The sequence below is a fragment of the Vibrio vulnificus NBRC 15645 = ATCC 27562 genome, from assembly GCF_002224265.1.
Classification (GTDB): domain Bacteria; phylum Pseudomonadota; class Gammaproteobacteria; order Enterobacterales; family Vibrionaceae; genus Vibrio; species Vibrio vulnificus.
This window is the reverse complement of sequence record NZ_CP012881.1, coordinates 1,382,356-1,440,026: the sequence shown is the minus strand read 5'-3', so window position 1 is coordinate 1,440,026 and position 57,671 is coordinate 1,382,356. Positions and strand designations below refer to the sequence as shown.

The following is a 57,671-nucleotide window of genomic DNA, read 5'->3' as shown; positions in this document are numbered from 1 at the left end:
ATCAGATAACTGTTAATGTTGTGCATGGAAGAGACATTGGCGACAATGCGTTTTTTGGTAGTACTACCAAAATAAATCAACATGAAAAGTCAATTATCATGGATTTATTACTTGATGAGTTCGCTTTATCTGACCTGTATGACCATCTATCCTACTCAGGTGCATACACTAAGTATAAAGATGAAAACGAAATCAATAAAATGAACCTTGTAGCGCGATATCAGTCTCTCCCAAAGAAATCATTTAGCTTTTTAACATGCAGCACTAAGCTAGAGGAACATTGCAAGCCATTTAACAGAATCTTAGAGTTAGCAGATAAATAGATCTTTCAAACTTAATTATTATCCGTGTTTAATTTATAAAATTGGACACGGATATATGCATCTACATAAAGAGACTACTGGAAACACTAACTTATTATCGCTTGCCGTTAATTTGCACTGGTTCCTGCTATTACCTAACCCTCTACGTAGACAATAAATTATTACAGGTCTTTCTTTTTACCTATCAAAGTATTTCCATACTTGAGTTAATTTATCTTTTGCCAATTGAGCATCGTTGCTGAGAAGTTTCTGTCTAAAAATAAGTTTATCACAAAAGGTGCCGCTATACTTTCGATTGACGAACCTGATTCAATGGCTTATGGTTAATGTGAATCACATTTGTTCAACCCTGACTTTAATGCATCAGGGTAACGTCCTGAGTTAAAAAGGATGTTTTTTAAGAAAGCAAGCTTAGATAGGGTTCAAATCCCTATCTCTCCGCCACTACATAGAAAGCCTGCAAAGTAATTTGCAGGCTTTCGTCATTTCTGACGTTTGAGAACTAGAAGGTATTTGCGTTAACCACCGATTGTGTACTAGTTTGGAACATTCACTTGTCATACCAATCTGGAAAATTAACTGTCAGGTCTATCCAGCTTCTCGAGCACATCTGTCTGACTCTGGCCGAACATTCCCAAAAACTCTTCCAAGCCCTACATACTTTGGAGACAATGTCTTCGTAATCCGCAAAAGATGGATTGGCGAGATAGTGTTGTCTTAACCCACTCCACACTTGTTCTATCGGGTTTAGCTCTGGAGAATAGGTTGGGAGCTTGATGATACTGACATTATCAAATGGCTCAGCAATGTCATTGGTATGCCAACCCGCGCCATCCATAATGACCACAGCGTGACGACCTTTTTCGGTCACCGCGGAGATCTACTTCAGATGCTCAACCATAATGTTCTTGTTAACCCAAGGAACGACCATTGCCTCGTCAATACCTCTAGCGGGACATACTGAGCCAAACAAATACGCATATTCAAACTGCTGCTTTTTTACCACTCTTGGTCTTGAGCTACGCTCAGTCCAAAGTCGAGTTGTCGTGTTTTGCTGGCCAACCCGTTCTTGGTTTCTCTTGTAGCCCTTCAAGCCCTTCTTCAAGGAATGTTTGTACCCATTGATTCACACTGGCTCTGCTTACCTTAAGGAACTTAGCCATTTGGGTTCGAGAGTGACCATCTTTAAAATGGGCCAATGCGAGCAATCGCATCTTCATTTGAATAGATTTTTGTTGGCTAGCAAGTTTTTTAAATCAAGGTTATTGAGACTGTCCATAGCGTCATTTATTACAAAGAAGTAACAGCCTCAATTAGATCATATTTTTAGTTATGTTGGTATGATAGATAGTTGAGAATGATTATTAATATTTGGTTAGACTTAGGCCAATTAATCAAATCAGTAGGCCACATATGGATATTTCTCGCCGCCGCTTTCTTCAAGCTTCATTGGCGTTTTCCGCATTAACGCTGCTCCCTGCGTGTTCACTGTCGCGTAGAGCGCCATTTCATCATGGTCGGTTTGTCTATGAGATGACTGCAGAACCGGCTACCGCTGAGGTGGTGCCTGGTTTTACTACGGATGTGCTCGCCTTTAATGGCGCTATTCCTGCCCCTACGATTCGTTGTCGACAAGGGGAAGAAGTGATCATTCACTTCACCAACAAACTCAACGAGCCAACCACAATCCATTGGCATGGTTTGCGTGTACCTATTGAGATGGATGGTGTTCCCTTTTTGAGTCAAAAACCCGTTATGCCAGGGGAGAGCTTTACTTATCGCTTTACTCCACCTGATGCAGGAACATTTTGGTATCACCCTCATATGAACAGCGTCAAGCAGCTAGGTATGGGGCTAGTTGGGTTAATCATTGTTGATGAAGCAGAGCCAGTTTCTTTTGATGAAGACCATGCTCTAATGCTTAAGCATTGGCATCTCAATGAGAAAGGTGAATGGAAATCGTTATTGGTCCCACGCTTAAGCGCCCGTATGGGAACTCCCGGTGAGTGGGGAACGGTGAATGGCGTCCATGAACCGACCTATCCGTTGAAAGCGAATGCGATGACGAGGCTGAGAATCGCAAATGTGGACAATACCATCACTTATCCTATCGCTATTGAAGGTGTGGATGCATGGGTTATAGCAATAGATGGAAACCCAATAAAAACCCCTTACAAGCTCTCTGAGCACAAGATTGGGCCTGGAATGAGGGTTGATGTCGGGTTAATGGCTCCAGGTGTTGGAGAGCGTTTCTATGTGCGACAAATGAAAGGGAAGTTTCCGTTTGCTCTTTGTGCATTTGAATCGGTCGAATCGGACCTATCTAACCAGAATACACTGCCAACATTGCCGCTCAATCCAATTGCGCCGTTAGATTTAGAAACGGCTGAACAAATTGATTTTGTCTTTGAATGGGAAGGGGCTGTTACTCCGATAGATAAATCTGGCCAAGCTCTGCCGACGTTTTGGTTGGTGAATAAACGTGCCTGGGAGGGGATGAGCCAAGATTCAATTCCGGCGCCGTTAGCAACGTTAGAGCGAGGGCGAACTTACATATTTAATCTTAAGAACGTGACGCAATATCATCATCCCATTCATTTGCATGGACACACATTTACTGTATTGGAATTAAATGGCCAGACCCTCGCAGAACCGTTTCATACTGATACTGTTTTGCTAGGCAAGAATGGCAGTGCCAAAGCGGGGTTTGTTGCGGATAACCCTGGTCGTTGGATGTATCACTGCCACGTGATTGAACATATGAAAACCGGATTGATGGGATACATTGAAGTAAAGTGACTCCTGTAACTTTTTAAATCTTGGCGATTTACGGATACGTTATCTAAATGAAATTATTGTTTTTTGTACTCGATCTCTGTGTGGATGTGGCTACAATGTGGCCATTAGATTTGTGAGGTTGCTATGAGTCAATTTGCGATTATGGGTTTCATCGCCTTGGGCGGCGCCTTTGGCGCTTGTTCTCGTTACTTAGTGTCAGAGCTCTGTGTTGTGTTGTTAGGCAGAGGTTTTCCATATGGTACGTTAACTGTAAACGTGGTCGGTTCCTTTATTATGGGGCTTTTGATTGCCGCGTTTGAAAGTGAGTTGCTGGCAACTGAGCCATGGCGACAAATAATCGGTTTGGGCTTTTTGGGGGCACTAACAACCTTCTCAACATTTTCGATGGATAACGTATTGCTGATGCAGCAAGGCGCATTTTTCAAAATGGGCTTAAACGTTGTGTTAAACGTGACTTTGAGTATTACTGCTGCTTGGGTAGGTTTCCAATTACTCAAATCGTGAAGCAATGAGCGAAATAGAGTTAAATTTTAAACAGGTCGGCTTGGTTTAACCAAGCCGATTTCATATAATCGCTTCACTTGTCGGAGTGCCTTAGGGCTGAGACCGTTTATTCGGGATCCGTTGAACCTGATCAGGTTAGAACCTGCGAAGGGAACAAGAGAAGATACTTGTACCAGTGCAAACTGGTGTCTTATCAAAGCTTGAATCCACAAATTGAATCTCTAAATTGTGTGTTCAACGCCTCTTGTCACAACTTTCCGCCAAGCATTTTTATCCAAAACCTTTTTATCCAGCATAACAAGAAAGGAAAAATGCTATGTCGAATCGCAAACAAGCGAGACTGGAAGCTAAACAATTCATCGATACACTCTCTGTGCAGCCGTATCCCAACTCCACCAAAGTGTATGTCGAGGGCTCTCGCTCAGACATTAGAGTGCCAATGCGCGAAATCTCCTTGGCTGACAGCCTAGTTGGCGGGACCAAAGAGGCGCCAATCTTTCAGCCAAATGAAGCGGTAAGAGTGTATGACACCTCGGGGGTCTACACGGACCCGACTCATCAAATCGACCTCTATAATGGCCTTCCTAAGTTAAGAGAAGAGTGGATTGCAGAGCGTGCCGATACCGAAGTCCTTGATGATGTCAGCTCGGTCTACACTAAAGAGCGCTTAGAAGATGAAACGCTGGATGAGTTGAGATATGGCAATCTGCCTCGCATTCGTCGTGCCAAAGCTGGCCATTGTGTCACTCAGTTGCATTATGCACGTAAGGGAATCATTACCCCAGAGATGGAATACATCGCTTTGCGCGAGAATATGGGACGCGCCAAATATCGAGATGAAGTTTTGACTCAGCAGCACGCAGGGCAAAATTTTGGTGCGAATCTACCTAAGGAAATTACCCCAGAGTTTGTGCGTCGTGAAGTAGCAGAAGGTCGCGCGATCATTCCTTCCAACATCAATCACCCAGAATCCGAACCGATGATCATCGGCCGCAACTTCCTTGTGAAAGTTAACGCTAACATTGGTAACTCATCGGTGACTTCGTCGATTGAAGAAGAAGTGGAGAAGTTGGTATGGGCGACTCGTTGGGGCGGTGATACGGTGATGGATTTGTCGACCGGGAGAAACATTCACGAAACTCGGGAATGGATTCTACGCAACAGCCCAGTTCCGATTGGAACCGTGCCTATGTATCAAGCACTAGAGAAGGTCAATGGCGTTGCTGAGAACCTTACGTGGGAAGTGATGCGTGATACGCTGATCGAGCAGGCTGAGCAGGGTGTGGATTACTTTACGATTCACGCGGGTTTGCTGCTGCGCTATATCCCAATGACGGCGAAACGCGTGACAGGCATTGTATCGCGTGGCGGCTCGATTATCGCTAAGTGGTGTTTAGCACATCATCAAGAGAGTTTCCTCTATACCCATTTCCGCGAGATCTGTGAGATTTGTGCGAAGTACGATGTAGCGCTTTCATTAGGCGATGGTTTGCGTCCTGGCTCGATTGCCGATGCCAATGATGAAGCGCAGTTTGCGGAGCTCAGAACGTTAGGGGAGTTAACCAAAATCGCGTGGGAATACGATGTCCAAGTGATTATCGAAGGTCCTGGGCATGTACCGATGCACATGATTAAAGAGAACATGGATGAGCAGCTCAAGCATTGTCATGAGGCACCATTCTATACCTTAGGTCCACTGACCACCGACATTGCCCCTGGCTATGACCACATTACTTCTGGGATTGGTGCGGCCATGATTGGTTGGTATGGCTGTGCCATGCTTTGCTACGTAACGCCAAAGGAGCACTTAGGTCTACCCAATAAAGAAGATGTGAAAACCGGCTTGATAACCTACAAACTGGCTGCGCACGCGGCGGATTTGGCCAAAGGGCACCCGGGCGCGCAAGTTCGCGACAACGCATTGTCTAAAGCTCGCTTTGAATTCCGTTGGCAGGATCAATTTAATCTCTCGCTCGACCCCGATACGGCACGTGCATTCCACGATGAAACCCTGCCACAAGAGTCGGGCAAGGTTGCGCATTTCTGTTCGATGTGTGGCCCCAAATTCTGCTCGATGAAGATTTCGCAAGAAGTTCGTGAGTATGCTAAAGGGCAACAGGCTGAGGAAGGACAGGCGATAGCAGTGAAGCTGTTGGATGACCCATTGGAAGGGATGAAACAAAAGTCCGCGGAATTCAAAGCGTCGGGTTCGGAGTTGTACCACCCCGCAGTGAGTCATGAAGAAGTCGCAGAGGGTTAACAATGAGACTGCTGATTCCTTCTGCCATTATTGAGCTGACGGGAGAAATTCAGCAGTGTTTGCTCTTGGCAAAGCAGCAAGGCTTTGCCATTGACCATATAGAGTTGGGCGTTAGCCCAACTCGTACACTGCAACTGATTTCTTCAGCCAAAACGGTCGTATTCGAAACGGATCTTACCCATAACGACAGTCGTCATCTCGGCGCGTATGACTTTGCGCTTCATTATCATCATTCGCTTGCTCTCACAGACGTATTCACCTATTTGGGCTCAGGTCGCAATGCCAAGACTCTGTTGATCAATTTGCAAGGGGAGCAAGGAGAAGTGTTCGATGTGTGGCGACATCCTTTAGCCGATGAAACTCGCGCACTACGATATTCATTACTCCCAAACTATCCTCAGAACAATAGTGTGGAATCGAACTATCGACATTTGGCGTGGGTGGTCACGCTCAGCGCACTTGATTTTCCAATCGAAGATTGCCTGACTTTGGCACGTGCGATGTTGAATGTTTCACGTGAAACATGGGTGTCGGATTTTGCTTTGTTTCCTACTCCAGTGTTGCGCCTGGATGAGCTCGGTATCTTACCAAGCCACAGTATTGAAGCGTTAACAAAAGCGTTTCCGCGGATTAGCGCTCAACAGTTAGGGCTCTATCCCGTGGTTGACGATGTCAGTTGGATCGAGAAGTTATTGCCTATAGGAATTAAAACGGTCCAATTGCGGATTAAAGATCCAAACCAAACCGATTTAGAGCAACAGATTGTGCGTGCGATACAGCTAGGCCGACATTATGGTGCACAAGTCTATATCAACGACTACTGGCAGCTAGCGATTCAGCATCAAGCCTATGGTGTGCATCTAGGGCAGGAAGATTTGCAAGTGGCCGATTTAGCCGCCTTGGCGAATGCAGGTATTGCACTAGGGTTATCTACGCATGGCTATTATGAGCTGTTACGCATTGTACAACTTCAGCCCAGTTATATTGCATTAGGGCACATTTTCCCTACCACCACCAAACAGATGCCTTCATTGCCGCAAGGGCTGGTGAGGCTAAAACTCTATCAGCAACTGATTGATACCATGCCTTATGATGAGTCCATCACCGGCGTTCCCACGGTCGCCATTGGTGGTATCGATCAAACCAATGCGGCGACGGTATGGCGATGTGGAGTCTCTTCACTAGCCGTGGTGCGAGCGATCACTTTGGCGAAAGACGTGAAGGCAGCAATAGACCACTTCAAGCAAGTCATGGTCTCTAATGCAACGCTTGCGCGTTTCGACTCAGTATCTACGCATAGTCTTGAGCCAACAAGCGAGGCCAATCATGTTGAATGATCGGCTCTTTACTCGTTATCAAAGACAAATTGCATTAACGGAAATCGGTGAGTCGGGTCAGGCCAACTTACTTCAAGCACATGTATTGATCATTGGTTGCGGTGGTCTGGGTAACGCAGCGGCGCTCTATTTGGCTGCGGCGGGCGTCGGCCATTTGGTGTTGGTTGATGATGATGTGGTCGAAGAGAGTAATTTGCAGCGTCAAATTGCCTTTCGTCAGCAACATCTCGCCAGTCTCAAAGTGGATGCACTGGCAGAGCAGTTGAAGCAACTCAATGCAGAATTACGTGTTCGCACCATTGATAAGCGTTTGAATGAGCAGCGTCTCAACTTGGAAGTGATGTTGGCGGACATCGTGCTCGATTGTACGGACAACTTTCCAACACGCCAGTTGATCAACCAAGCCTGCCTGAATCAATGCACGCCTTTGGTGTCTGCCTCGGCAATTGGTTGGAAAGGGCAATTTATCGCGTTTGACTTTGGCTCACGCCACTCAATCCAAGCGAAACAAGATGCCTCTTCGACAACGACGTCAGTAAACCCTCCGTGCTACCACTGCCTTTTTCCATTTGCAGAGAATCCCACGCAGAGCAAGTGCAGCGATGCAGGGGTGATAGGCCCTGTTGTGGGGCTAATGGGAAATTATCAAGCAATCGCAACGATTCAAAAGCTGGCAACGGGAAGGTTTAAAACCGCTTGCCATCAGTTGCATCTGTTTGATGGGCTCACGTTAAGCTGGCAGCAGTTAGCGGTAGTGAAAGATCCAAGTTGCCGCGTTTGTCAGGTTCAGAAACAGGAATCAAGCAATGAACACCATAGCCATTAGCATCAACGGCGAAAGCTACGAGGTGCCAACCAACGCGACGTTGGCATCCATCATTGAGCATCTCTCACTGCCTCACTTGGGTTGTGTTTTTGCAATCAATAATCAAGTTGTCCCACACAGCGAATGGCAAACCAAAACGCTCAGTAGTGGTGATGCTATCTCACTATTTCAGGCAATTGCTGGAGGATAAGCGCATGCTCAAAATCGCAGACAAACAATTTCATTCTCGCTTGTTCACGGGCACCGGCAAATTTGCTAACAGCCAATTGATGTCACAAGCCATCAAACAATCGGGTTCACAGCTTGCTACTATGGCGTTGAAAAGAGTGGATATCCACGATCAGCAAGATGACATCTTGTCGCCACTGTTGTCAGCGGGGGTTAATTTACTACCCAATACCTCCGGCGCCAAGAATGCCAAAGACGCCATTTTTGCGGCGCATTTAGCGCGTGAAGCATTGGGCACTAATTGGCTTAAATTGGAAATTCATCCCGACCCGAAATACCTGATGCCTGATCCGATTGAAACATTAGCGGCGGCAGAGCAGCTGGTAAAAGACGGCTTTGTGGTGTTGCCTTATTGTCATGCTGATCCGGTCTTGTGTAAGCGATTGGAAGAAGTGGGTTGCGCTGCCGTCATGCCATTGGGTGCGCCAATTGGCTCGAACAAAGGTTTGGTTTCGCAGGACTTCCTACAAATCATCATCGACCAAGCGAGCGTGCCGGTCGTGGTGGATGCCGGGATTGGCGCGCCGTCTCATGCTGCTTATGCGATGGAACTGGGTGCCGATGCGGTACTAGTGAATACCGCGATTGCCGCTGCGCGCAATCCCATCGCCATGGCCCTTGCATTCAAATTGGCGGTAGAGGCAGGGCGTTTGGCTTATGAGTCGGGGCTTGCTGGCAAAGTGTCGCACGCAGTGGCATCCAGCCCTTTGACCTCTTTTCTCGATGACTGCCTTTCTTAGCAAGAGAAAGTGCGTCTGTTGACCGGAGCAACATCATGAGTTTCGTTGAACATTTTAATCAGCTCAATTGGGACGATATTAGGTTATCGATCTACGCCAAAACTGCGTTCGATGTCGAGCGAGCGCTGAGCAAAAACAAACTCGATTTGGAAGACTTTAAAGCGCTGATTTCGCCAGCTGCGGAGAACTATATAGAAGTGATGGCGCAGCGTTCTTATGCGTTAACCCGTAAACGCTTTGGCAATACGTTGTCGCTCTATATACCACTGTATCTTTCTAATCTCTGTGCCAATGCGTGTACCTATTGTGGCTTCTCAATGGAGAATCGCCTAAAACGCCGCACGCTCACGATGCAAGAAATTGATGCAGAAATTGCGGCGATTAAGGCAATGAAGTTTGACAGCGTTTTATTGGTGACGGGGGAGCATGAAGGTAAGGTTGGCATGAACTATTTCCGCCAAGTGCTGCCGCAAATCAAACGCGCTTTTAACTATCTGGCGATGGAAGTGCAGCCGCTTAGCCAAGAGCATTATCAAGAGTTGAAGCTTTTGGGGTTGGATGCGGTGATGGTTTATCAGGAAACGTATCACCCAGCGACTTATGCGCAACATCACTTGCGTGGCAACAAAACCAATTTCAACTATCGTCTCGAAACGCCAGACCGTTTGGCGCGAGCGGGGATCGATAAAATTGGCATTGGTGCTTTGATCGGCTTGGAGGAGTGGCGCACGGACTGCTTCTACGTTGCCACGCATCTAGACTATTTGGAACGTACCTATTGGCAAACACGCTATTCAATTTCATTTCCTCGCTTGCGTCCTTGCGCGGGGGCGTTGCAGCCGAAATCGGTAATGAGTGATAAGCAGCTGGTTCAACTGATTTGTGCCTATCGTTTGTTTAATCCAGAAGTCGAGCTGTCGCTGTCGACGCGTGAGTCGGCTCTGTTTCGCGATAACGTACTACCACTTGGTATCACGTCGATGTCAGCTGCATCGAAAACTCAGCCGGGTGGTTACGCGATGCCTGATGTTGAACTCGAGCAGTTTGAGATCAGTGATGAAAGGAGTGCGGCAGAAGTGGAGCAGATGATTCGCAGCAAAGGTTTCGATCCTGTGTGGCGTGATTGGCATGCTGCCTATTCTGGGGCTCGGTTCTCTTAACTAAAACACTACTCTTATCTTAGGCAACACAGTCGCTATCATACGCATACGAGTATGAGATCCGCTCGATAATGTCAGCAATGCACTGGGTGAGTCGAGAATGCCGCAATGAAAGTCAGTAAAGAATGACAGTGGCATGTGGATGTGTTTCACGTGAAACAAAAAGGGTTAAGGCATTTTGCCTTAACCCTTTTTCTATTGTTAGCAAATGACATTGTCTATTGTTTATCAGTGGCTGAGTGGTCGCGTTGCTTCACGTAGCCAAACTTGTGCGTCGCCTTCAACCAATGGGCTAATGTCATCCCATACTTTTTGGTGGTAGTCATTGAGCCAAGCGAGTTCAGGACGCGTGAGCATATCGACATTGATGTTACGTTTGTCGATTGGACAGCGAGTCAGAGATTCAAAGGTCAAAATAGGGAAGTCACCTTGGGTTTGCTTCTCAACCACCAATTCCAAGTTTTCGATACGAATACCAAACGCGTCCGCGCGGTAATAACCTGGTTCGTTAGAGAGCACCATCCCTTCGACAAGAGGCACGTCGATCTGACGTTTTGAAATGCTGGCAGGGCCTTCATGCACGCTCAGGAAGTGACCCACACCGTGACCAGTGCCGTGATCATAGTCGTAGCCTTCCGCCCATAGGTGTTGACGAGCCAGGGTATCAATTTGATAGCCGCGGGTGCCTTTCGGGAAACGAGCGCGAGCCACACCAATATGGCCTTTCAGGGCCAAAGTAAACTGCTTGATCATTTCTGCTGAAGGTTGGCCGATGGCAACCGTGCGCGTGATGTCGGTGGTGCCATCTAGGTATTGGCCGCCAGAGTCAACTAAGTAAAGCGTATCCATACTGAGTTGGCCTGGTTGAGGCTGATTCTGATGATTGTAGTGACACATCGCGGCGTTGCTGCCAGCTGCCGAAATGGTATCGAAACTCAAATCCATCAGAGTGGGATCTTCGCGGCGAATGGCTTCCAGTTTGTCGGCCAAAGTTGCCTCGTCGTGCAAAATGCCTTTTGCCACTTGTGCATCAAGCCAACTTAGGAATTTGACCATCGCAGCACCATCGCGTAGGTGACACGCTTTCATGCCCGAGATTTCAACGGCATTTTTGGCGGCTTTCGGCATCAAGCAAGGATCCGCGCCCGGGACAACGACAGCGCCCGCGTTTTGCAGAACCAGTTTAAACCACGCGTTACTGGTGCTGGCATCAAGCAGGACTTTTTTGCCCGTCAAGCTTTCAAGGCGAGCTTGCAACATCTCAGGATGGAAAACCTGCACCCCTTGACCAACATGAACATCAAACCCTTCAGGTAAGCGAGCAGGATCGAGGAAGAACTCTACTTGGCCATCTGCATGCAGAATCGCGTGGGATAGTAATACGGGTAAGCGAGAGACGTCCAAACCGCGGACGTTGAGCAACCAGCAAATCGAATCCAGCGCGGTGATAACGGCGCTATCAACGCCTTGTTTGGTGATCAGCTGTGCGATGTTCGCACGTTTATCGGCAGAGCTTTGGCCGACGGCCTCTGTCGACATCAGTCGAACGTCAGAAACGACGGGCTGTGGGCGATCATGCCACAACTCATCAATCGGATTGCTGTCGAGGATGTTAAGTTCAAGCACACCAGCCAATTTCGCTTGTGCCATGTTTAACCAAGCGGCGCTGTGCATGCGTGGGTCAATGGCCACCGATGCACCACGAGCGAGGTTTTCTTGTAACCATTCAAGAGCTGGTTCTTCAATCAAATGGCGATACTCAAACAAATCACCAGGAACTTGTTTGGTTACCTGAACGGTGTAGCGACCATCAACAAACATGGCGGCTTTTTCTTGGGTGATAACGGCGGCGCCGGCGGAACCGGTAAAGCCAGTTAGCCAGTGTAAACGCTCGTTATGGTCGGGAACATATTCGCCTAGGTATTCGTCTTCGTGTGGGACGAGTAGGGCGTCGATATTGTGCTGTTGCAACCAAGTGCGAATGGCAACAACACGCTCGTGAGTTGATTTGTGCATCTGTACGATTCCTTTGTTCTTTTTGCTCCGTTTGCTCAGGTTGGGAGCTGCTCCTTATCTTCCATGTAAGGACCACAGACCATAGATGAGCCCGGAGGACTATCGGCGGTTAAGCTACTCATTTTAGCCCAACAGCGCAATCAATTGGCGAAATTTTTACCTAAGATGCAGGGTTTTCTGTGTGATCATGTTGCGTAGCCAACTCAACGCTGGGTCATTTTCTCTGTCTTTGTGCCAAAACAGAGTGTATGCCATTGGTGGAAATTCTATCGGCAAAGGCAGTACCTGTAAGTCGAGTTGTTTGGCAGCCAGCAAGACAAAGTGGCTTGGTGCGGTAAAGACAAAGTCGGTGTAGGAACAGAGGTTTGCGGCACTATTGAAGTCGGGTACGGTGATGGCAATATCGCGCTCACGGCCAATATCTGCGAGGCGATAATCTAACAACCAGCGTTCATTGCCATCACAGCGCACTTGCACGTGGCGCAGCGATAAGTAGTTTTCCAAGTTCCAAGGTTGTTGCAGCGCAGGGTGATTTTTTCGCACTACGCACATCTGATTGTCGCGATAAATTTCCTGCTCGCAAATATCAAACGGAGGCAACATGGTGAGCTTGGCATCGTTGATGTCGATGTCTTTGCCTGTCATACCTAAATCCAACTCACCGCGCTGCAGCATCTTGAAGGTCTGTTCTGACCATGAATGGGTGCTGATGGTGACGTTGGGCGCTTGCTGGAAAATGGATGGTAGAAAGTGCGGCAAGATCAGGGGATAAACACTTTCCACTGCGGCAATACGAAAGCGGTATTCGCTGCTTTCAGGGTGAAACTCTTCCGGCAAGGTAAGATGCTCTAACTGGTTGATCAACAGATCCAGTTTCGGTTTGAGAAACAGTGCTCGCGCTGTTGGAGTAAGCCCGTGTGAATGTCGAACGAATAAGGGGTCATCAAACTGCTGACGCAGTTTTGCCAATGCTTTACTCACCGCTGATTGACTTAAACAAAGTCGATGAGCAGTGCGGGTCACATTGAGTTCCTCGAACAGCACTTTCAAGCAGACTAGAAGATTAAGGTCTAACCGGGAGAGTTTTTCGATGTTCATTCTGAATTTCCCAATAAGAATATCAGCGATGAGTATACATCATTTCCATTCATATCACGAGGCGGTTAAACTCTGATCAAAGTTCTTGTTCAATTTGGAGTGTTTTGTGTCAGGTCAGAGCCAAATCAGTAAATTACAAATGGCGTTGTTAACCTTGCTTGTGTTGTTCAGCCCGTTGGCCATTGATATTTATCTTCCCGCGTTGCCACTTATTTCCAATACCTTTTCGGTTGAACACGCATTGGCACAAGACACGATTACTTGGTTCCTATTTGCCATGGGCGTCGGCCAACTGTTTGCTGGCCCGTTAGCAGATAAACTCGGACGTCGAACTGTTGCATTGGGTGGTATCACCATCTATGCACTGAGCGCTTTATTGGCGTGGAGCGCGCAGAATATTGAATGGTTGTTGGTATCCCGTCTGCTACAAGGCTTAGGTGCGTGTGCGACATCGGTAGCAGCCTTTGCGACAGTTCGCGATATTTTCGGCCCAGAGAAGAGTGGCAAAATGATCAGCTATCTCAACGGGGCCATTTGTTTCATTCCTGCGCTTGCCCCCATTCTTGGTAGCTGGCTAACCCAGCAGTTTGGCTGGCGCGCTAACTTCAGTTTTATGGCGGGTTTTGCCGTTGTCATTGGCACGCTGATGCTGTTTAACATGCGCGAGACCAACCCAGCGACGGAAAAACAAGCGGTGTTTAAACTCAGCCGCTACTGGGCCGTGTTGAGTACCCCTTCTTTTGTTTTCCATGCCACGCTGTGTTTGCTGGCGATGGCGGTGATCCTCGCTTACGTAACCTCAGCACCAGTGGTGTTGATGGAAGGGCTTGGCCTAACCATGAACCAATTCACTTTCTGGTTTGGTATCAACGCGGTGATCAACATTGCAGCGTGTATGCTGGCACCTAAGTTCATGGATAAATGGGGCACACACAATACACTGGTTGTGGGCGTGGTGACTCTGGCGATCGCTGGCGTTGTGATGCTGGTGATGGCAGAAACCGCGACGCCATTTGCCTTTATGTTGCCTATCTTCCTGTCATCAGTCGGTTTTGCTTGGATTCTCGGTGCCGCTGCAGGTAAAGCGCTAGAGCCGTTTGGTGATAAAGCGGGTACGGCCGCCGCATTGCTGGGCTTATTCCAAATGAGTGGTGCAGGTCTGTTGGTTGGCACCATGCAGCGTTTTGCGTTGGAGCCTCAACTGATGATAGCGATTCAGATGTGGTTGCTAATCCCTGCGTTAGGTATCCTCTTTTCGAAAATGGGTCGCCAGTGGCATACCAGCAGTGCTGTTGCCTAGGGTTGAAGAGCGAATTTAGAGTTTTACTGTATGGCGAAGCCGTGTATATTTGTCGCTCACTCCACCATTCGACACTTAACGGAATTGATAGGTAATGTCGTTAACCACTTATGAAATGGCTCGAATTCTTGAACAGATGGAAGAGTCGCCAGAGAAAATTATGTTTGGCAAATTGCTCGTTGAGTTGGGCAATCAAAGCGAAGAGCGAATCCGTAGTGCTGCCAAACAAGTGCCGCTGCATGTTCTCCGAGATATTGTTTATCAGTTTCAGCAGGTTATCAATTCGCGTAAAGGAGAGCAGGTTGAATCCATGGCGAAAGAACTTGCCCAGCAAGGTATTTCCGCTGACGAGCTGCTTGCTTATCTACAGAACAAATAAAAAAATCCCCGCCAATTTAAGCGGGGATTTTTCTTTCTAGCGTTTCTCTATTTCTTGGCGAAAGCAGTGATCGAGCGAAATTCGCCCCGCGCCCCAAAGAAACGTCATCAGCAGCATCAGCCCCCATAGTTGATGATCGTAAAAGCCTCTCTCCCACAAAAGCGGGTAGGAGATCACGGCCATCGCGTTAAAGGCAAATAACACTAGGCTGGTGATGCGGGTGAATACGCCGAGGGCGAGTAAGAGCGGCAAGCTGAGCTCGGCCGCTGTGGCGAGATAAGCGGTAAACTCCCAGGGTAAAATAGGGACCTGATATTCAAACTCGAACAGATAGAGGGTGCTATCCCATGAGGCTATTTTGCTTAATCCGGCATTGAAGAACACCCACGCCACCCAAAGGCGACAAAATAGTAATACCCCAGGCACCGCCCAAGATTGTAAGTGGGTAACGGTCGTGTCATAACGATTCAGCCATTCACGCATCGGAGCCTCCTTGTGGTGCGAGAGAAAAACCCGCGAAAATACCCAGTTCGAACAGAAAAGCCAGTTCAGCAAGCAAAGGTGTGGGTATTTGTGCGAGGGGAAGTGGGTGTTCAAGCAAACAAACCAACTCGTATTGCGCAGGCGTCATCGCTATGCAGCGTGGCGGTGTTGCTTGATGGCAGAGCAGTATTCCTTGCTCGCTTTGCGTAATCTCAAGTTGATCAAATTGCTGTGTTTCAATCGCCGTAAAGAGTGAGAAAACGGCGTAGTGGGAACGAAAAGTCGTGCAACCGGGAAAAAGGTGCAGTACCAATGCCTGATGCTGTGCTGGCTCGAGTAGCGAAAGTTGCTCTAGGGATTGCCAGTATCCCGGCATCTGGAACTCATTTTGTTGCTGTTGGCTTTCATCGAGCTGATCTTCCAAGCGCGCAAACTCAACACAGTAGGGTACCGCTTGGCTCACGTTGGGAAAACGCTCTAACGTCTTGGTAAATCCACGCCCGTATTGCGACACATCCCCAGTGTGTAATGGCACTGAGAGTATGTGTTGGCGTGCCATTTGCTCGAAGCATTCTTCACCCAACAACGCTAAGGTCTTGGGGTAAGTAAGTGCTAACACTTCATTCAGGCTCATGACAAAGTTATTGCGGTAAATTTGTATTCGCTGCTCGGCACTGAACTGGTCACTGACAATGCCGCAGGATTCACCACTGGCTTGATAATGCAGTGCTTGGCGAAACTGGTGTTGAAATTCGGCGAGTTGCATTTGGCCTCCTGTTAACCCAATGCCAATGAAGGGGGCATTGGGCTGGTATTAAGCAGAGACGCTCGCAACAGAGTGTCGGCTTTTTTTGCTTCGTTGAGCAGCACATCGACGGGGGGCAAATCCAAATCCCACTCAATCAAGGTGTGTCGGCTGCCGTGCTGGGCAATCCACTGCTGATACAGTTGCCAAACTTCGGCAGACACCGGTTGACTATGGGTGTCAATCCAGATCTCGCCTTGCTCTAATGGTTTAATGGTGAAACCGGCCAGGTGAATTTCGTCAACGCAAGCTGCCGGAATCGCCTCAAGGTAGGTTTGGCAATCGAAACCATGGTTAAACGCAGAAACATAGACATTGTTCAGATCGAGCAATAAGCGGCAATTGGTACGACGCTGTACCTCGGTCAAAAACTGCCATTCACTGATGGTGGAATGTTGATACTTGAGATAGCTGGAAGGGTTTTCAATCAAGATTGGCCGTTTTAGTGCGTCTTGCACATGCAGTACGTTACGGCAAAAAACCTCGAGGGCTTCCTCTGTGTAGGGCAAAGGCAGCAAATCATTAAAGTAGTGGCCCCCGTTTTCACTCCAGCTGAGATGATCCGAAACCAAAAACGGCTGTAAGTCATCAACCAACTGTTTTAATCGTAATAAATGTTGTGGGTTAACCCCAGCCACAGAGCCGAGTGACAAACCAATCCCGTGGCAACTTATTTGGTAATGCTCCGCCATTTGGTTGAGTTGATGGCGATGGAAAGAATTGGGTTGGAAGTAATTTTCGCTGTGGATCTCCAACCAAGACAACGCTGGTCGATGATGATGAAAATGATCATGATGGGGCAGTCTAAGCCCAACACCAATATGGTGATGAAACTCTGCATTCGACATCGTTAGACTCCCTGCGGCAAAATTTGCGGATGGTGTGACATGAGGTGAGAAAGGAGGAGCACGGTTGAGCCTCTGTGCTCCTTCTGTTTTGCGGTGGTGTTCACCTCAATAAGGGGTTTAAGAAGATTGTGTGTTACCACCGGCCAATTTGCCGCATAAGCCTTTAGGAACAACCACGAAAGCGTCTTTTTGGTTGTCTTCTTTTGCCGTACCAGCGCAAGAGCTGGTTTTGGTGGCGCAGTCATTTTTGCCCGCTTTGGCCACGCCGTAGCATTTCTCTTTTTCTGCCGCCATTGCAGGCGCTGCAGTCAGCATGGTGCCACCCATTGCGATTAAACCGGTCACAACAGCAGTAACAGCAAGATTTGATTTTTTCATGGTTCTTTCCTCAGACTGATTTTCCTTTACTTATTGAGCTCGTGAGTCCGAGTGGACTCACTTGCTTGGTTAAAAGGACAGCAAGTTGCGGGAAAAACTTTCAAAAAATGGCGATTATTTTTTATAAACTCATCGCATCTGCAACTATCTCTATGATTTGCAATGGGTTGATGCCTTTTTCTTAAATTGCAATTTAGTCTGAAAAGCGAGCACGGTTTAGGTTATAATCTTTGTCTCTGTATAAATAACCAGTAGCTTCTTATCATGATCGATCCTTCACTTCTTCTCGATGGCTTGAACGACAAACAGCGTGAGGCTGTGGCCGCTCCTTTGGAAAACTTGCTGGTGTTGGCAGGCGCAGGCAGTGGTAAAACGCGCGTTCTTGTGCATCGCATTGCTTGGCTAATGTCAGTCGAGCAGGCTTCACCGTTTTCTATTATGTCCGTGACCTTTACCAATAAGGCGGCGGCGGAGATGCGCGGTCGAATCGAAGAGTTGATGATGGGCAGCGCGTCGGGCATGTGGAATGGCACCTTCCACGGTATTTGCCACCGCATTCTCAGAGCGCACTATCTTGATGCCAAGCTGTCGGAAGATTTCCAAATTATTGATAGTGATGATCAACAGCGTTTGCTTAAGCGACTGATCAAAGCGCAAAACCTGGATGACAAACAGTGGCCAGCGCGCCAAGTCGCTTGGTGGATCAATGGCAAAAAAGACGAAGGATTGCGCCCTGCGCACATCGATGCTTACCACGATCCCGTGACCAAAACCTACCTACAGTTGTACACCGCCTATCAAGAAGCGTGTGATCGTGCAGGCTTGGTCGACTTTGCGGAAATCTTGTTGCGTGCGCATGAGCTACTGCGTGAAAACAAATTCATCCGCGAACACTATCAAGCACGTTTTAAACACATCTTGGTCGACGAGTTCCAAGACACCAACAACATTCAATACGCTTGGCTGCGTATGATGGCGGGGCCTGAGTGTCATGTGATGATCGTCGGTGACGATGACCAGTCGATTTACGGTTGGCGTGGCGCGAAAGTGGAAAACATCGAAAAGTTCACCCTTGAGTTTCCGAGCGTTAACACCATTCGCCTTGAGCAAAACTACCGTTCGACCAAAACCATCCTTGAAGCTTCAAACGCGTTGATTGCCAACAACACCGAGCGTATGGGCAAAGAGCTGTGGACGGATGGCATCGAAGGTGAACCGATCTCGATTTACTCCGCTTACAACGAATTGGATGAAGCGCGTTTTGCGGTGAACAAAATCAAGGAGTGGCAAGACAAAGGCGGCGTGTTAAACGATGCGGCGATGCTTTATCGCAATAACGCCCAGTCGCGTGTGCTGGAAGAGGCGTTGATTCAAGCGGGTTTGCCTTATCGCATTTACGGTGGGATGCGATTCTTCGAGCGCCAAGAGATCAAAGATGCGCTCAGCTACCTACGTTTGATGGCCAATCGCAATGATGATGCTGCTTTTGAGCGTGTGGTGAACACACCAACACGTGGCCTAGGTGACAAAACGCTGGAAACGGTGCGCTTTGCGGCGCGCGATCGTGGCTGCACACTGTGGGAAGCGAGTATCGCACTCATCGAGGAAAAAGTGTTAACGGGGCGCGCGGCTGGTGCGCTAAGCCGTTTCATCGAATTGATCAATGCGCTGGAAGATGACAGCTTTGAAATGCCACTCCATGTACAGACAGATCATGTGATCAAATCTTCCGGCTTGTATGCCATGTACGAGCAAGAGAAAGGCGAAAAATCAAAAGCACGTATCGAGAACTTGGAAGAATTGGTGACCGCTACGCGCCAGTTTGAAAAACCGGAAGAAGCGGAAGAGATGACGTTGCTTACCGCCTTCTTAACCCATGCCGCTCTTGAAGCGGGTGAGGGTCAAGCGGATGACTTCGAAGATGCAGTACAGCTGATGACGTTACACAGCGCTAAAGGATTGGAGTTCCCATTGGTCTTTATGGTTGGGGTTGAAGAAGGCATGTTCCCGAGCCAGATGTCTGCCGAAGAAGCGGGTCGTTTAGAAGAGGAGCGCCGTTTGTGCTACGTAGGCATGACACGAGCGATGCAAAAGCTTTACATCACGTATGCCGAAATGCGTCGTTTGTACGGGCAAGACAAATACCATAAACCATCGCGTTTTATTCGTGAGCTACCAGAAAAGTGTTTGGATGAAGTGCGCATGAAAGCGCAAGTGAGTCGCCCAGCCAGCAGTGGACGCTTTAGCCAAACCGTTGTGAAGGAAAGTTTCAACGAAACTGGCTTTTCATTGGGTTCACGTGTTCGCCATCCTAAATTTGGTGAAGGGACAATCATCAACTTCGAAGGCAGTGGTCCACAGAGCCGAGTTCAAGTTGCCTTCAATGGGGAAGGAATCAAGTGGCTAGTGACCGCTTACGCGAGGTTGGAAAAGCTGTGATGGCTTATTGATAAATCCTCGATTTGCAGACGGCGCTGAAGGCGCCGTTTTTTATGTTGGTGTGGGTGAAGACAAATAGCAAAAAAAGAAAAACCCCGAGGGCTTTCGCCCATCGGGGTTATGGTCTTACTTGCAGCAATCCAGCTACTAAAGTGCTCCCTGCATCAAATCCTTGATAGTATGCTGAATCCGTCAGCTTAATCCTTGCATCGCCTTCCTAGCGGTGTCCTTGACTTTCCTAGTCTACCAACAGTCCTCGTTGGCTCACATCACTTGTTCCCTGAGCGGTGTCCCTTACATCTTCCTGATGTTCAGTCCTTGCCTCATCCAGAGGTGTCCATTGCCTTCCTTAGTAGCAACCATCCTAGTTACTATTGCGTCCGTTCAATGTCCAATTTGCTTTCCATGCCGACTATTCATCCTGAATAACCGTATCTTCTTCCTGAAGATGACCTAATCCGTAGTCATTTCCTGTTCCGTGTCAGCATCCTTCCGACGTGTTCATAGTAACTTTTTCCCCAGCACCAACAACGGATCCAGCGCACATTTCTGCATGCGCAACCTGGATAAAAAGCAATCTAGTTCAATTAAATCATATAGTTATAACTATTTTCTCTCCAGTTTCTTACGTAAGAAACGACATTGGCTTACTTGTTTGTGAGAGATCTCTTACACGGTGACGAGCAAAAGACTATGCAACTTGGCTGATGACTTGATGAATCACCGTGTTGTAGAGGATACCTGCGCCGATTAAGCAGAATAAAACGCCGCAAACTCCATCAATATAGATGCTCGCTTTGTGTAAATACTGTTGCATTCGGTTACCTGAGAGCGCCCACGCTAAGCTGGCAAACCAAAGAAATGACAACATAAATAAAATCATCACGGCTGTGGCCTTTCCTGAGAGCGACATGCTTGTCGGAATTAAGCTCGATAATAGGCTAACAAAAAATACTAACGCCTTGGGATTCAGAATATTGGTGGCAAAGCCTTTGAGAAACGCTTGGCGTTTATTGTTCAGCGCCCACTGCCGTTGGCTGGTGGGGGGATTCGCCGATGGCTGACGCCAATGACGTAATACGGAATGCAACGCACCAATGCCTAAATAGAGTAAATAGCTGCCCCCCAGCAGTTGCAACAAGGCATACAGCATAGGTTGCTGGTGGACCAAGTAACTCACGCCCGTCAGGCTTAATAGAGAATGCAGCAAAATGCCGACAGACAAACCGAGGGCAATAAAAAGGCCCGTTTGGCGGCCATAGCGGCTCGCGTTTTGCACGACCAGTGCCACATCGGGGCCAGGACTCATCAAAGCAATAAAGTGGACACTTGCCAGCGTGAGTAAAATCGTCAGTTCGTTCATGAGTGTTTCTCGTGCATCATCAAAATCGAGTGTTGATTGTCTCGGGTTACGTGACGTTGCGCTTGTAAAAAACTGACACGAGGAGCACTAACGTACGATTTGCGATGGCGTAATACCGTAGGTCTGTTTGAAAGCTTTGCTGAAATGCGCTTGGTCATAGTAACCAATTTGGTGGGCTACCTCTGTCCCCGTTTGTCCAGCCTGCAGCAGTTTCATCGCTTGCTCTAGGCGCAAGCGACTCAGCCACGCATAGGGTGTCATGTCCATTCTCGCTTTGAACTGGCGCTGAAATTGAGTGGGGGAAAGTTGGCAGAGCTGTGCCAATGTTTCCAAACGCACAGGTTGATCGAGATTTGCCAGTAGAAACTCTTTGAGTGTTGCCAACGATTGCTGGCCCAGTGGTACGGCTTTTTGGCGGCAAGTGGATCCATAGCGATCAAAAAGGGTGCTAAAGCCTTCAAATGGCAAACAATCTTGGGTGAGTTGGCTGATGTTTTTGCTGCGTAACCAAGCGTGCAGGTTACGAAGTTGTGAAAAAACCACAGGATCGGAGATGATCAACTGATTAAAGCTGATAATTTGACCGCTTCGTTTAAGATCGGCGAGATCGCTTAACAGATGAGGTTCGATCGCAAACACATTCACTTGATAGCCTTCTTGTTGTTTGGAGTGGCCATCGTGCAGTTCGTCAGGGGGCATGATGACAATCTGCCCATGACCGACGTGATGATGACAACCCTGCGAATGGAACTGCTGCTCGCCATGAGTAATCAGCCCGATGTGGAAATCCAGATGATAGTGCCGTGAAAAGGCAAACTTCTGATACTTCGCATCAATCAGGCTGAGTTTGTCATCTTGTGTTGGGATGTAGTGGATCTGCTCCATAGAGTACAAAAAAAGCTTGGTCAGTTTGTGACCAAGCTTAGCGAGCTCAACTAGGTTTGTCTTGTAAAAAACGATCAGTTCGTTTGTCGTGTTCGGCGATTCTTACGGCTGTATCGCAAACCATCAAAACTGAACAGGACAAGTGCACCCCAAATAAAAGCAAAGGTGATGGCTTTGTCACTGGTAAAGGCTTCTCCGTAGATCAACACTGCGAGCAAAAACATCAAACTTGGGCCTATGTATTGGAAGAAGCCCAGCGTGGAAAGCTTGAGGCGCGTGGCAGCACCAGTAAAACACAACAGTGGTAAGGTGGTGACCACACCAGCTGCGACCAACAAGGCATTCAAATGGGCAGGGTTGGCCTGCATGTTAGATGTCGGGGTCGAGGCAATAAAAAGAAGGTAGATGGCCGCGGCTGGCAGCATCACTAAGGTTTCAATGAACAACCCGGTTTGAGCATCGACGCTGACTTTTTTGCGCAGCAAGCCGTAGAAGCCAAAACTAAAGGCGAGGGCAATTGCGACGATCGGCACCGAACCAAAGACGACAAGCTGCACCAGCACGCCACAAGTCGCTAAGGTGACCGCAAACCACTGCAACTTACGTAATCGCTCGCCAAGAAACAGCATGCCGAGTAACACATTGATCAGTGGATTGATGTAATAGCCAAGACTGGCATCGAGCATATGGTTAGCATTGACCGCCCAAATAAAAATCAGCCAGTTGGCTCCGACTAAAATGGCGGTGGTGACCAGATAAAGCATTTTACTTTTGCTGGTTAAAACATCGCGCACGGTGCGCCAATGACGGCCAAAATGGAGCAGGGCGGCGAGTAGGAAAAAAGACCACACCACGCGATGGCTGAGTATCTCGAGCGGAGAGACCGCCGCGAGTGACTTAAAATAGATGGGTGCGATGCCCCACATGGTGTAAGCACCTAAGGCGAGTAACACCCCTTGGCGTGCTTTTTGTTGTTCTTCTGCGGTCATTGAACGATAGCCAACTTAGTAATCATGGATGGGTCAGTATAAGAGTGAGGTCCGGAATCACCTAGTATTTTGCGGTTTAATTCACCATCAAACGCCATTACAATGTGCCCTCATTATCTTGGGCATTTCGCAATATTGAGTGCTTTCGAGATCATCATCAAGACCAATACTGAGACTGTTCATGACTTCCACGCTGCTTGCCGACTCTTCCGATGCCTCGATGACGCCCCAAAGCGTTTTATCACAGGTGTTCGGCTATCAGACTTTCCGTGAGGGGCAACAGTCGGCGATCGAGGCGGCCGTTGAGGGGCAAGATAGTTTAGTGATCATGCCCACCGGTGGCGGTAAATCGCTGTGCTATCAAATTCCTGCTCTCGTGCGTTCGGGTATTACCTTAGTGATCTCTCCTTTGATTTCACTAATGAAAGATCAGGTTGACCAACTTAAAGCCAATGGTGTCGCGGCAGAATGTGTCAACTCGACCTTATCACGTGACGCTCTGCTCAGTGTCTACAATCGCATGCACGCGGGACAGCTCAAATTGGTGTACGTTTCGCCTGAGCGGGTGTTGATGCGCGATTTTATTGAACGGCTGGAAAATCTGCCCTTGGCGATGATTGCTGTCGACGAAGCGCACTGTATTTCGCAATGGGGACACGATTTCCGCCCCGAATACGCCGCGTTAGGGCAATTGAAGCATCATTTCCCTCACGTGCCGTTTATGGCGCTGACGGCCACCGCAGACGATGCGACGCGCAAAGACATTTTAAGTCGCTTGCATCTTAATGAACCTCACGTGTATCTCGGCAGTTTTGATCGCCCTAATATTCGCTATGACCTAGTGGAGAAGCACAAGCCGGTCTCTCAAGTGATTCGCTATTTGGAAAGCCAAAAAGGCAATTGCGGCATTATTTACTGTGGCAGTCGTAAAAAAGTTGAAATGCTGACCGAGAAGCTGTGCAACAACCATATTCGAGCGGCGGGTTATCACGCCGGTATGGACGCGGATGAGCGCGCGTATGTACAGGAAGCGTTTCAACGAGATGACATCCAAATCGTCGTGGCGACAGTGGCCTTTGGTATGGGGATCAACAAACCCAATGTGCGCTTTGTGGTGCATTTCGATATTCCACGCAATATCGAATCGTACTACCAAGAAACAGGCAGAGCAGGGCGTGATGGCCTGCCCGCCGAAGCGATGATGCTCTACGACCCCGCAGACATCACTTGGTTGCGCCGCATGTTGGATGAGAAAGATGACGGCCCGCAAAAGCAAGTGGAAAGCCATAAGCTCAATGCCATGAGTGCGTTTGCCGAAGCGCAAACTTGTCGCCGCCAAGTGTTGCTAAACTATTTCGGTGAATACCGTGAGAAGCCTTGCGGCAATTGCGATATTTGCTTAGATCCGCCGAAACATTTTGATGCGACGGAAGAAGCGCGCAAAGCGTTGTCGTGCGTTTATCGCGTGAATCAAAGCTTTGGTATGGGCTACGTGGTGGAAGTGCTGCGCGGGATGCAAAACATCCGTATCCGTGAGCACGGCCACGATAAAATTTCCACTTACGGTTTAGGGCGCGATCACAGCCATGACTATTGGGTGAGTATTTTCCGCCAACTGATCCATAAAGGGCTGCTGTTTCAAAACATCACCCGTAACTCGACCTTGCAGTTAACCGAAGAAGCAAGGCCATTGCTGCGTGGTGATATGACGTTGGAGCTGGCGGTGCCGCGTTTAGATACTGCCGCGCGCAGTGCCAAAGCCGACAAACTTTCCAACAAGCATTACGACAAAAAGTTGTTCGCCAAATTACGTAAGCTGCGCAAATCGATTGCCGATGAGGAAGAGATCCCACCGTATGTGGTGTTCAGTGATGCGACGCTGATTGATATGGCCGAAATATTGCCGACCTCATATGGTGAAATGCTCGCGGTGAGTGGTGTGGGGCAGCGCAAACTAGAAAAATACGCGGATCCGTTTTTAGATTTGATTCAGGAGCACATTACTCACTATGGATGAGAAACAAAAGGAATTTGGTTTAACGGAATACATGGCGCAAGAAGGTCGACTGTTGATTCGCACGCCACGCTTTAATCTTGATACCTTTCCCGCGTTGGCTGAGCGGCTTCTCAAGTTGTTGTCTGCTCAAGTGGTCGAAAAACAGTGGGATGGCGACGTGCACAGCTGGTTGGTCGATTTTGAAGAGACACATCTGTTTCTGAAAGCGGAACATTACAGTGAGGCGGTGTGGTTTGAGTCGTTAACCGTTGATGACAGCCGAGAGGTAATGGACTACTTAGCCCAACTTTTTGCCAAAGGTTTTTAGGCACGAAGTCTTTCATTTTTAAAGGGATGTTTCACATGAAACATCCCTTTTTTATCAAGGCGCTTTTGCTCTTTTAGCGGAGCAATTCTGCTCAATCGTTTGCGTGCCGCTCACTGCTTGTACTCGATATTGATTAATGTATAATCGCCCGCCGCTTCATCGGCAAAACGATGAACGGAAACATTTTCATTTTACATTGTTGGTAAGAGTGTTTTTCCTATTGGAGAAGACTCGATTTGGGTTCCCTCGCCCCCAAACCAAACTAAAAAGGTATCGCATGAGTAACTTTACCCCTGCGCAGCAGCGCAACGCCCTTATCTATTTGGCCTTATTCCATCTGGTCATCATCGCTTCGAGCAATTACCTTGTTCAGCTCCCGTTTACCATTTTTGGTTTCCATACCACTTGGGGCGCTTTCACGTTTCCATTTATCTTTCTCGCGACCGATCTCACCGTCCGCATTTTTGGTGCCAAGTTGGCACGTAAAATCATCTTCTTAGTGATGATGCCGGCGTTGGTTGTCTCTTACGCGTTATCGGTATTGTTCTTTGAAGGGCAGTTCCAAGGTTTTGCTCATCTGGGTGAGTTCAACTTGTTTGTTGCACGCATCGCGATCGCCAGCTTTATGGCGTATTTGTTAGGGCAAATCCTCGATGTGCACGTCTTCAATCGTCTACGCCAGATGAAACAGTGGTGGGTAGCGCCGACGTGCTCAACGCTATTTGGTAATGCGTTGGATACGCTGGCGTTTTTTGCCATCGCGTTTTATCAAAGCCCAGACGCATTTATGGCGGAGCACTGGACGGAAATTGCGCTGGTGGATTATGGCTTTAAACTGGTGATCAGTTTGGGTCTGTTTGTGCCGATGTACGGTGTTTTACTGAACTACTTAATCAAGAAGCTTACTGCGGTGAACCCTCAGTTTGCTATGGCACAAGCACCACGTTAAACGTTAGATGATGAGAAAAAAGCCCGAGTGTTGATTCACTCGGGCTTTTTTTATTGAGCAAGATGCGCTACTCGCGACTTTCAATCACTAGAGGCCAACCAATATCGGTTTGACGATTTGCCTCAAGTTCCAGTTCTGCAGAGGTTAGGGGGTTGTTCTGTAACCATGTCGCGTCTAGTGAGAGTGTGAGCTTGTCACCCTCGGCAACAAGTTGAACTTTGGGCTCTAGGGCGGCATTACGACGATGTGTCAGCAGCACAGCCAACCTCAATAGGCGAAGTAGGCGTTTGCCACTATTGCCAGACAGTGCGTGTTGCTCGGGCAAAGACGTTAGACCTTCCCGATAGCGGCGAGCGAGTTCCGCCATCAAAAATTTCTGTGCGCGCGTGAACCCTGGTAAATCCATGTGATGGATCAGATATGCGCTGTGCTCACCACCTTTTTTGTAGTCGATGGTCAATCCAATTTCGTGCAGTTTAGCAATGCTATCGAGCAACATTGCACCTTGAGGTTCGACAATCCATTCTTCGTTACCCACTTGTTGAAGTAATTTGCAAGCAAGGTCAGCAACTTGCTGTCCATATTGTGCATCTAACTGATAGCGATGCTGCACACTGCAAATGGTACGAGAACGAATGTCATCTTGGCGAAGCTCACTCATCATTTCGTAAGCCAAACCTTCACGCAGAGCCCCGCCTGCGAGCGTCATGGCTTCAATGTCGAGTAGCTCGAAAATAGCAATCAAAATCGATAAGCCACTAGGGAAGACCAGTGCTCTTTCGAGGGTTAAGCCTTCGATTTCTAACTCTTCAAGATGATCGGCAAGCATGGCCTGTTTTTGCAAGCGTTTGAGTTTGGAGTGAGTGATGACTTCGTCCATACCCTGAGCCAACATGATCTCCTGCAAAGCTTGAACCGTGCCGGAAGCGCCGACACAAACATCCCAACCTAGTGTTTTATATTGCTCGAGAATAGGTAAGAGTGTTTGTTTAGCCCCTTCAATTGCCGCTTCAAAATTTCGTGCGCTTAATTGACGATCTTTAAAGAAGTTCTCTAACCAAGTAACACAGCCCATTTTTAAGCTGGTTAATGCTTTGGCATCAAAACCTTCACCGATGATCAGCTCGGTGCTCGCGCCACCAATATCCACCACTAAGCGTCGGCCACTTCCCCCAGAGGTATGTGCCACGCCTTTGTAAATCGTCGCGGCTTCTTCTTCCCCCGAAATGACTTCAATCGGGTGCCCAAGGATTTGATTGGCCTTTTGCAGAAACAACTCGACGTTGGTGGCGGTGCGCAGGGTGGCAGTGCCGACAATACGAATATTGTCGGCTGGAATGTCTTGTAACCGTTCGGCAAACAAGCTCAGGCAATCCCATCCTCGTTGCATCGCTTCTTTACTTAACGCGTTGTTCTCGTCTAGCCCAGCAGCAAGACGTACTTTGCGCTTGATTTTAGCCATAGTTTGAACGCTGCCATCGATATGACGCACTACGAGCATGTGAAAACTATTCGACCCGAGATCGATGGCTGCATAAAGTGGAGAAGATCCTGCCTGGCTCATAAACGGTTTACGCTTCCTTGTGTTGACGCGGTTGGCGTGGACGACGGTTGTTTGACTTACGATCACCTGAGCGTGCACCGCCAGTATTGGTTCGACGTTGCTGATTGCGTGACGATGGCGTACGAACTGGCGCGGGTAGATCTTGGATCAAGGCATTTGAATCGTAGTCTGATACTGGAATGGTGTGCTCAATGTACTCTTCAATTGCTGGCAAGTTGATAGCGTAATCTTCACAAGCAAAGCTGATCGAGTGGCCACTTGCCCCAGCACGGCCAGTACGGCCAATACGGTGAACGTAGTCTTCACAGTCATCAGGTAAATCGTAGTTAAAGACATGCGTTACTTGCGGTATGTGCAGTCCACGTGCTGCTACGTCGGTTGCCACTAGGAGATCTACAGAACCTTGGGTAAATTGCTCAAGAATTTTTTCGCGTTTCTTCTGTGGAACATCACCTGTGAGCAGGCCAACACGGTGACCATCGGCAGCGAGATGAGCCCAGATGGATTCACACTTGTATTTAGTGTTAGCGAAAATGATCGCGCGATCTGGCCATTCTTCTTCAATCAGTGTTTGTAGCAGCGCCATTTTGTCTTCATTTGAAGGGTAGAACAGCTCTTCTTGAATGCGGTGGCCAGTTTTTTGTTGAGGCTCAACCACAACGTGTTCTGGGTTATGCATGTGCTCAAACGCCAATTCTTGCACGCGGTAAGAAAGCGTCGCTGAGAACAACATGTTCAAACGCTCTTGTGGTGCTGGCATGCGGCGGAACAAGAAACGAATGTCTTTAATGAAGCCCAAATCGAACATGCGATCGGCTTCATCGAGAACAACTGCTTGAATGTTATTGAGGTTAAACACACGCTGCTTGTAAAAATCGATAATACGACCAGTGGTACCGATCAGTACGTCAACGCCACCTTGTAGCTTGGCTAACTGCTTATCATAGCTTTCACCGCCGTAAGCGAGGGCTGCTTTGATGCCAGTACTTGCGATCAGAGGCTCAGCATCGTTGTAGATCTGAATCGCTAACTCACGCGTTGGCGCCATGATGATGGCACGTGGCTGGGTTGGCTGACGGCCTTCGTGTGCAGGGGTCGTCAACAAATGGTTAAAGGTAGCAGTAAGAAACGCGAGCGTTTTACCAGTCCCGGTTTGGGCCTGGCCTGCGATGTCTTGGCCGGAGAGCAGTACCGGCAACGCCAAGGCTTGGATAGGGGTACAAAACTCAAACCCTTTTTTCTCCAATCCTTCAACAACTTGGGGATTTAAACCCAAATCGGCGAACTTTTGCTCTGTGATATGCGTCTTTTTCATGGCTATAGAATATCAGCTAAAGCTTGCATTAAGAAAGCAAATACATTCCAATAGAGCATCAAATTACTGGTTATCATCCAACCAGTTTCGAAAAACACATTGGAGTGGAAGATGAGTGACAAGATTTTGCAGCTGTCTGACGAAGGTTTCGAAAACGACGTTATTAACGCTGCAGGCCCAGTACTAGTTGATTTTTGGGCAGAATGGTGTGGTCCTTGTAAGATGATTGCCCCAATCCTGGACGAAATCGCAGAAGAGTACGAAGGCAAACTCACTATCGGCAAACTGAATATTGACCACAACGCAGGTACACCACCTAAGTTTGGTATTCGTGGCATCCCAACCCTGCTGCTTTTCAAAAACGGCAGTGTAGCGGCAACGAAAGTGGGCGCACTGTCAAAAACTCAATTGAAAGAGTTTTTGGATGCGAACCTATAATCCATAAGTGATTAATAACAAAACCGTGCAATATCAAAATGCGCGGTTTTGTTTTTTCAAACTCTGGACTAGAGTTTTATTTAGTGCTAATTTATCGCACGTTAATTAAACAACTTCTCTTCTTGGTCGATCCTGAGACCAAATCCATCTTAACTAGAAAACAGATCTTATTTTGACTAAACAAGAATCCACCACCATGAACCTTACCGAATTGAAAAACAAACCGGTATCAGACTTAGTCAAGCTCGGTGAGAGCTTGGGTCTGGAAAACCTGGCGCGTTTGCGTAAACAAGACATCATCTTCGCCATCCTCAAAGCGCACGCAAAAGGCGGCGAAGACATCTTTGGCGACGGGGTTCTGGAAATTCTGCAAGACGGTTTTGGTTTCCTACGTAGTGCAGACAGTTCGTACCTAGCTGGTCCGGACGATATCTACGTATCACCAAGCCAAATTCGTCGTTTCAACCTACGTACTGGTGACTCGATTGCAGGGAAAATTCGCCCGCCTAAAGATGGCGAACGCTACTTTGCTCTGTTGAAAGTCAACACGGTTAACGATGATAGACCAGACAACGCTCGTAACAAGATCCTATTTGAGAACTTGACGCCGCTGCACGCGAATGAGCGTATGGTGATGGAGCGTGGTAATGGTTCGACAGAAGACATCACAGCACGTGTATTGGATTTGGCGTCGCCGATCGGTAAAGGCCAACGTGGTTTGATTGTTGCTCCGCCAAAAGCGGGTAAAACCATGCTGCTACAAAACATCGCTCAGAGCATCACTTACAACCACCCAGAGTGTGTGTTGATGGTTCTACTGATTGATGAACGTCCAGAAGAAGTGACTGAGATGCAGCGTCTAGTGAAAGGTGAAGTGGTTGCTTCTACTTTTGATGAACCAGCCTCTCGCCACGTTCAAGTTGCTGAAATGGTCATCGAGAAAGCGAAGCGTCTCGTTGAACACAAGAAAGATGTTGTGATTCTACTTGACTCGATCACTCGTCTTGCTCGCGCATACAACACCGTCGTTCCTTCATCAGGCAAAGTACTGACAGGTGGTGTGGACGCAAACGCACTACACCGTCCAAAACGTTTCTTCGGTGCGGCGCGTAATGTTGAGGAAGGTGGTAGCTTAACCATTATCGCGACTGCGTTAGTTGATACCGGTTCTAAGATGGACGAAGTGATCTACGAAGAGTTCAAGGGTACCGGTAACATGGAACTGCATTTGAACCGTAAGATCGCGGAAAAACGTGTATTCCCTGCGATTGACTTCAACCGCTCTGGTACTCGTCGTGAAGAGTTGCTGACGAAGTCAGATGAACTACAGAAGATGTGGATTTTGCGTAAGATAGTTCATCCTATGGGAGAAACGGACGCGATGGAATTCCTCATCGACAAGCTTGCGATGACGAAAACCAATGATGAGTTTTTTGACGCAATGCGCCGTCAATAAAAGACGAACCTTAAGAAAACGCCACTCACCTCGAGTGGCGTTTTTGTTTGCATTTAGCCGAATAACTGTTCAGAATGGATTCAAATGTTAACAGGAGGTTAATATGCAACATGGACTGTTGTCGTCGCTACTCCTCTCTTTATCACTGTTTTGGATGCCGCAGATAGCGTTGGCGAAGGAAGTGCCCGCTGACACGGTGCAGCAGTGGCTTCAAGATCAACAAGTCGAGAGTAAAGTCTCTGAGCTTTTGGATTATGCACTTCGCGACAAAACAAATGAGCTGAAGTTTTCTTTAGAACGATTGGCACTTCCGCAACAAGAAGTGGTGCGTTATGTCTTGCTCGATAAGCTTGAGAAAAATCAAGTGATCTTAACGCCTCGGATGGCGCTTTTTGTTGAGTCACAAATCAAGCGAACGCCAGCTTATCAAGTGGTAGAAAAAGGGGAGGGTTACGAGTTTACTGTCCCTGCGTTTAACTATCCTGCCATTGCCAGTCGACTTATAAAACGCTGGAAACAAGACCAATCCACGTTGGAGTTCATTTTATTAGCGGAGCAAGGAAAGCTTGATTTGCAGACATGGCTCTCAGGCTCTACGAATCAAATTCAATTGCGTGAATCTTTGCTACTCAAAGAGTTGGACAGTTTGTCGCCAGAGGCGTTAGATCGATTAGTGAATCAATTAGTTGATAAGCCCATCACCACTTGGTTACCTTCTTCTGCCGTAGTGGTGCGTTTTGCTCAAGTGAGTGAACGTTCAGATGTGTACCATCTACTGTGGCGGATGAAAGCCGATCACAACAGCCAAGCAGAGTTAACACGTTTAGCGACCATGGGGGATGAACAGGCGCTACAACAAGTGATGGCGGCAGCGTTGAATCCAAGCCTGAAAGAACAAGCGATTCAGGTGCTGGCGAGTAAACATCCGCTCTCCCAAGACGTGAAGCAGTTTCTTATTACGAGAATGGCTCTGCCTGATGACGCTGCGCTGGTGGCAAAAGAGCTCAGTAAACAAGGTCATGAGCGATGGTTGCAAGAGGTATTATCGGGTGGCTACCCGGTTAAGCGTCATCTCATCGCACAAGCTTTAAAATAAAAGTTGCAAAATAGCCTCACAAAATTAGCGGATCCTATCGAAATACGTTTTGTTATACTGCCTCAAGTTTAACCACTTCATGTAGAAGGCCTATGAGTTTTAAGGATTTACGCGATTTCCTCAATCACCTAGAGAAGAAAGGGCAATTAAAGCGCATTACTCACCCAGTTGATCCCGCTTATGAAATGACCGAGATCAGCGATCGAACACTGCGAGCGGGTGGTCCGGCTTTACTGTTCGAAAACCCAATTGGTTACGATATCCCAGTGTTGACAAACTTATTTGGTACCGCTGAGCGCGTTGCGATGGGGATGGGAAGAGAACAAGTTAAAGAATTGCGTGAGGTGGGTCAGTGGCTTGCTTATCTCAAAGAGCCTGAGCCACCTAAAGGTTTTAAAGACGCTTTAGATAAGTTGCCAGTGTTCAAGCAAGTTTTAAACATGCCTGTGAAACGTCTGCGTAAAGCCGCATGCCAAGAAGTAGTTTGGCAAGGTGAAGAAGTGGATCTGGACAAGATTCCCGTGATGAGCTGTTGGCAAGATGATGTTGCGCCACTGCTAACTTGGGGATTAACCATTACGCGAGGCCCCAACAAAAAACGCCAAAATTTGGGGATCTACCGTCAACAGAAAATCGCGAAAAACAAAATCATCATGCGTTGGCTAGCACACCGAGGTGGGGCTCTGGATTTGCGTGACTGGATGGAAAAGTACCCCGGAAAACCATTTCCTGTTTCCGTCGCTTTTGGTGCGGACCCTGCGACTATTTTAGGTGCAGTGACACCAGTACCGGATACGCTTTCGGAATATGCGTTTGCAGGCCTCTTGCGTGGCAGTAAAACCGAAGTGGTTAAGTCCGTCAGCAATGATCTCGAAATTCCTGCGAGTGCAGAAATCGTCCTCGAAGGCTATATCGATCCGAACGAGTATGCCGATGAGGGGCCTTATGGTGACCATACTGGCTATTACAATGAAAAGGAAAAACACCACGTTTTTACCATTACGCATATTACCATGCGTAAAGAGCCCATCTATCATAGTACTTACACCGGTCGTCCACCTGATGAACCCGCAGTATTAGGGGGGGCCCTCAACGAAGTTTTCGTGCCAATCTTGCAAAAGCAGTTCCCTGAAATAGAAGATTTCTATCTGCCACCGGAAGGTTGCTCTTACCGAATGGCTGTCGTGACCATGAAAAAGCAGTACCCAGGCCATGCGAAGCGCGTGATGATGGGTGTTTGGTCTTTCTTGCGTCAGTTTATGTACACCAAATATGTAGTGGTGTGTGATGAATCAGTGAATGCGCGTGATTGGGACGATGTCGTTAAGGCAATGACGAACAATATGAACCCGATACTCGACTCTCTATTTATTGAGAGCACGCCGATAGATTCACTCGATTTTGCCTCACCTGTCGCTGGGTTAGGTTCGAAGATGGGCCTAGATGCCACCATAAAATGGGAGGTGGAGCTTGCATTGCAGGGGGCGACGGTGGCCACAGAGTTTGTATCGCAGATAGGTATCGATGTGAATGCACTTAAAGCGGTCCACCCTTTAATATCTGATGTCTATGTGCCAGCAGTGGCGAGCGGTCAGTTTATGGTGATTAAAATCAATAAAACCCATGCTGGGCAATGCAAAGAAGTTGTAGAAAGCTTATGGCAAGTAGAGTACGTCAAACAGAGCAATAAGTTTATCGTTGTGTGTGATGACGATGTCAAAGCCGATGACTGGCATGACATCATTTGGGCGATCACTACGCGGATGGATCCATCACGCGACACCTTGAAGTTAGAGAGTAGTGAGGGTTGCTGTGCCAAATTGATTTTTGATGCAACCAATAAGTACCCTGAAGAAATCACGAGAGAATGGGGTAAACCGATTAAAAAAGATCCTAAACTTGTGGCTAAAGTCGATGCGCTTTGGCAGGAGTTCGGTATCCTATGAGCCATATGGTACGCCTTCTTCCTATGGATATCTCTTTTGTTGTCAGAGAAGGTGAAACGGTTTTGGACGCTGCGCTCAACAATAACATTGCGTTTCCAAGCCGTTGCCAAATGGGCTCATGTGCAATGTGCATGTGCCGGAAAGTCTCTGGAGAGATCCGTTATCAACTAGAGCCACTATTAACTGAACAAGAACAACGACAAGGCTGGATATTTCCTTGTCTGGCCTATACAGAAAGTAATTTAGAACTTACCTTCGCCGAAGAGTAAGTCAGAGGAATACCATGACAATTCAATGTAAAGTAAAGTCGATTAAGCCACTAGCCAGCAACACTTACCAGATCCTATTGCATCCTGAAAACCCAGTCTCCTTCAAGGCAGGTCAATATCTCATGGTGGTGATGGGTGAGAAAGACAAGCGCCCATTTTCCATTGCCAGTAGCCCTTGTCGTCATCAAGGGGAGTTAGAGTTACACATCGGTGCTGCCGAGCATAATGCCTATGCACTTGAAGTGGTGGAAGTGATGCAAAATGCATTGGATAACGATAGCTATATTGATATCGACGCCCCGCATGGCGATGCGTGGATTCGTGAAGAGAGCGAAAGACCGATGTTACTTATTGCGGGTGGAACGGGTTTTAGTTATGTACGTTCTATTCTCGATCACTGCATCGCGCAGAATAAGCCAAACCCAATTTATCTTTACTGGGGTGCTAGGGATTATTCACAACTTTACGCGAGCGAAGAGTTGGCTTTGATTGCCAATCAAAGTGCGAATGTGCATTTTATTCCCGTCGTGGAAGAGTCTCCTGCGAGTTGGCAGGGAAAAGTGGGTAATGTATTACAAGCCATCCACGAGGATTTTAGTAGTTTGGAGAACTATGACATTTACATCGCTGGTCGATTTGAGATGGCTGGCTTAGCAAGAGAGCAATTTACACAGCAAAAACAAGCTAAACGTGAAAGAATGTTTGCTGATGCATACGCCTTTATTTAAGTTAGTCCTATCATTTACCCCATCTTATTAGTCGCAAAAGGGGGTGTTTTGCTCTCTTTTGCGCCATATCGTTGTCTTTGTAATCAAACGAACGCTTTTGGTGACTTTTTTTCAAATTAGGGGTTGCCAAAGAAACTGCCTTCCCTATAATGCGCATCCACCGACACGGCAGACGGCGTAAGGCCTCAGCAACGTCGGGTGAGGTAAAAGCTTCTGAGAAAATAAATTTGAAAAAGTGTTTGACTCTTCAAATTAACTCGCTAGAATGCACCTCCGCTTTGAGAGAAAAACTTCTCGAAAAGCAAGCTCTTTAACAATATAAACCTATCAATCTGTGTGGGCACTCGTTGATGATAATCCAAAAGATTTATCAATGAACTGAGTGACCAAAACGATACTAAGTATCGGCACAGTCAATTTATTCAGTATTCATTGAGCCGAAGCGAAAGCTTCAAAAACTTTTAATTGAAGAGTTTGATCATGGCTCAGATTGAACGCTGGCGGCAGGCCTAACACATGCAAGTCGAGCGGCAGCACAGAGAAACTTGTTTCTCGGGTGGCGAGCGGCGGACGGGTGAGTAATGCCTGGGAAATTGCCCTGATGTGGGGGATAACCATTGGAAACGATGGCTAATACCGCATGATAGCTTCGGCTCAAAGAGGGGGACCTTCGGGCCTCTCGCGTCAGGATATGCCCAGGTGGGATTAGCTAGTTGGTGAGGTAAGGGCTCACCAAGGCGACGATCCCTAGCTGGTCTGAGAGGATGATCAGCCACACTGGAACTGAGACACGGTCCAGACTCCTACGGGAGGCAGCAGTGGGGAATATTGCACAATGGGCGCAAGCCTGATGCAGCCATGCCGCGTGTGTGAAGAAGGCCTTCGGGTTGTAAAGCACTTTCAGTCGTGAGGAAGGTGGTAGTGTTAATAGCACTATCATTTGACGTTAGCGACAGAAGAAGCACCGGCTAACTCCGTGCCAGCAGCCGCGGTAATACGGAGGGTGCGAGCGTTAATCGGAATTACTGGGCGTAAAGCGCATGCAGGTGGTTTGTTAAGTCAGATGTGAAAGCCCGGGGCTCAACCTCGGAACTGCATTTGAAACTGGCAGACTAGAGTACTGTAGAGGGGGGTAGAATTTCAGGTGTAGCGGTGAAATGCGTAGAGATCTGAAGGAATACCGGTGGCGAAGGCGGCCCCCTGGACAGATACTGACACTCAGATGCGAAAGCGTGGGGAGCAAACAGGATTAGATACCCTGGTAGTCCACGCTGTAAACGATGTCTACTTGGAGGTTGTGGCCTTGAGCCGTGGCTTTCGGAGCTAACGCGTTAAGTAGACCGCCTGGGGAGTACGGTCGCAAGATTAAAACTCAAATGAATTGACGGGGGCCCGCACAAGCGGTGGAGCATGTGGTTTAATTCGATGCAACGCGAAGAACCTTACCTACTCTTGACATCCAGAGAATCTAGCGGAGACGCTGGAGTGCCTTCGGGAACTCTGAGACAGGTGCTGCATGGCTGTCGTCAGCTCGTGTTGTGAAATGTTGGGTTAAGTCCCGCAACGAGCGCAACCCTTATCCTTGTTTGCCAGCGAGTAATGTCGGGAACTCCAGGGAGACTGCCGGTGATAAACCGGAGGAAGGTGGGGACGACGTCAAGTCATCATGGCCCTTACGAGTAGGGCTACACACGTGCTACAATGGCGCATACAGAGGGCGGCCAACTTGCGAAAGTGAGCGAATCCCAAAAAGTGCGTCGTAGTCCGGATTGGAGTCTGCAACTCGACTCCATGAAGTCGGAATCGCTAGTAATCGTGGATCAGAATGCCACGGTGAATACGTTCCCGGGCCTTGTACACACCGCCCGTCACACCATGGGAGTGGGCTGCAAAAGAAGTGGGTAGTTTAACCTTCGGGAGGACGCTCACCACTTTGTGGTTCATGACTGGGGTGAAGTCGTAACAAGGTAGCGCTAGGGGAACCTGGCGCTGGATCACCTCCTTATACGATGATTATTGCGATGAGTGTTCACACAGATTGATACGGTTTAGATTAGAGCATCTAGTGGGTCTGTAGCTCAGGTGGTTAGAGCGTACGCCTGATAAGCGTAAGGTCGGTGGTTCGAGTCCACTCAGACCCACCACTCAACGATGGGGTTATAGCTCAGCTGGGAGAGCGCCTGCCTTGCACGCAGGAGGTCTGCGGTTCGATCCCGCATAGCTCCACCATCTTTAAGGGTTTTTCCTTAAGAATCTTTAAAAATGGTTTTCATTAGAAAATCTGCTCTTTAACAATTTGGAAAGCTGACAAAACAACAATTTATTGTTGTTTGTAAAGTTCTCAATGTTTGTCTTTAAGACAAACACCAACAAACACATTCAAGTGTTCTTGGGAATGTCACTTTTAAGTGACTATTCGAAATTGAGTCCGGCAAAATCAACGCTATCTCGCTCATTCAAATAATGAGATAGCAACTTTGGTTGTTTAACAAAGACCCTTTGGGGTTGTATGGTTAAGTGACTAAGCGTACACGGTGGATGCCTTGGCAGTCAGAGGCGATGAAGGACGTAGTAACTTGCGATAAGCGTAGATGAGGCAGTAACAGCCACTTGAGTCTACGATTTCCGAATGGGGAAACCCACTGGCATAAGCCAGTATCATTGAGTGAATACATAGCTCAATGAAGCGAACCGGGAGAACTGAAACATCTAAGTACCCCGAGGAAAAGAAATCAACCGAGATTCCGAAAGTAGCGGCGAGCGAAATTGGATTAGCCCTTAAGCTTTACATGTGTTAGACGAACGGTCTGGAAAGTCCGACGATACAGGGTGATAGTCCCGTAGTTGACGATGCATGTTCAGTGAAATCGAGTAGGGCGGGACACGTGTTATCCTGTCTGAATATGGGGGGACCATCCTCCAAGGCTAAATACTCCTGACTGACCGATAGTGAACCAGTACCGTGAGGGAAAGGCGAAAAGAACCCCTGTGAGGGGAGTGAAATAGAACCTGAAACCGTGTACGTACAAGCAGTAGGAGCACCTTCGTGGTGTGACTGCGTACCTTTTGTATAATGGGTCAGCGACTTATATTCAGTGGCAAGGTTAACCATCTAGGGGAGCCGTAGGGAAACCGAGTCTTAACTGGGCGCCATAGTCTCTGGATATAGACCCGAAACCGAGTGATCTAGCCATGGGCAGGTTGAAGGTTGAGTAACATCAACTGGAGGACCGAACCGACTAATGTTGAAAAATTAGCGGATGACTTGTGGCTAGGGGTGAAAGGCCAATCAAACTCGGAGATAGCTGGTTCTCCCCGAAAGCTATTTAGGTAGCGCCTCGGACGAATACTACTGGGGGTAGAGCACTGTTAAGGCTAGGGGGTCATCCCGACTTACCAACCCTTTGCAAACTCCGAATACCAGTAAGTACTATCCGGGAGACACACGGCGGGTGCTAACGTCCGTCGTGGAGAGGGAAACAACCCAGACCGCCAGCTAAGGTCCCAAATTACAGCTAAGTGGGAAACGATGTGGGAAGGCTTAGACAGCTAGGATGTTGGCTTAGAAGCAGCCATCATTTAAAGAAAGCGTAATAGCTCACTAGTCGAGTCGGCCTGCGCGGAAGATGTAACGGGGCTAAGTTGTAAACCGAAGCTGCGGCAATGTTCTATGAACATTGGGTAGGGGAGCGTTCTGTAAGCCGTTGAAGGTGTGTTGTAAAGCATGCTGGAGGTATCAGAAGTGCGAATGCTGACATGAGTAACGACAAGGGGGGTGAAAAACCTCCCCGCCGGAAGACCAAGGGTTCCTGTCCAACGTTAATCGGGGCAGGGTAAGTCGACCCCTAAGGCGAGGCTGAAAAGCGTAGTCGATGGGAAACGGGTTAATATTCCCGTACTTCTTACAATTGCGATGGGGGGACGGAGAAGGCTAGGTGGGCCTGGCGACGGTTGTCCAGGTTCAAGTGCGTAGGCTGAGTGTTTAGGTAAATCCGGACACTCTTAAGGCTGAGACACGACGTCGAGCTACTACGGTAGTGAAGTCATTGATGCCATGCTTCCAGGAAAAGCCTCTAAGCTTCAGATTGTAAGGAATCGTACCCCAAACCGACACAGGTGGTCGGGTAGAGAATACCAAGGCGCTTGAGAGAACTCGGGTGAAGGAACTAGGCAAAATGGTACCGTAACTTCGGGAGAAGGTACGCTCTTGATGGTGAAGTCCCTTGCGGATGGAGCTGACGAGAGTCGCAGATACCAGGTGGCTGCAACTGTTTATTAAAAACACAGCACTGTGCAAAATCGTAAGATGACGTATACGGTGTGACGCCTGCCCGGTGCCGGAAGGTTAATTGATGGGGTTAGCGTAAGCGAAGCTCTTGATCGAAGCCCCGGTAAACGGCGGCCGTAACTATAACGGTCCTAAGGTAGCGAAATTCCTTGTCGGGTAAGTTCCGACCTGCACGAATGGCGTAATGATGGCCACGCTGTCTCCACCCGAGACTCAGTGAAATTGAAATCGCTGTGAAGATGCAGTGTACCCGCGGCTAGACGGAAAGACCCCGTGAACCTTTACTACAGCTTGGCACTGAACATTGAACCTACATGTGTAGGATAGGTGGGAGGCTTTGAAGACGTGACGCCAGTTGCGTTGGAGCCGTCCTTGAAATACCACCCTTGTATGTTTGATGTTCTAACGTTGGCCCCTAATCGGGGTTGCGGACAGTGCCTGGTGGGTAGTTTGACTGGGGCGGTCTCCTCCCAAAGAGTAACGGAGGAGCACGAAGGTGGGCTAATCACGGTTGGACATCGTGAGGTTAGTGCAATGGCATAAGCCCGCTTAACTGCGAGAATGACGGTTCGAGCAGGTGCGAAAGCAGGTCATAGTGATCCGGTGGTTCTGAATGGAAGGGCCATCGCTCAACGGATAAAAGGTACTCCGGGGATAACAGGCTGATACCGCCCAAGAGTTCATATCGACGGCGGTGTTTGGCACCTCGATGTCGGCTCATCACATCCTGGGGCTGAAGTCGGTCCCAAGGGTATGGCTGTTCGCCATTTAAAGTGGTACGCGAGCTGGGTTTAGAACGTCGTGAGACAGTTCGGTCCCTATCTGCCGTGGGCGTTGGAAGATTGAAGGGGGCTGCTCCTAGTACGAGAGGACCGGAGTGGACGAACCTCTGGTGTTCGGGTTGTGTCGCCAGACGCATTGCCCGGTAGCTAAGTTCGGAATCGATAACCGCTGAAAGCATCTAAGCGGGAAGCGAGCCCTGAGATGAGTCTTCCCTGATACTTTAAGTATCCTAAAGGGTTGTTCGAGACTAGAACGTTGATAGGCAGGGTGTGTAAGCGCTGTGAGGCGTTGAGCTAACCTGTACTAATTGCCCGTGAGGCTTAACCATACAACACCCAAAGGGTTTTGATGGACTCAAAGCAAGAACGAATTGAATGTGTAGAGAACGCAGACAGCTTTCCGAATTTTAAGAATTTGCTTGGCGACCATAGCGTTTTGGACCCACCTGAACCCATTCCGAACTCAGAAGTGAAACGAAATAGCGTCGATGGTAGTGTGGGGTTTCCCCATGTGAGAGTAGAACATCGCCAGGCTTTTAATTCGACTTGTCTTTAATTAGACGAGTCACCATAAAGTTTTAAGCAAAAAGCTTAGAGTTTTATGTTGACTTACAGAGTCAATCGCGTATTATACGCACCTCGCTTAAGTGCTAAGGCGCTGAAAGCAAAGCTCTTTAACAATATAAACCTATCAATCTGTGTGGGCACTCGTTGATGATAATCCAAAAGATTTATCAATGAACTGAGTGACCAAAACGATACTAAGTATCGGCACAGTCAATTTATTCAGTATTCATTGAGCCGAAGCGAAAGCTTCAAAAAACTTTTAATTGAAGAGTTTGATCATGGCTCAGATTGAACGCTGGCGGCAGGCCTAACACATGCAAGTCGAGCGGCAGCACAGAGAAACTTGTTTCTCGGGTGGCGAGCGGCGGACGGGTGAGTAATGCCTGGGAAATTGCCCTGATGTGGGGGATAACCATTGGAAACGATGGCTAATACCGCATGATAGCTTCGGCTCAAAGAGGGGGACCTTCGGGCCTCTCGCGTCAGGATATGCCCAGGTGGGATTAGCTAGTTGGTGAGGTAAGGGCTCACCAAGGCGACGATCCCTAGCTGGTCTGAGAGGATGATCAGCCACACTGGAACTGAGACACGGTCCAGACTCCTACGGGAGGCAGCAGTGGGGAATATTGCACAATGGGCGCAAGCCTGATGCAGCCATGCCGCGTGTGTGAAGAAGGCCTTCGGGTTGTAAAGCACTTTCAGTCGTGAGGAAGGTGGTAGTGTTAATAGCACTATCATTTGACGTTAGCGACAGAAGAAGCACCGGCTAACTCCGTGCCAGCAGCCGCGGTAATACGGAGGGTGCGAGCGTTAATCGGAATTACTGGGCGTAAAGCGCATGCAGGTGGTTTGTTAAGTCAGATGTGAAAGCCCGGGGCTCAACCTCGGAACTGCATTTGAAACTGGCAGACTAGAGTACTGTAGAGGGGGGTAGAATTTCAGGTGTAGCGGTGAAATGCGTAGAGATCTGAAGGAATACCGGTGGCGAAGGCGGCCCCCTGGACAGATACTGACACTCAGATGCGAAAGCGTGGGGAGCAAACAGGATTAGATACCCTGGTAGTCCACGCTGTAAACGATGTCTACTTGGAGGTTGTGGCCTTGAGCCGTGGCTTTCGGAGCTAACGCGTTAAGTAGACCGCCTGGGGAGTACGGTCGCAAGATTAAAACTCAAATGAATTGACGGGGGCCCGCACAAGCGGTGGAGCATGTGGTTTAATTCGATGCAACGCGAAGAACCTTACCTACTCTTGACATCCAGAGAATCTAGCGGAGACGCTGGAGTGCCTTCGGGAACTCTGAGACAGGTGCTGCATGGCTGTCGTCAGCTCGTGTTGTGAAATGTTGGGTTAAGTCCCGCAACGAGCGCAACCCTTATCCTTGTTTGCCAGCGAGTAATGTCGGGAACTCCAGGGAGACTGCCGGTGATAAACCGGAGGAAGGTGGGGACGACGTCAAGTCATCATGGCCCTTACGAGTAGGGCTACACACGTGCTACAATGGCGCATACAGAGGGCGGCCAACTTGCGAAAGTGAGCGAATCCCAAAAAGTGCGTCGTAGTCCGGATTGGAGTCTGCAACTCGACTCCATGAAGTCGGAATCGCTAGTAATCGTGGATCAGAATGCCACGGTGAATACGTTCCCGGGCCTTGTACACACCGCCCGTCACACCATGGGAGTGGGCTGCAAAAGAAGTGGGTAGTTTAACCTTCGGGAGGACGCTCACCACTTTGTGGTTCATGACTGGGGTGAAGTCGTAACAAGGTAGCGCTAGGGGAACCTGGCGCTGGATCACCTCCTTATACGATGATTATTGCGATGAGTGTTCACACAGATTGATATGGTTTAGAAAGTTTAGAGTATCTTAGTGTCCCGTTCGTCTAGAGGCCTAGGACACCGCCCTTTCACGGCGGTAACAGGGGTTCGACTCCCCTACGGATACCATCTTTAAGCATTCTTACGAGTGTGTTTAAACATGGTTTTCATTAGAAAATCTGCTCTTTAACAATTTGGAAAGCTGACAAAACAACAATTTATTGTTGTTTGTAAAGTTCTCAATGTTTGTCTTTAAGACAAACACCAACAAACACATTCAAGTGTTCTTGGGAATGTCACTTTTAGTGACTATTCGAAATTGAGTCCGGCAAAATCAACGCTATCTCGCTCATTCAAATAATGAGATAGCAACTTTGGTTGTTTAACAAAGACCCTTTGGGGTTGTATGGTTAAGTGACTAAGCGTACACGGTGGATGCCTTGGCAGTCAGAGGCGATGAAGGACGTAGTAACTTGCGATAAGCGTAGATGAGGCAGTAACAGCCACTTGAGTCTACGATTTCCGAATGGGGAAACCCACTGGCATAAGCCAGTATCATTGAGTGAATACATAGCTCAATGAAGCGAACCGGGAGAACTGAAACATCTAAGTACCCCGAGGAAAAGAAATCAACCGAGATTCCGAAAGTAGCGGCGAGCGAAATTGGATTAGCCCTTAAGCTTTACATGTGTTAGACGAACGGTCTGGAAAGTCCGACGATACAGGGTGATAGTCCCGTAGTTGTAGATGCATGTTCAGTGAAATCGAGTAGGGCGGGACACGTGTTATCCTGTCTGAATATGGGGGACCATCCTCCAAGGCTAAATACTCCTGACTGACCGATAGTGAACCAGTACCGTGAGGGAAAGGCGAAAAGAACCCCTGTGAGGGGAGTGAAATAGAACCTGAAACCGTGTACGTACAAGCAGTAGGAGCACCTTCGTGGTGTGACTGCGTACCTTTTGTATAATGGGTCAGCGACTTATATTCAGTGGCAAGGTTAACCATCTAGGGGAGCCGTAGGGAAACCGAGTCTTAACTGGGCGCCATAGTCTCTGGATATAGACCCGAAACCGAGTGATCTAGCCATGGGCAGGTTGAAGGTTGAGTAACATCAACTGGAGGACCGAACCGACTAATGTTGAAAAATTAGCGGATGACTTGTGGCTAGGGGTGAAAGGCCAATCAAACTCGGAGATAGCTGGTTCTCCCCGAAAGCTATTTAGGTAGCGCCTCGGACGAATACTACTGGGGGTAGAGCACTGTTAAGGCTAGGGGGTCATCCCGACTTACCAACCCTTTGCAAACTCCGAATACCAGTAAGTACTATCCGGGAGACACACGGCGGGTGCTAACGTCCGTCGTGGAGAGGGAAACAACCCAGACCGCCAGCTAAGGTCCCAAATTACAGCTAAGTGGGAAACGATGTGGGAAGGCTTAGACAGCTAGGATGTTGGCTTAGAAGCAGCCATCATTTAAAGAAAGCGTAATAGCTCACTAGTCGAGTCGGCCTGCGCGGAAGATGTAACGGGGCTAAGTTGTAAACCGAAGCTGCGGCAATGTTCTATGAACATTGGGTAGGGGAGCGTTCTGTAAGCCGTTGAAGGTGTGTTGTAAAGCATGCTGGAGGTATCAGAAGTGCGAATGCTGACATGAGTAACGACAAGGGGGGTGAAAAACCTCCCCGCCGGAAGACCAAGGGTTCCTGTCCAACGTTAATCGGGGCAGGGTAAGTCGACCCCTAAGGCGAGGCTGAAAAGCGTAGTCGATGGGAAACGGGTTAATATTCCCGTACTTCTTACAATTGCGATGGGGGGACGGAGAAGGCTAGGTGGGCCTGGCGACGGTTGTCCAGGTTCAAGTGCGTAGGCTGAGTGTTTAGGTAAATCCGGATACTCTTAAGGCTGAGACACGACGTCGAGCTACTACGGTAGTGAAGTCATTGATGCCATGCTTCCAGGAAAAGCCTCTAAGCTTCAGATTGTAAGGAATCGTACCCCAAACCGACACAGGTGGTCGGGTAGAGAATACCAAGGCGCTTGAGAGAACTCGGGTGAAGGAACTAGGCAAAATGGTACCGTAACTTCGGGAGAAGGTACGCTCTTGATGGTGAAGTCCCTTGCGGATGGAGCTGACGAGAGTCGCAGATACCAGGTGGCTGCAACTGTTTATTAAAAACACAGCACTGTGCAAAATCGTAAGATGACGTATACGGTGTGACGCCTGCCCGGTGCCGGAAGGTTAATTGATGGGGTTAGCGTAAGCGAAGCTCTTGATCGAAGCCCCGGTAAACGGCGGCCGTAACTATAACGGTCCTAAGGTAGCGAAATTCCTTGTCGGGTAAGTTCCGACCTGCACGAATGGCGTAATGATGGCCACGCTGTCTCCACCCGAGACTCAGTGAAATTGAAATCGCTGTGAAGATGCAGTGTACCCGCGGCTAGACGGAAAGACCCCGTGAACCTTTACTACAGCTTGGCACTGAACATTGAACCTACATGTGTAGGATAGGTGGGAGGCTTTGAAGACGTGACGCCAGTTGCGTTGGAGCCGTCCTTGAAATACCACCCTTGTATGTTTGATGTTCTAACGTTGGCCCCTAATCGGGGTTGCGGACAGTGCCTGGTGGGTAGTTTGACTGGGGCGGTCTCCTCCCAAAGAGTAACGGAGGAGCACGAAGGTGGGCTAATCACGGTTGGACATCGTGAGGTTAGTGCAATGGCATAAGCCCGCTTAACTGCGAGAATGACGGTTCGAGCAGGTGCGAAAGCAGGTCATAGTGATCCGGTGGTTCTGAATGGAAGGGCCATCGCTCAACGGATAAAAGGTACTCCGGGGATAACAGGCTGATACCGCCCAAGAGTTCATATCGACGGCGGTGTTTGGCACCTCGATGTCGGCTCATCACATCCTGGGGCTGAAGTCGGTCCCAAGGGTATGGCTGTTCGCCATTTAAAGTGGTACGCGAGCTGGGTTTAGAACGTCGTGAGACAGTTCGGTCCCTATCTGCCGTGGGCGTTGGAAGATTGAAGGGGGCTGCTCCTAGTACGAGAGGACCGGAGTGGACGAACCTCTGGTGTTCGGGTTGTGTCGCCAGACGCATTGCCCGGTAGCTAAGTTCGGAATCGATAACCGCTGAAAGCATCTAAGCGGGAAGCGAGCCCTGAGATGAGTCTTCCCTGATACTTTAAGTATCCTAAAGGGTTGTTCGAGACTAGAACGTTGATAGGCAGGGTGTGTAAGCGCTGTGAGGCGTTGAGCTAACCTGTACTAATTGCCCGTGAGGCTTAACCATACAACACCCAAAGGGTTTTGATGGACTCAAAGCAAGAACGAATTGAATGTGTAGAGAACGCAGACAGCTTTCCGAATTTTAAGAATTTGCTTGGCGACCATAGCGTTTTGGACCCACCTGAACCCATTCCGAACTCAGAAGTGAAACGAAATAGCGTCGATGGTAGTGTGGGGTTTCCCCATGTGAGAGTAGAACATCGCCAGGCTTTTAATTTAGACTTAGGTCTAACCAGTGCGGAGCGGTAGTTCAGTTGGTTAGAATACCGGCCTGTCACGCCGGGGGTCGCGGGTTCGAGTCCCGTCCGCTCCGCCACTTATTTAGAAACCCAGTCTTCGGACTGGGTTTTGTCGTTTTCAGCGTGATGAATTTTTCTTTCAAGGGAATGCATCTTGCTCATGTCATACCAATCTGGAAAATTAACTGTCAGGTCTATCCATCTTCTCGAGCACATCTGTCTGACTCTGGCCGAACATTCCAAAAAACTCTTCCAAGCCCTACATGCTTTGGAGACAATGTCTTCGTAATCCGCAAAAGATGGATTGGCGAGATAGTGTTGTCTTAACCCACTCCACACTTGTTCTATCGGGTTTAGCTCTGGAGAATAGGGTGGGAGCTTGATGATACTGACTTAATTGTTCTCGCTGCTCCGCGTTAAGAAATGCTGGGAGACCCGTTCTTGGTTTTTCCTTCAGCCCTTCTAATCCTTCTTCAAGAAAAGTTTGAACCCATTTATTAACACTAGTTCGGCTTACCTTAAGAAACTTGGCGATTTGGGTTCGAGAGTGACCCTCTTTAAAGTGGGCCAATGCGAGTAATCGCATCTTCATTTGAATAGATTTTTGTTGGCTAGCAAGTTTTTTGAAATCAAGGTTATTGAGACTGTCCATAGCGTCATTTATCACGAAGAAGTAACAGCTTCAATTAGATCATATTTTTAGTTAGGTTGGTTTAAGGCTCCTAACTGACTTTCAATCAATACCAAAAACTAAATAGTGAACGAGGAGTCTATCTTGCTTAATGTGTCCTATATTAATTAAGTAACACGACAGTCTAAGGAGAGAGGTATGTCCCAAGAAGCTCTGATTTCACGTCTCAACGAATTACCTCGGATTGAGAGTGTGCTGCAAGAATTACTTGAGATGGTCAATCGAGATAATTTTGATTTTTCTGAGCTATCAAAAAAATTGGCGATGGATCAGGTACTCAGTGCCCGATTACTCAGAATGGCTAACTCGGCACATTTTGCCGGTAACAAACCTCTTTCCAACCTCAATGAAGCGGTTATTCGTGTTGGGAGTGGGGCTGTTCGTACTCTTGTTTCTTCTTCAATTCTCTACAGCGCGTTCCCCAAAATTGAAACATTGAATATCAAGGATTATTGGGCCAATACCTTTGAAGTTGCGATGATTGCGAGCAAATTAGCAGATCAAGCGAAGTTGGATGCCAATGAAGTCTTTACCACGGGTGTACTGCACAATATTGGAGAGTTGATGATTCACTCTTTGGTGCCTGAACAGGCGATAGAAATCAGCAATAAAATCGCTGAAGGGCAGTCCTCGTTAAGTGCACAAAGAGAGGTATTAGGCACGGATGCGACGGAACTTGGGGCGAAGCTAGCTGAAGCTTGGAAGTTTCCGCCAGAAATGAAAGATGCTATTGAAAACATCAATCATCCTGGCAAGGCTAAAATAGCCAAACGGTTAGCTTGCTTGCTCTACTTAGCAAGAGACATCAATAAGCGCTGGGATTCGATGTTAGAGGAAGAGGAAAAGCAACATTACTTGGCTGAACATCCTGCGGCAGCGGCGCTGGGCATTACTCCCGGACGTGCCTTTGTGATCGATCAAATCAGAGGGCAAGGAAGTGAAATGGCTTACAACATGTTTAGTTAGCGGTAAGCCAGTATCCGTTAAGAGCGATCCGCGGCAGTGAGCTTTTTTTTACCCCATTTGATCTGCTGAATAACGAGTCCTGCAATAATGAGCATCAAGCCAATGAGGGTTGTAGGGTGAATTTCCTCACCAATTATGGAGGAAAGTAGCATGAGAGAGATAAAAGGTGAGGCGAAAATGAGGTTGCTGATCCTTGCCGTGTTATTGGTTAGCTTCAGTGCAGATAGCCATAGGACAAAAGTCACTCCCATTTCAAACAGGCCAACATAAGTGACAGCAAGCCAGCCCTGCGTCGAAATCTGCCCCCATGACTGGCCTTCGATGGCCGTTAAAGCAATGGCAAAAGGAATAGCGACTAAGAAACCAAGCAAGACACCAACAATAGGATCGGCTTGGTTTTTAGTATTAAGGATCCAGTACCCAGCCCAAAGTAAAGTCGACGTGAGTGCTAGCGCTACGCCCACAGGGCTTTCAAATGATAGCCCTAATAAATCGCCCTTTGTGGCAATGACAATCACGCCAACGTAGCTGAATACACAGGCAACCCAATCTTGCTTACGAATTTTCTGCCCAAGAAACACGGCAGCCATTAGTGTCAGTGTGATGGCCCAGCTATAGTTGATCGCTTGTGCCTGAGAGGCAGGTAACAGATCGTAGGCTTTAAATAAAATGAGGTAGTAGGCTAATGGGTTGATCAGCCCTAGTAGTAAGTAATACCAAGGATTTGATAAGAAAGTAGTACTGATTTGTGTCAGTTTTCCTTGTAGGGCACAAATCGTGAGAAGGGCCATTGCAGAAACAACACTGGCCACGGTGAGCATTTGGATAGGGCTAAACTCAGCGAGCGTAAGTTTAAAGGCGGTCGCTACAGTAGACCATAACAATACAGCAGAAAGCCCGAATCCTAGGGCGCGACGCTCGTTCATAAATCCTCAAAATGATAGTCAGCAAGCAAAGCACCTAGTGTAAGCGAGGATTTTCTGTGCAACAAACTGGACATTTATCCAGTATGTAAATACCATTGAAACACGCATCTCTTTTCTTAGAACGCCTTATTATGCAATGGATTATAGATAACCAAGCTTCCCTTCTGCTGACCCTTTTTTCTTCGCTATCGACTGCAATTTTAGCCGCTTGGTGGCAGCGCCAGAAGCTAGAGGTGGTGAATCAGTTGTTGCAACAACAGCTAGAAAGTGAACAACGCTTATCTGCCAGTAAAATCGAACAACTGCAGCACGGAATGCAACAGCTTCAAACGGAGTTGGATGATTATGATCAGGAGCGCGATCAGGCGGCCTATGAGGTCAAACAAACCCATGGTAAGTTGATGGCCGCAATTGAGAAACTACGCTACTTCGATGCGGTAAAACAAGAGCGTCAACAATACTTTGATGAGTTAACGGCGCTAAGGGAACACAACGCAAAATTAGAGACACAACTGCGTGAGCAGCAGGTTCGTCATGAGCAACTGAATCAAGCTAATCAGGAGAAGCTGCAAATTCTGGAACAAGCAGAGGTACGCTTGAAACAGCAGTTTGAGCATCTTGCGAATCAACTTTTTGAAGAAAAAACCGCTAAGGTTGATCAACAAAACCGCCTCAGCTTAGAAGGACTATTATCCCCTTTAAAAGAGCAGTTAGAAGGCTTTAAGAAGCAGGTCAATGATAGTTTCAGTTATGAAGCCAAAGAACGTCATACGCTTGTGCATGAGTTGAAAAATTTACAACGCTTGAATGAGCAGATGACTCGTGAAGCTGTGAACCTTACGCAAGCGCTCAAAGGAGACAATAAGCAGCAAGGAAACTGGGGAGAAGTGGTGCTGGCGCGTGTGCTTGCGGAATCAGGATTACGCGAAGGGCATGAATATCAGACTCAGGTCAGTTTGCAAAATGAAGCGGGTAAACGCTATCAACCCGACGTGATCGTCTATTTACCTCAAGATAAGCAAGTGGTGATCGACTCCAAAATGACGTTGGTGGCCTATGAGCGCTATTTCCATGCGGAGTCGGACAGCGAGCGCGACATTGAGTTGTCCAATCACCTTGCTGCGATTCGTGCGCATATTAAAGGATTAAGTGTAAAAGATTATCACCAGCTCAAAGGTATTCACTCCTTGGACTATGTGCTGATGTTTATACCTGTCGAGCCCGCTTTCCAATTAGCAATACAAGCTGATCCGAGCCTGGTCAAAGATGCGATGGAACAAAATATTATCTTGGTGAGTCCAACCACATTACTGGTTGCTCTGAGAACCATTGATAACCTCTGGCGCAATGAGCGTCAGAGCCAGAACGCGAAGATCATTGCACAGCGAGCAAGTAAGCTATACGACAAGCTGCGCTTGTTTGTCGATGATATGCAAAACTTAGGCGGAGCGCTGGATAAAGCTAACCAAAGTTACCAAGGGGCAATGAACAAATTGGTGACCGGGCGAGGAAATGTCATTCGTCAGGCGGAAAGTTTCAAAGAGCTGGGTGTTGAAGTCAAACGCCCTATCTCGGCGGATTTAACTCAATTAGCACAAAATGACTCTTTAGTAGAAAGACATCCCGTTGAGGATAAAGTAAACTATTCGACCGCAGTCTTGGGCCAAGAAAACCATTTCGGCCCTCAATCGAACCGCACTGCCCAAGAGGAAAAATAATGACGGACATCAGCGTGCAATCGAATACAGCTTTAGAATCATCAGAAACCACGCATTTTGGTTTCACTACCGTAGCGAAAGAAGAAAAAGTCGCTAAGGTTGCTCAAGTATTTCATTCAGTCGCGGCCAAATACGACATTATGAACGACCTGATGTCAGGGGGAATTCATCGTTTGTGGAAGCGCTTTACCATCGATTGCAGTGGTGCTCGTCCTGGTCAGAGAGTATTAGATTTAGGTGGTGGCACAGGAGATTTGACTGCCAAGTTTTCCCGTATCGTCGGTGAAAAGGGTCATGTCATTCTCGCTGACATCAATAATTCTATGCTCAATGTCGGTCGTGACAAACTACGAGACAGCGGCATTGTCGGTAACGTTCATTACGTACAAGCGAATGCCGAGGAATTGCCATTTCCGGATGATTACTTTGACATTATTACCATCAGTTTCTGCCTACGTAACGTGACTGACAAAGATAAAGCGCTTCGCTCGATGTTCCGAGTGCTCAAGCCGGGTGGTCGTTTGTTGGTATTGGAATTTTCCAAACCTGTCTTTGATCCGTTATCTAAGGTGTATGACGCGTACTCTTTCCACCTATTACCGAAGATGGGTGAGTTAGTCGCGAACGATGCCGATAGCTACCGTTACTTGGCCGAATCGATTCGCATGCATCCTGATCAAGAGACCCTTAAGGGGATGATGCAAGAAGCAGGCTTTGAAAATACCTCATACTACAATTTGACGGGTGGCATTGTTGCCCTGCATCGTGGCTACAAGTTTTAGGAGCCTCCATGCCATTTGAACCACTCATTACCGCAGTGATTGAAACTAGCCTCAATGTGCTGGTAAAAGACAATCCGGATCTCGAAAAGCGTTTATTACGTTTAAAGGGGCAAGTGATCCAAGTTCATCTCCAAGAGGTGAACAAAACGTTGACGTTTATTTTTAGCCAACAGATTGATGTATTAGCCAATTATGAAGGCCAACCGGATTGTTATTTGTCGCTTAAATTAGCGGTGTTGCCTGATCTGAAAGAGCAGGCCAATATCACGAAGCTGATTAAGCAAGACAAGCTGATCCTTGAAGGGGACATTCAATTAGCGCAGAAGTTTGCTCAGCTCATCTCGGATGCAAAACCGGATGTGGAGGAATGGGTATCGCGTGTCACTGGGGATGTGGTCGCTCACTCTTTGGCTCAGGGTGTAAAGAATGTTGGTGGCTTTGTCGGCCGTCAAGCAAAAAAGCAACAGCATCATCTTGCTCAGGTGATTACCGAAGAATGGCGTCTGGCACCTGGACCATTGGAAGTGGCTTACTTCTGTGACCAAGTGGACGATGCCAAAAGTGATCTCGCCAGACTAGAAGCTCGTCTGCAAAAACTGTTGGAGAAAGCATGACCCCGACAGAGCTAAAGCGCCTTTATCGCATCATTAAAGTTCAGCTTGAATATGGTTTGGATGACCTATTGCCAGACCATCAACTTGCCAAAGCACCACGTTGGGTGCGCAAAAGCTTGTTTTGGCTTAAGAATCAGCATCCAGAAAAGCCGTTAGGGGATCGTCTACGTCTTGCCCTGCAAGAGCTAGGTCCTGTTTGGATTAAGTTTGGCCAGATGTTGTCTACTCGTCGCGATCTGTTTCCTCCTCACATTGCAGACCCGCTTGCACTGCTGCAAGATCAAGTCTCGCCTTTTGATGGTGCATTGGCGAAAGCGCAAATGGAGCAAGCGCTCGGTGGGCCTCTAGAAACTTGGTTTAGTGATTTTGACCTGGTTCCTTTAGCGTCGGCCTCCATTGCGCAGGTGCATACCGCCAAGCTGAAAACGACTAACCAAGAAGTGGTATTAAAGGTCATTCGCCCAGATATTCGTCCCATCATTGATGCAGATCTAAAACTGATGCGACGTATGGCGCGTATAGTCGCCAAAGCAATGCCTGAAGCACGTCGTCTTAAACCAATCGAAGTGGTTCGAGAGTATGAGAAAACCTTACTGGACGAGCTTGATTTGCGTCGCGAAGCGGCCAATGCGATACAGCTAAGACGCAATTTTACCGGCAGTGAAGAGTTATATGTTCCTGAAGTTTATCCGGACTTTAGTAATGAAACTGTCATGGTTTCTGAGCGAATATATGGCATCCAAGTCTCGGATATTGCAGGCTTGAAAGCGAATGGCACCAACATGAAGTTGTTGGCAGAAAGAGGGGTGAGTGTATTCTTTACCCAGGTTTTTCGCGACAGCTTCTTCCATGCAGACATGCATCCAGGGAACGTGTTTGTTAACCCTGAACATCCCGAGAACCCCCAATGGATTGGTTTGGATTGTGGCATTGTTGGCACATTAAATAGCGAAGATAAACGCTATTTAGCAGAAAACTTTTTGGCGTTTTTTAATCGTGACTATCGACGTGTAGCCGAGCTGCATGTGGACTCTGGCTGGGTACCAGCAGACACTAATATTGATGAATTTGAATTTGCGATTCGTATTGTTTGTGAGCCGATTTTTGCCAAACCGTTGTGTGAAATCTCCTTTGGTCATGTGCTATTGAACCTATTCAATACCGCAAGGCGATTCAATATGGAAGTTCAGCCACAACTGGTGTTATTGCAAAAAACCTTGCTGTATGTGGAAGGGTTAGGGCGCCAGCTTTACCCTCAACTTGATCTCTGGGAAACCGCAAAACCCTTCCTTGAAGAGTGGATGATGAATCAAGTTGGTCCTAAGGCGTTGATCAATGCAATAAAAGACCGCGCGCCTTATTGGGCGGAAAAATTACCTGAACTGCCGGAGTTGCTGTATGACAGCCTCAAACAGGGCAAAGCGATGAACCAGAGAATGGATCAGCTTTACCAAGGCTATCGAGCCAGCAAGCGCCAGCAGGCAACAGGAAAGTTTTTATTTGGTGTTGGGGCCACATTAGTCGTATGCTCGGCAATATTGGTGGACCACACTTATGAACAGCTTTCACTGGCGACGGCTATTGCAGGCGTCACATTTTGGCTGTTCAGTTGGCGAGCTTATCGTCGTTAGACGTTAAACTCTTGATCTAATTTTTGTTACAAAAGACCCGAGGTAAAAAGAATGGGTGGTATCAGTATCTGGCAACTGTTGATTATTGCTGTCATCGTTGTATTGCTATTCGGAACTAAAAAACTGCGCGGTATTGGTAGTGATTTAGGCGGCGCAATTAAAGGCTTCAAAAAAGCAATGAACGAAGAAGAGTCTGAGAAGAAAGACGCAGACTTTGAGCCGAAAAGTCTAGAGCAGCAAAACAAACAAGCTGCGACCGAAACTAAAAAAGACAAAGAGCAGGCGTAATAAGTGTTTGATATCGGTTTTTGGGAACTGGTATTGATATTTGTCGTGGGTCTGGTTGTTTTAGGGCCAGAGCGTTTGCCGCATGCGATTCGTAGTGTGGCGCGATTTGTTGGTGCAGCAAAAAGCATGGCAAATAGCGTTAAAGACGAGTTAGCTCATGAGCTCAAAGTTCAGGAGCTACAAGAAAACTTGCGTAAAGCAGAGCAAATGGGGATGGAAGAACTTTCGCCAGACCTGAAAGCGTCTGTGGAGCAGCTAAAACAAGCAGCTCAGTCGGTGAATCGCCCATACGCAGATGTGTCAGCCAAAAATGAAGCCACGTCCAGCTCGTCTAGTGATGTGACTCATCAAACTGAGGCGGCAAAAACATCGGCGGCAAATACCAAGTCCGAATAGTCTCACATAGGGGAGCTACTCTTTGGGTAGCTCTTTTTTGATCCGTTTTGATTCTAGAGGTTTGACATGTCTACCGTTGAGCAGACTCAACCTTTGATTAGCCACTTGTTAGAACTGCGTAATCGCTTATTGAAAGCGCTCCTTGCAGTGTTGATTGTTTTTGTCGGTCTAATCTATTTTTCTGGTGAAATATACGAGTTTATCTCGGCGCCGCTGGTGGAGCGTCTTCCTGAAGGGGCGACGATGATCGCAACGGATGTGGCTTCACCGTTTTTTACGCCGCTCAAATTGACTTTGATCGTGGCGGTCTTTTTGGCTGTGCCGTTTATTCTTTATCAGGTTTGGGCGTTTGTGGCGCCTGGCCTGTATAAGCATGAGCGTCGCTTAATCATGCCATTGTTGGCTTCCAGTTCGTTATTGTTTTATTGCGGCGTGGCGTTTGCTTACTACGTTGTCTTTCCTCTGGTGTTTGGCTTTTTCACCGCCATCTCTTTGGGTGGCGTCGAGTTTGCCACCGACATCGCCAGTTATTTGGATTTTGTTTTAGCGCTGTTTTTAGCATTTGGTATTGCTTTTGAGGTACCAGTAGCGATCATTTTGCTGTGCTGGACAGGAGCAACCGATCCGAAGAGCTTAAGCGAAAAACGCCCCTATATTATTGTTGGTGCGTTTATCGTAGGGATGCTGTTAACTCCGCCAGATATGATTTCGCAAACCCTATTGGCCATTCCGATGTGTTTGTTGTTCGAAGTCGGTTTGTTCTTTGCGCGTTTCTATACCTGCAAAGAGGAAAGTGAAGAACAAGGGCAAGAATAATAAAAAAGCGGCTTCATGAAGCCGCTTTTTTTATCTCACTTTGATCGTATGACCACAATTTTGGCAAATATAAATCTCTTTGATGCCGATGATTTTTTGCCAGAAGGAGCGATGATGACGTTGTAAGTGAATACTGTGATTACACATGTAACTTCTCACTTTTGTTATGATTTTTGTGGCATAGATCATATATGCAATTCACTTATAATTCCATTAGTGGATGTGATTCTGATCTCATATTTATTGCTTAAAAGTGATGAGTTTATTTACCATTTACACAGTAAAAACAAGGTTTTATCTAAAAACTCACTAAGATGTGCTCATTATTTGCCCTGTAAGTGAAATAAACGTTTGGCATTTTCTGAGGTTATTTTAGCCACTTCTTCATTGGAGAGTTGTCGTAGCTCGGCGATCCGCTCATTGACCAATCGGGTATAAGAAGGTTCATTCCTTTTGCCGCGATGTGGAACGGGGGCCAAATAAGGACAATCCGTCTCGAGAATGACATAGTTGAGATCTAGGCTTGGAATGACACTGTCCATGCCACCATTCTTAAATGTCGTCACCCCTCCCAGTCCTAGATGAAAACCAAGATCGTTGATGGCGTTGGCTTCTTCAATTGAACCACCAAAGCAGTGAAATACCCCACTCAATGTACCGTCTTGCTCGGCTTTTAGGAGTTTGAGAGTTTCTTGAATGGAATCTCGCGTATGAATGACAACGGGCAGTTTCAGCTCTTTTGCCCAATTAAGCTGAGTGACAAAGGCCCACTCTTGCTCCTTTTGATACGTTTTATCCCAATACAAGTCGATGCCAATCTCACCGACAGCGATGAACGAATGTTTCGCAAACCAAGCGTGGATCGTTTCGAGTGTCTGCTTCACATTGTTATCCACATAGCATGGATGCAGGCCCATCATTGAATGGCAGATGTTTGGGTACGCAGCTTCGGTGCGCAGCATTGGTTCAATGGAGTCGAGGTCGATATTTGGCAACAAGATTTTTTCAATGCCCTGCTCAAGCGCGCGTTGCACAACCTGGTCGCGGTCTTGGTCAAATTCTTTGGCGTAAATATGGGCATGAGTGTCAATCATTAGGTTATCTCAGCGTTCAAAAGGTGTGCAGAGTATACGCCAGTGTGAGCATTTGGTCATTTTTGCGATTTTTCTTTATTGTTGCTGGCGCGCAGCCTTCGTAGTGATATGATTTTGCCAATTCTGTACACCAGACAAGGAGACGAGAGTGTCTGTATCTATTCAAGGCCCATTCCCTGCGCGCCGTATGCGCCGTATGCGCAAGCATGAGTTCAGTCGTCGTTTGATGGCGGAGAATCAGCTATCGGTGAGCGACTTGATCTACCCGATGTTTATCTTAATGGGTAAAGATCGTCGTGAGAGTGTTGAATCTATGCCTGGCGTAGAGCGCCTTTCCATTGACTTGATGCTTGAAGAAGCACAGTACCTTGCTCAGCTTGGTGTGCCAGCGATTGCTCTTTTTCCGGTGGTGAACCAAGACGCGAAAAGCCTTTGTGCCGCGGAAGCTTATAACCCCGAAGGCTTGGTTCAGCGAGCTGTGCGTGCATTAAAAGAGCACGTGCCAGCAATGGGCGTCATTACGGACGTCGCACTTGATCCTTTTACCACCCATGGCCAAGACGGCATCATCGATGATGGAGGCTATGTGATGAATGATGAGACAACGGAAGTTCTGATCAAACAAGCGTTGTCGCATGCGGAAGCGGGTGCGGATGTGGTGGCTCCCTCAGATATGATGGATGGTCGAATTGGTCGTATCCGTGAAGCACTAGAGGAAGCGGGTTACATTCACACTCAAATCATGGCTTACTCTGCCAAATATGCTTCCAACTACTACGGGCCATTCCGTGATGCAGTGGGCTCTGCATCCAACCTAAAAGGTGGAAACAAAAAGAACTACCAAATGGATCCTGCCAACAGTGATGAAGCCTTGCACGAAGTTGCATTAGACATCAATGAAGGTGCCGATATGGTGATGGTTAAGCCGGGCATGCCATATCTTGATGTTGTGCGTCGTGTTAAAACTGAGCTTCAAGTGCCGACATTTGCCTATCAAGTGTCGGGCGAATATGCGATGCACAAAGCCGCGATTCAAAATGGTTGGTTGAAAGAACGTGAAACGGTGCTTGAATCGTTGCTTTGCTTTAAACGAGCGGGTGCGGATGGTATTTTGACCTACTTTGCCAAAGATGTCGCACAATGGTTAGCGGAAGACAATGCGCAAGCGGCGCAATTCTTGAAAACTGAATAGAGGTAACCCTTCCTCCAAGGTTATGAGGCTGGCTTGTGCCAGCCTTTTATGTTTTGCCAGCAAGATAACGCTCAAACAAGCGTTTGGTTTGATGAGTACGCGCTCACTAAGAGGGAGTCTTTGCTTATATCTATTTGAAAATAAAGTTAAAATTTTATATTCCAAATTTAATGACTCATAAAGTTTGAGTGCCAAGGTAAATAAATGAGATTTTTTCTCATTTGAATGTTGACATGTAAATGAGAATTGTTATTATTAAGGCGTCTTAGGGAATGAGGAAAAGTTCACAAGGATGTTGATTTACCCCATACAACGGTGTTGAAAAGGTG

At 47.8% G+C, this 57,671-nt stretch carries 43 protein-coding genes, 4 tRNA genes, 6 rRNA genes, 3 pseudogenes and 1 riboswitch (1 of these 57 running past the window's edge); of the genes and pseudogenes, 40 read left to right on the top strand and 16 right to left on the bottom strand.

Annotated elements, in window-relative coordinates:
- Positions 1-323 carry the 3' portion of a TOTE conflict system archaeo-eukaryotic primase domain-containing protein gene (locus AOT11_RS06640; RefSeq protein ID WP_017420201.1) on the top strand. Its footprint begins 5,005 nt before the window's first position, so only the last 323 of its 5,328 coding nucleotides appear in the window; its start codon lies beyond the left edge, outside the window; it ends in the stop codon at positions 321-323.
- A gap of 550 nt (positions 324-873) precedes the next feature.
- Here the strand turns inward: AOT11_RS06640 and AOT11_RS06635 are convergent.
- Positions 874-1,602 (bottom strand): annotated as a pseudogene (locus tag AOT11_RS06635) (IS630 family transposase).
- A gap of 134 nt (positions 1,603-1,736) precedes the next feature.
- Between AOT11_RS06635 and AOT11_RS06630 the strand changes: the two are divergent.
- The 8 genes from AOT11_RS06630 (at position 1,737) to thiH (ending at position 10,177) form a co-directional block, all read left to right on the top strand.
- Positions 1,737-3,122 (top strand): multicopper oxidase family protein, encoded by a 1,386-nt coding sequence (locus tag AOT11_RS06630; RefSeq protein ID WP_017420143.1) that lies wholly within the window; start codon positions 1,737-1,739, stop codon positions 3,120-3,122.
- 123 nt (positions 3,123-3,245) lie between these two features.
- The gene (crcB, locus tag AOT11_RS06625) at positions 3,246-3,626 is read left to right on the top strand and encodes a fluoride efflux transporter CrcB (RefSeq protein WP_017420144.1); all 381 of its coding nucleotides are present in this window, start codon (positions 3,246-3,248) and stop codon (positions 3,624-3,626) included.
- 71 nt (positions 3,627-3,697) lie between these two features.
- A riboswitch (TPP riboswitch) is annotated at positions 3,698-3,796 on the top strand.
- 146 nt (positions 3,797-3,942) lie between these two features.
- On the top strand, positions 3,943-5,886 hold the full coding sequence (gene thiC, locus AOT11_RS06620) for a phosphomethylpyrimidine synthase ThiC (protein WP_017420145.1): 1,944 nt from the start codon (positions 3,943-3,945) through the stop codon (positions 5,884-5,886).
- 2 nt (positions 5,887-5,888) lie between these two features.
- A complete protein-coding gene (locus AOT11_RS06615; RefSeq protein WP_017420146.1) occupies positions 5,889-7,223 on the top strand; it encodes a thiamine phosphate synthase in 1,335 nt (444 codons plus the stop codon).
- Positions 7,213-8,049: a HesA/MoeB/ThiF family protein gene (locus AOT11_RS06610; protein ID WP_049798917.1), complete on the top strand. Its 837-nt coding sequence runs from the start codon at positions 7,213-7,215 to the stop codon at positions 8,047-8,049. The genes AOT11_RS06615 and AOT11_RS06610 overlap by 11 nt, the downstream gene beginning before the upstream one ends.
- Positions 8,030-8,239, top strand: a complete 210-nt coding sequence (gene thiS, locus AOT11_RS06605; RefSeq protein ID WP_017420148.1) for a sulfur carrier protein ThiS — start codon at positions 8,030-8,032, stop codon at positions 8,237-8,239. The genes AOT11_RS06610 and thiS overlap by 20 nt, the downstream gene beginning before the upstream one ends.
- Before the next feature lie 4 nt (positions 8,240-8,243).
- Positions 8,244-9,017, top strand: a complete 774-nt coding sequence (locus AOT11_RS06600) for a thiazole synthase (protein WP_017420149.1) — start codon at positions 8,244-8,246, stop codon at positions 9,015-9,017.
- A gap of 35 nt (positions 9,018-9,052) precedes the next feature.
- Positions 9,053-10,177 carry a 2-iminoacetate synthase ThiH gene (gene thiH / locus AOT11_RS06595; RefSeq protein WP_017420150.1) on the top strand — a complete coding sequence of 375 codons (1,125 nt, stop codon included), beginning with the start codon at positions 9,053-9,055 and terminating at the stop codon, positions 10,175-10,177.
- A 228-nt stretch (positions 10,178-10,405) separates the two neighbouring features.
- Here the strand turns inward: thiH and AOT11_RS06590 are convergent, their stop codons facing one another.
- Positions 10,406-12,193, bottom strand: a complete 1,788-nt coding sequence (locus tag AOT11_RS06590; RefSeq protein WP_017420151.1) for an aminopeptidase P family protein — start codon at positions 12,191-12,193, stop codon at positions 10,406-10,408.
- 156 nt (positions 12,194-12,349) lie between these two features.
- Positions 12,350-13,291, bottom strand: coding sequence for a LysR family transcriptional regulator (locus AOT11_RS06585; protein WP_026060767.1), 942 nt, complete (start codon positions 13,289-13,291; stop codon positions 12,350-12,352).
- A 139-nt stretch (positions 13,292-13,430) separates the two neighbouring features.
- On the opposite strand from AOT11_RS06585, the gene AOT11_RS06580 reads away from it, so the two are divergent.
- Together AOT11_RS06580 and tsrA are read left to right on the top strand one after the other, a co-directional pair.
- Entirely contained in the window at positions 13,431-14,591 is a 1,161-nt protein-coding gene (locus AOT11_RS06580; RefSeq protein WP_049798918.1) for a multidrug effflux MFS transporter, read from the top strand.
- 94 nt (positions 14,592-14,685) lie between these two features.
- Positions 14,686-14,970 carry an H-NS-like global regulator TsrA gene (tsrA, locus tag AOT11_RS06575; protein ID WP_017420153.1) on the top strand — a complete coding sequence of 95 codons (285 nt, stop codon included), beginning with the start codon at positions 14,686-14,688 and terminating at the stop codon, positions 14,968-14,970.
- 36 nt (positions 14,971-15,006) lie between these two features.
- Here tsrA and AOT11_RS06570 read toward each other — a convergent pair whose 3' ends face one another.
- The 4 genes from AOT11_RS06570 to AOT11_RS06555 form a co-directional block, all read right to left on the bottom strand.
- Positions 15,007-15,453 carry a DoxX family protein gene (locus AOT11_RS06570; RefSeq protein WP_017420154.1) on the bottom strand — a complete coding sequence of 149 codons (447 nt, stop codon included), beginning with the start codon at positions 15,451-15,453 and terminating at the stop codon, positions 15,007-15,009.
- Positions 15,446-16,219, bottom strand: coding sequence for an HvfC/BufC N-terminal domain-containing protein (locus AOT11_RS06565; RefSeq protein WP_017420155.1), 774 nt, complete (start codon positions 16,217-16,219; stop codon positions 15,446-15,448). Before AOT11_RS06565 ends, AOT11_RS06570 begins: the two co-directional genes overlap by 8 nt.
- A gap of 11 nt (positions 16,220-16,230) precedes the next feature.
- Positions 16,231-17,106: an MNIO family bufferin maturase gene (gene bufB / locus AOT11_RS06560; protein WP_017420156.1), complete on the bottom strand. Its 876-nt coding sequence runs from the start codon at positions 17,104-17,106 to the stop codon at positions 16,231-16,233.
- A 117-nt stretch (positions 17,107-17,223) separates the two neighbouring features.
- Positions 17,224-17,484 carry a BufA1 family periplasmic bufferin-type metallophore gene (locus tag AOT11_RS06555; protein ID WP_011078997.1) on the bottom strand — a complete coding sequence of 87 codons (261 nt, stop codon included), beginning with the start codon at positions 17,482-17,484 and terminating at the stop codon, positions 17,224-17,226.
- A gap of 264 nt (positions 17,485-17,748) precedes the next feature.
- Here AOT11_RS06555 and uvrD point away from each other — a divergent pair, with 264 nt between their 5' ends.
- Entirely contained in the window at positions 17,749-19,923 is a 2,175-nt protein-coding gene (uvrD, locus tag AOT11_RS06550; protein ID WP_017420157.1) for a DNA helicase II, read from the top strand.
- A 691-nt stretch (positions 19,924-20,614) separates the two neighbouring features.
- Here uvrD and AOT11_RS06545 read toward each other — a convergent pair.
- The 3 genes from AOT11_RS06545 to rarD form a co-directional block, all read right to left on the bottom strand.
- Entirely contained in the window at positions 20,615-21,286 is a 672-nt protein-coding gene (locus tag AOT11_RS06545) for a LysE family translocator (protein ID WP_017420158.1), read from the bottom strand.
- 87 nt (positions 21,287-21,373) lie between these two features.
- Positions 21,374-22,171, bottom strand: coding sequence for an AraC family transcriptional regulator (locus tag AOT11_RS06540; RefSeq protein ID WP_172840598.1), 798 nt, complete (start codon positions 22,169-22,171; stop codon positions 21,374-21,376).
- A gap of 74 nt (positions 22,172-22,245) precedes the next feature.
- Positions 22,246-23,160 carry an EamA family transporter RarD gene (rarD, locus tag AOT11_RS06535; protein ID WP_017420160.1) on the bottom strand — a complete coding sequence of 305 codons (915 nt, stop codon included), beginning with the start codon at positions 23,158-23,160 and terminating at the stop codon, positions 22,246-22,248.
- A 181-nt stretch (positions 23,161-23,341) separates the two neighbouring features.
- On the opposite strand from rarD, the gene recQ reads away from it, so the two are divergent.
- From recQ to AOT11_RS06520, 3 genes are all read left to right on the top strand, one after another.
- Positions 23,342-25,177 (top strand): ATP-dependent DNA helicase RecQ, encoded by a 1,836-nt coding sequence (gene recQ, locus AOT11_RS06530; protein WP_017420161.1) that lies wholly within the window; start codon positions 23,342-23,344, stop codon positions 25,175-25,177.
- Positions 25,170-25,484, top strand: a complete 315-nt coding sequence (locus tag AOT11_RS06525; RefSeq protein WP_017420162.1) for a DUF3630 family protein — start codon at positions 25,170-25,172, stop codon at positions 25,482-25,484. Before recQ ends, AOT11_RS06525 begins: the two co-directional genes overlap by 8 nt.
- Positions 25,485-25,761: 277 nt before the next feature.
- Positions 25,762-26,433 carry a 7-cyano-7-deazaguanine/7-aminomethyl-7-deazaguanine transporter gene (locus AOT11_RS06520; protein WP_017420163.1) on the top strand — a complete coding sequence of 224 codons (672 nt, stop codon included), beginning with the start codon at positions 25,762-25,764 and terminating at the stop codon, positions 26,431-26,433.
- Positions 26,434-26,500: 67 nt separating this feature from the next.
- Here the strand turns inward: AOT11_RS06520 and gppA are convergent, their stop codons facing one another.
- Positions 26,501-27,997 carry a guanosine-5'-triphosphate,3'-diphosphate diphosphatase gene (gppA, locus tag AOT11_RS06515; RefSeq protein ID WP_017420164.1) on the bottom strand — a complete coding sequence of 499 codons (1,497 nt, stop codon included), beginning with the start codon at positions 27,995-27,997 and terminating at the stop codon, positions 26,501-26,503.
- A gap of 7 nt (positions 27,998-28,004) precedes the next feature.
- Positions 28,005-29,312, bottom strand: a complete 1,308-nt coding sequence (gene rhlB / locus AOT11_RS06510) for an ATP-dependent RNA helicase RhlB (protein WP_017420165.1) — start codon at positions 29,310-29,312, stop codon at positions 28,005-28,007.
- A 111-nt stretch (positions 29,313-29,423) separates the two neighbouring features.
- On the opposite strand from rhlB, the gene trxA reads away from it, so the two are divergent.
- The 16 genes from trxA to AOT11_RS06425 all read left to right on the top strand — a co-directional run bounded on the left by trxA (position 29,424) and on the right by AOT11_RS06425 (position 46,305).
- Entirely contained in the window at positions 29,424-29,750 is a 327-nt protein-coding gene (gene trxA, locus AOT11_RS06505) for a thioredoxin TrxA (protein WP_011078987.1), read from the top strand.
- Between the two features lie 196 nt (positions 29,751-29,946).
- A complete protein-coding gene (gene rho / locus AOT11_RS06500; protein ID WP_026060769.1) occupies positions 29,947-31,206 on the top strand; it encodes a transcription termination factor Rho in 1,260 nt (419 codons plus the stop codon).
- 103 nt (positions 31,207-31,309) lie between these two features.
- Positions 31,310-32,302 (top strand): hypothetical protein, encoded by a 993-nt coding sequence (locus AOT11_RS06495; protein ID WP_017420167.1) that lies wholly within the window; start codon positions 31,310-31,312, stop codon positions 32,300-32,302.
- Between the two features lie 92 nt (positions 32,303-32,394).
- Complete coding sequence (gene ubiD / locus AOT11_RS06490; RefSeq protein WP_017420168.1) at positions 32,395-34,248, top strand: 4-hydroxy-3-polyprenylbenzoate decarboxylase; 1,854 nt, start codon at positions 32,395-32,397, stop codon at positions 34,246-34,248.
- The gene (locus AOT11_RS06485; RefSeq protein WP_026060770.1) at positions 34,245-34,517 is read left to right on the top strand and encodes a 2Fe-2S iron-sulfur cluster-binding protein; all 273 of its coding nucleotides are present in this window, start codon (positions 34,245-34,247) and stop codon (positions 34,515-34,517) included. The genes ubiD and AOT11_RS06485 overlap by 4 nt, the downstream gene beginning before the upstream one ends.
- A 14-nt stretch (positions 34,518-34,531) precedes the next feature.
- Positions 34,532-35,245 carry an NAD(P)H-flavin reductase gene (gene fre / locus AOT11_RS06480; RefSeq protein WP_017420170.1) on the top strand — a complete coding sequence of 238 codons (714 nt, stop codon included), beginning with the start codon at positions 34,532-34,534 and terminating at the stop codon, positions 35,243-35,245.
- 462 nt (positions 35,246-35,707) lie between these two features.
- Positions 35,708-37,250: ribosomal RNA gene (locus AOT11_RS06470) — 16S ribosomal RNA — on the top strand.
- A gap of 62 nt (positions 37,251-37,312) precedes the next feature.
- A tRNA-Ile gene (locus AOT11_RS06465) sits at positions 37,313-37,389 on the top strand.
- Between the two features lie 9 nt (positions 37,390-37,398).
- Positions 37,399-37,474: transfer RNA gene (locus tag AOT11_RS06460), tRNA-Ala, on the top strand.
- 282 nt (positions 37,475-37,756) lie between these two features.
- Positions 37,757-40,644 (top strand): 23S ribosomal RNA (locus AOT11_RS06455).
- Positions 40,645-40,733: 89 nt separating this feature from the next.
- Positions 40,734-40,849, top strand: a 5S ribosomal RNA gene (rrf, locus tag AOT11_RS06450).
- Between the two features lie 293 nt (positions 40,850-41,142).
- Positions 41,143-42,685 (top strand): 16S ribosomal RNA (locus AOT11_RS06445).
- Positions 42,686-42,752: 67 nt separating this feature from the next.
- Positions 42,753-42,827: transfer RNA gene (locus AOT11_RS06440), tRNA-Glu, on the top strand.
- Between the two features lie 279 nt (positions 42,828-43,106).
- Positions 43,107-45,993, top strand: a 23S ribosomal RNA gene (locus AOT11_RS06435).
- Positions 45,994-46,082: 89 nt separating this feature from the next.
- A 5S ribosomal RNA gene (rrf, locus tag AOT11_RS06430) occupies positions 46,083-46,198 on the top strand.
- The 16S, 23S and 5S rRNA genes sit together here with 4 tRNA genes alongside, the layout of an rRNA operon.
- A gap of 30 nt (positions 46,199-46,228) precedes the next feature.
- Positions 46,229-46,305, top strand: a tRNA-Asp gene (locus AOT11_RS06425).
- Between the two features lie 109 nt (positions 46,306-46,414).
- Here AOT11_RS06425 and AOT11_RS24235 read toward each other — a convergent pair.
- A pseudogene (locus AOT11_RS24235) lies at positions 46,415-46,621 on the bottom strand (transposase); the annotation flags it as partial.
- Positions 46,622-46,643: 22 nt separating this feature from the next.
- A pseudogene (locus AOT11_RS24230) lies at positions 46,644-46,814 on the bottom strand (helix-turn-helix domain-containing protein); the annotation flags it as partial.
- A gap of 243 nt (positions 46,815-47,057) precedes the next feature.
- On the opposite strand from AOT11_RS24230, the gene AOT11_RS06415 reads away from it, so the two are divergent.
- On the top strand, positions 47,058-47,885 hold the full coding sequence (locus tag AOT11_RS06415; RefSeq protein WP_017420530.1) for an HDOD domain-containing protein: 828 nt from the start codon (positions 47,058-47,060) through the stop codon (positions 47,883-47,885).
- Between the two features lie 17 nt (positions 47,886-47,902).
- Here AOT11_RS06415 and AOT11_RS06410 read toward each other — a convergent pair whose 3' ends face one another.
- On the bottom strand, positions 47,903-48,811 hold the full coding sequence (locus AOT11_RS06410) for a DMT family transporter (protein ID WP_017420529.1): 909 nt from the start codon (positions 48,809-48,811) through the stop codon (positions 47,903-47,905).
- A gap of 131 nt (positions 48,812-48,942) precedes the next feature.
- Here AOT11_RS06410 and rmuC point away from each other — a divergent pair, with 131 nt between their 5' ends.
- The 7 genes from rmuC to tatC all read left to right on the top strand — a co-directional run bounded on the left by rmuC (position 48,943) and on the right by tatC (position 55,056).
- Positions 48,943-50,529 (top strand): DNA recombination protein RmuC, encoded by a 1,587-nt coding sequence (rmuC, locus tag AOT11_RS06405; RefSeq protein WP_026050263.1) that lies wholly within the window; start codon positions 48,943-48,945, stop codon positions 50,527-50,529.
- Positions 50,529-51,311, top strand: a complete 783-nt coding sequence (ubiE, locus tag AOT11_RS06400; protein WP_011078975.1) for a bifunctional demethylmenaquinone methyltransferase/2-methoxy-6-polyprenyl-1,4-benzoquinol methylase UbiE — start codon at positions 50,529-50,531, stop codon at positions 51,309-51,311. Before rmuC ends, ubiE begins: the two co-directional genes overlap by 1 nt.
- Positions 51,312-51,319: 8 nt before the next feature.
- On the top strand, positions 51,320-51,925 hold the full coding sequence (locus AOT11_RS06395; RefSeq protein ID WP_017420527.1) for a ubiquinone biosynthesis accessory factor UbiJ: 606 nt from the start codon (positions 51,320-51,322) through the stop codon (positions 51,923-51,925).
- Positions 51,922-53,556 (top strand): ubiquinone biosynthesis regulatory protein kinase UbiB, encoded by a 1,635-nt coding sequence (gene ubiB, locus AOT11_RS06390; RefSeq protein WP_017420526.1) that lies wholly within the window; start codon positions 51,922-51,924, stop codon positions 53,554-53,556. The genes AOT11_RS06395 and ubiB overlap by 4 nt, the downstream gene beginning before the upstream one ends.
- A 51-nt stretch (positions 53,557-53,607) precedes the next feature.
- On the top strand, positions 53,608-53,844 hold the full coding sequence (tatA, locus tag AOT11_RS06385; RefSeq protein WP_013572590.1) for a Sec-independent protein translocase subunit TatA: 237 nt from the start codon (positions 53,608-53,610) through the stop codon (positions 53,842-53,844).
- A 3-nt stretch (positions 53,845-53,847) separates the two neighbouring features.
- On the top strand, positions 53,848-54,240 hold the full coding sequence (gene tatB / locus AOT11_RS06380; RefSeq protein ID WP_017420525.1) for a Sec-independent protein translocase protein TatB: 393 nt from the start codon (positions 53,848-53,850) through the stop codon (positions 54,238-54,240).
- Positions 54,241-54,306: 66 nt separating this feature from the next.
- Positions 54,307-55,056 carry a twin-arginine translocase subunit TatC gene (gene tatC / locus AOT11_RS06375; RefSeq protein WP_017420524.1) on the top strand — a complete coding sequence of 250 codons (750 nt, stop codon included), beginning with the start codon at positions 54,307-54,309 and terminating at the stop codon, positions 55,054-55,056.
- 323 nt (positions 55,057-55,379) lie between these two features.
- Here tatC and AOT11_RS06370 read toward each other — a convergent pair whose 3' ends face one another.
- Positions 55,380-56,150, bottom strand: a complete 771-nt coding sequence (locus tag AOT11_RS06370) for a TatD family hydrolase (RefSeq protein ID WP_017420522.1) — start codon at positions 56,148-56,150, stop codon at positions 55,380-55,382.
- Between the two features lie 148 nt (positions 56,151-56,298).
- Between AOT11_RS06370 and hemB the strand changes: the two genes are divergently transcribed.
- Positions 56,299-57,342, top strand: a complete 1,044-nt coding sequence (gene hemB / locus AOT11_RS06365) for a porphobilinogen synthase (RefSeq protein WP_017420521.1) — start codon at positions 56,299-56,301, stop codon at positions 57,340-57,342.
- Positions 57,343-57,671 lie beyond the last annotated feature (329 nt).

Bases quoted from the DNA above. Each gene is read 5' to 3' on its own strand.
- AOT11_RS06630 (WP_017420143.1), top strand. From the start codon at position 1,737: ATGGATATTTCTCGCCGCCGCTTTCTTCAAGCTTCATTGGCGTTTTCC.
- crcB (WP_017420144.1), top strand. From the start codon at position 3,246: ATGAGTCAATTTGCGATTATGGGTTTCATCGCCTTGGGCGGCGCCTTT.
- thiC (WP_017420145.1), top strand. From the start codon at position 3,943: ATGTCGAATCGCAAACAAGCGAGACTGGAAGCTAAACAATTCATCGAT.
- AOT11_RS06615 (WP_017420146.1), top strand. From the start codon at position 5,889: ATGAGACTGCTGATTCCTTCTGCCATTATTGAGCTGACGGGAGAAATT.
- AOT11_RS06610 (WP_049798917.1), top strand. From the start codon at position 7,213: ATGTTGAATGATCGGCTCTTTACTCGTTATCAAAGACAAATTGCATTA.
- thiS (WP_017420148.1), top strand. From the start codon at position 8,030: ATGAACACCATAGCCATTAGCATCAACGGCGAAAGCTACGAGGTGCCA.
- AOT11_RS06600 (WP_017420149.1), top strand. From the start codon at position 8,244: ATGCTCAAAATCGCAGACAAACAATTTCATTCTCGCTTGTTCACGGGC.
- thiH (WP_017420150.1), top strand. From the start codon at position 9,053: ATGAGTTTCGTTGAACATTTTAATCAGCTCAATTGGGACGATATTAGG.
- AOT11_RS06590 (WP_017420151.1), bottom strand. From the start codon at position 12,193: ATGCACAAATCAACTCACGAGCGTGTTGTTGCCATTCGCACTTGGTTG.
- AOT11_RS06585 (WP_026060767.1), bottom strand. From the start codon at position 13,291: ATGAACATCGAAAAACTCTCCCGGTTAGACCTTAATCTTCTAGTCTGC.
- AOT11_RS06580 (WP_049798918.1), top strand. From the start codon at position 13,431: ATGGCGTTGTTAACCTTGCTTGTGTTGTTCAGCCCGTTGGCCATTGAT.
- tsrA (WP_017420153.1), top strand. From the start codon at position 14,686: ATGTCGTTAACCACTTATGAAATGGCTCGAATTCTTGAACAGATGGAA.
- AOT11_RS06570 (WP_017420154.1), bottom strand. From the start codon at position 15,453: ATGCGTGAATGGCTGAATCGTTATGACACGACCGTTACCCACTTACAA.
- AOT11_RS06565 (WP_017420155.1), bottom strand. From the start codon at position 16,219: ATGCAACTCGCCGAATTTCAACACCAGTTTCGCCAAGCACTGCATTAT.
- bufB (WP_017420156.1), bottom strand. From the start codon at position 17,106: ATGTCGAATGCAGAGTTTCATCACCATATTGGTGTTGGGCTTAGACTG.
- AOT11_RS06555 (WP_011078997.1), bottom strand. From the start codon at position 17,484: ATGAAAAAATCAAATCTTGCTGTTACTGCTGTTGTGACCGGTTTAATC.
- uvrD (WP_017420157.1), top strand. From the start codon at position 17,749: ATGATCGATCCTTCACTTCTTCTCGATGGCTTGAACGACAAACAGCGT.
- AOT11_RS06545 (WP_017420158.1), bottom strand. From the start codon at position 21,286: ATGAACGAACTGACGATTTTACTCACGCTGGCAAGTGTCCACTTTATT.
- AOT11_RS06540 (WP_172840598.1), bottom strand. From the start codon at position 22,171: ATGGAGCAGATCCACTACATCCCAACACAAGATGACAAACTCAGCCTG.
- rarD (WP_017420160.1), bottom strand. From the start codon at position 23,160: ATGACCGCAGAAGAACAACAAAAAGCACGCCAAGGGGTGTTACTCGCC.
- recQ (WP_017420161.1), top strand. From the start codon at position 23,342: ATGACTTCCACGCTGCTTGCCGACTCTTCCGATGCCTCGATGACGCCC.
- AOT11_RS06525 (WP_017420162.1), top strand. From the start codon at position 25,170: ATGGATGAGAAACAAAAGGAATTTGGTTTAACGGAATACATGGCGCAA.
- AOT11_RS06520 (WP_017420163.1), top strand. From the start codon at position 25,762: ATGAGTAACTTTACCCCTGCGCAGCAGCGCAACGCCCTTATCTATTTG.
- gppA (WP_017420164.1), bottom strand. From the start codon at position 27,997: ATGAGCCAGGCAGGATCTTCTCCACTTTATGCAGCCATCGATCTCGGG.
- rhlB (WP_017420165.1), bottom strand. From the start codon at position 29,312: ATGAAAAAGACGCATATCACAGAGCAAAAGTTCGCCGATTTGGGTTTA.
- trxA (WP_011078987.1), top strand. From the start codon at position 29,424: ATGAGTGACAAGATTTTGCAGCTGTCTGACGAAGGTTTCGAAAACGAC.
- rho (WP_026060769.1), top strand. From the start codon at position 29,947: ATGAACCTTACCGAATTGAAAAACAAACCGGTATCAGACTTAGTCAAG.
- AOT11_RS06495 (WP_017420167.1), top strand. From the start codon at position 31,310: ATGCAACATGGACTGTTGTCGTCGCTACTCCTCTCTTTATCACTGTTT.
- ubiD (WP_017420168.1), top strand. From the start codon at position 32,395: ATGAGTTTTAAGGATTTACGCGATTTCCTCAATCACCTAGAGAAGAAA.
- AOT11_RS06485 (WP_026060770.1), top strand. From the start codon at position 34,245: ATGAGCCATATGGTACGCCTTCTTCCTATGGATATCTCTTTTGTTGTC.
- fre (WP_017420170.1), top strand. From the start codon at position 34,532: ATGACAATTCAATGTAAAGTAAAGTCGATTAAGCCACTAGCCAGCAAC.
- AOT11_RS06415 (WP_017420530.1), top strand. From the start codon at position 47,058: ATGTCCCAAGAAGCTCTGATTTCACGTCTCAACGAATTACCTCGGATT.
- AOT11_RS06410 (WP_017420529.1), bottom strand. From the start codon at position 48,811: ATGAACGAGCGTCGCGCCCTAGGATTCGGGCTTTCTGCTGTATTGTTA.
- rmuC (WP_026050263.1), top strand. From the start codon at position 48,943: ATGCAATGGATTATAGATAACCAAGCTTCCCTTCTGCTGACCCTTTTT.
- ubiE (WP_011078975.1), top strand. From the start codon at position 50,529: ATGACGGACATCAGCGTGCAATCGAATACAGCTTTAGAATCATCAGAA.
- AOT11_RS06395 (WP_017420527.1), top strand. From the start codon at position 51,320: ATGCCATTTGAACCACTCATTACCGCAGTGATTGAAACTAGCCTCAAT.
- ubiB (WP_017420526.1), top strand. From the start codon at position 51,922: ATGACCCCGACAGAGCTAAAGCGCCTTTATCGCATCATTAAAGTTCAG.
- tatA (WP_013572590.1), top strand. From the start codon at position 53,608: ATGGGTGGTATCAGTATCTGGCAACTGTTGATTATTGCTGTCATCGTT.
- tatC (WP_017420524.1), top strand. From the start codon at position 54,307: ATGTCTACCGTTGAGCAGACTCAACCTTTGATTAGCCACTTGTTAGAA.
- AOT11_RS06370 (WP_017420522.1), bottom strand. From the start codon at position 56,150: ATGATTGACACTCATGCCCATATTTACGCCAAAGAATTTGACCAAGAC.